The 56315-nt window shown below is 61.5% G+C and carries 49 protein-coding genes and 11 pseudogenes (2 of these 60 cut by a window edge); 36 read left to right on the top strand and 24 right to left on the bottom strand.

Annotation, left to right across the window (positions count from 1 at the left end; translation table 11 throughout):
- The 5 genes and pseudogenes from H9L05_RS21665 to H9L05_RS21645 form a co-directional block, all read left to right on the top strand.
- Positions 1 to 154, top strand: the 3' end of a protein-coding gene (locus H9L05_RS21665; protein ID WP_187734440.1) for a rhodanese-like domain-containing protein. It extends 221 nt beyond the left edge of the window; the window shows 154 of its 375 coding nt (coding positions 222–375); the start codon falls outside the window, past its left edge; it ends in the stop codon at positions 152 to 154.
- Positions 155 to 258: 104 nt separating this feature from the next.
- Positions 259 to 819 carry a YeeE/YedE family protein gene (locus H9L05_RS21660; protein ID WP_187734439.1) on the top strand — a complete coding sequence of 187 codons (561 nt, stop codon included), beginning with the start codon at positions 259 to 261 and terminating at the stop codon, positions 817 to 819.
- 12 nt (positions 820 to 831) lie between these two features.
- On the top strand, positions 832 to 1242 hold the full coding sequence (locus H9L05_RS21655) for a DUF6691 family protein (RefSeq protein ID WP_187734438.1): 411 nt from the start codon (positions 832 to 834) through the stop codon (positions 1240 to 1242).
- Positions 1243 to 1282: 40 nt separating this feature from the next.
- A complete protein-coding gene (locus H9L05_RS21650; RefSeq protein WP_187734437.1) occupies positions 1283 to 2707 on the top strand; it encodes an OprD family outer membrane porin in 1425 nt (474 codons plus the stop codon).
- 48 nt (positions 2708 to 2755) lie between these two features.
- A pseudogene (locus H9L05_RS21645) lies at positions 2756 to 3944 on the top strand (MFS transporter); the annotation flags it as partial.
- 269 nt (positions 3945 to 4213) lie between these two features.
- Here the strand turns inward: H9L05_RS21645 and H9L05_RS21640 are convergent.
- Positions 4214 to 5329 (bottom strand): Ig-like domain-containing protein, encoded by a 1116-nt coding sequence (locus H9L05_RS21640; RefSeq protein ID WP_187734436.1) that lies wholly within the window; start codon positions 5327 to 5329, stop codon positions 4214 to 4216.
- Between the two features lie 565 nt (positions 5330 to 5894).
- Here H9L05_RS21640 and H9L05_RS21635 point away from each other — a divergent pair.
- The 3 genes and pseudogenes from H9L05_RS21635 (at position 5895) to H9L05_RS21625 (ending at position 7506) form a co-directional block, all read left to right on the top strand.
- A complete protein-coding gene (locus H9L05_RS21635; RefSeq protein ID WP_187734435.1) occupies positions 5895 to 6128 on the top strand; it encodes a hypothetical protein in 234 nt (77 codons plus the stop codon).
- A pseudogene (locus H9L05_RS21630) lies at positions 6119 to 6672 on the top strand (DUF4394 domain-containing protein); the annotation flags it as partial. The gene H9L05_RS21635 and the pseudogene H9L05_RS21630, both read left to right, overlap by 10 nt.
- A gap of 108 nt (positions 6673 to 6780) precedes the next feature.
- Positions 6781 to 7506 (top strand): DUF4394 domain-containing protein, encoded by a 726-nt coding sequence (locus H9L05_RS21625; protein ID WP_223285028.1) that lies wholly within the window; start codon positions 6781 to 6783, stop codon positions 7504 to 7506.
- Positions 7507 to 8096: 590 nt separating this feature from the next.
- On the opposite strand, the gene H9L05_RS21620 is transcribed toward H9L05_RS21625, so the two are convergent.
- On the bottom strand, positions 8097 to 8495 hold the full coding sequence (locus H9L05_RS21620; protein WP_187734432.1) for a hypothetical protein: 399 nt from the start codon (positions 8493 to 8495) through the stop codon (positions 8097 to 8099).
- Between the two features lie 768 nt (positions 8496 to 9263).
- On the opposite strand from H9L05_RS21620, the gene H9L05_RS21615 reads away from it, so the two are divergent.
- Complete coding sequence (locus H9L05_RS21615; protein ID WP_187734431.1) at positions 9264 to 11798, top strand: PAS domain-containing sensor histidine kinase; 2535 nt, start codon at positions 9264 to 9266, stop codon at positions 11796 to 11798.
- On the opposite strand, the gene H9L05_RS27100 is transcribed toward H9L05_RS21615, so the two are convergent.
- Positions 11689 to 12066 (bottom strand): ATP-binding protein, encoded by a 378-nt coding sequence (locus H9L05_RS27100; RefSeq protein WP_394368514.1) that lies wholly within the window; start codon positions 12064 to 12066, stop codon positions 11689 to 11691. The two genes, H9L05_RS21615 and H9L05_RS27100, sit on opposite strands and share 110 nt — an antisense overlap.
- 169 nt (positions 12067 to 12235) lie before the next feature.
- Between H9L05_RS27100 and H9L05_RS27095 the strand changes: the two genes are divergently transcribed.
- The gene (locus H9L05_RS27095; RefSeq protein ID WP_187734429.1) at positions 12236 to 12568 is read left to right on the top strand and encodes a hypothetical protein; all 333 of its coding nucleotides are present in this window, start codon (positions 12236 to 12238) and stop codon (positions 12566 to 12568) included.
- Here the strand turns inward: H9L05_RS27095 and H9L05_RS21600 are convergent.
- Entirely contained in the window at positions 12565 to 13059 is a 495-nt protein-coding gene (locus tag H9L05_RS21600) for a PAS domain-containing protein (RefSeq protein ID WP_187734428.1), read from the bottom strand. The two genes, H9L05_RS27095 and H9L05_RS21600, sit on opposite strands and share 4 nt — an antisense overlap.
- A gap of 204 nt (positions 13060 to 13263) precedes the next feature.
- On the opposite strand from H9L05_RS21600, the gene H9L05_RS21595 reads away from it, so the two are divergent.
- The 4 genes and pseudogenes from H9L05_RS21595 (at position 13264) to H9L05_RS21580 (ending at position 17542) form a co-directional block, all read left to right on the top strand.
- Entirely contained in the window at positions 13264 to 13686 is a 423-nt protein-coding gene (locus H9L05_RS21595) for a response regulator (RefSeq protein WP_187734427.1), read from the top strand.
- Between the two features lie 156 nt (positions 13687 to 13842).
- Positions 13843 to 15225 carry a PAS domain-containing protein gene (locus H9L05_RS21590; protein ID WP_187734426.1) on the top strand — a complete coding sequence of 461 codons (1383 nt, stop codon included), beginning with the start codon at positions 13843 to 13845 and terminating at the stop codon, positions 15223 to 15225.
- Between the two features lie 5 nt (positions 15226 to 15230).
- Positions 15231 to 15698 (top strand): annotated as a pseudogene (locus H9L05_RS27090) (sensor histidine kinase); the annotation flags it as partial.
- 803 nt (positions 15699 to 16501) lie between these two features.
- Positions 16502 to 17542, top strand: a complete 1041-nt coding sequence (locus H9L05_RS21580; RefSeq protein WP_187734424.1) for a zinc-dependent alcohol dehydrogenase family protein — start codon at positions 16502 to 16504, stop codon at positions 17540 to 17542.
- Between the two features lie 311 nt (positions 17543 to 17853).
- On the opposite strand, the gene H9L05_RS21575 is transcribed toward H9L05_RS21580, so the two are convergent.
- Complete coding sequence (locus tag H9L05_RS21575) at positions 17854 to 18165, bottom strand: hypothetical protein (RefSeq protein WP_187734423.1); 312 nt, start codon at positions 18163 to 18165, stop codon at positions 17854 to 17856.
- A 630-nt stretch (positions 18166 to 18795) separates the two neighbouring features.
- On the opposite strand from H9L05_RS21575, the gene H9L05_RS21570 reads away from it, so the two are divergent.
- The gene (locus H9L05_RS21570) at positions 18796 to 19110 is read left to right on the top strand and encodes an Imm26 family immunity protein (protein WP_187734422.1); all 315 of its coding nucleotides are present in this window, start codon (positions 18796 to 18798) and stop codon (positions 19108 to 19110) included.
- A 529-nt stretch (positions 19111 to 19639) separates the two neighbouring features.
- Here H9L05_RS21570 and H9L05_RS21565 read toward each other — a convergent pair.
- Positions 19640 to 20530, bottom strand: coding sequence for an acyltransferase family protein (locus H9L05_RS21565; RefSeq protein ID WP_223285012.1), 891 nt, complete (start codon positions 20528 to 20530; stop codon positions 19640 to 19642).
- 399 nt (positions 20531 to 20929) lie between these two features.
- Here H9L05_RS21565 and H9L05_RS21560 point away from each other — a divergent pair, with 399 nt between their 5' ends.
- A complete protein-coding gene (locus tag H9L05_RS21560) occupies positions 20930 to 21259 on the top strand; it encodes a hypothetical protein (RefSeq protein ID WP_187734420.1) in 330 nt (109 codons plus the stop codon).
- Here H9L05_RS21560 and H9L05_RS21555 read toward each other — a convergent pair.
- Both H9L05_RS21555 and pcaF read right to left on the bottom strand, forming a co-directional pair.
- Complete coding sequence (locus H9L05_RS21555) at positions 21256 to 22284, bottom strand: DUF1259 domain-containing protein (protein ID WP_187734419.1); 1029 nt, start codon at positions 22282 to 22284, stop codon at positions 21256 to 21258. The genes H9L05_RS21560 and H9L05_RS21555 overlap by 4 nt on opposite strands.
- 325 nt (positions 22285 to 22609) lie before the next feature.
- Positions 22610 to 23814 (bottom strand): annotated as a pseudogene (gene pcaF / locus H9L05_RS21550) (3-oxoadipyl-CoA thiolase).
- 173 nt (positions 23815 to 23987) lie between these two features.
- Here pcaF and H9L05_RS21545 point away from each other — a divergent pair.
- Both H9L05_RS21545 and H9L05_RS21540 read left to right on the top strand, forming a co-directional pair.
- The gene (locus H9L05_RS21545; protein ID WP_187734418.1) at positions 23988 to 25046 is read left to right on the top strand and encodes an alpha/beta fold hydrolase; all 1059 of its coding nucleotides are present in this window, start codon (positions 23988 to 23990) and stop codon (positions 25044 to 25046) included.
- Positions 25047 to 25606: 560 nt separating this feature from the next.
- Positions 25607 to 26167 (top strand): RNA polymerase sigma factor, encoded by a 561-nt coding sequence (locus tag H9L05_RS21540; protein WP_187734417.1) that lies wholly within the window; start codon positions 25607 to 25609, stop codon positions 26165 to 26167.
- Positions 26168 to 26213: 46 nt separating this feature from the next.
- On the opposite strand, the gene H9L05_RS21535 is transcribed toward H9L05_RS21540, so the two are convergent.
- Both H9L05_RS21535 and H9L05_RS21530 read right to left on the bottom strand, forming a co-directional pair.
- A complete protein-coding gene (locus H9L05_RS21535; RefSeq protein WP_187734416.1) occupies positions 26214 to 26480 on the bottom strand; it encodes a hypothetical protein in 267 nt (88 codons plus the stop codon).
- A gap of 88 nt (positions 26481 to 26568) precedes the next feature.
- Positions 26569 to 26934: a hypothetical protein gene (locus H9L05_RS21530; RefSeq protein ID WP_187734415.1), complete on the bottom strand. Its 366-nt coding sequence runs from the start codon at positions 26932 to 26934 to the stop codon at positions 26569 to 26571.
- A gap of 521 nt (positions 26935 to 27455) precedes the next feature.
- Here H9L05_RS21530 and H9L05_RS25480 point away from each other — a divergent pair.
- Together H9L05_RS25480 and H9L05_RS25475 are read left to right on the top strand one after the other, a co-directional pair.
- Positions 27456 to 28301, top strand: a complete 846-nt coding sequence (locus H9L05_RS25480; protein WP_262892721.1) for a DUF2254 domain-containing protein — start codon at positions 27456 to 27458, stop codon at positions 28299 to 28301.
- Positions 28301 to 28786, top strand: a complete 486-nt coding sequence (locus H9L05_RS25475) for a DUF2254 domain-containing protein (protein ID WP_262892720.1) — start codon at positions 28301 to 28303, stop codon at positions 28784 to 28786. The genes H9L05_RS25480 and H9L05_RS25475 overlap by 1 nt, the downstream gene beginning before the upstream one ends.
- A 247-nt stretch (positions 28787 to 29033) precedes the next feature.
- On the opposite strand, the pseudogene H9L05_RS21520 reads toward H9L05_RS25475, so the two are convergent.
- The 3 genes and pseudogenes from H9L05_RS21520 to H9L05_RS21510 form a co-directional block, all read right to left on the bottom strand.
- A pseudogene (locus H9L05_RS21520) lies at positions 29034 to 29237 on the bottom strand (CocE/NonD family hydrolase C-terminal non-catalytic domain-containing protein); the annotation flags it as partial.
- A 75-nt stretch (positions 29238 to 29312) separates the two neighbouring features.
- The gene (locus H9L05_RS21515) at positions 29313 to 29525 is read right to left on the bottom strand and encodes a hypothetical protein (RefSeq protein ID WP_187734414.1); all 213 of its coding nucleotides are present in this window, start codon (positions 29523 to 29525) and stop codon (positions 29313 to 29315) included.
- A 44-nt stretch (positions 29526 to 29569) separates the two neighbouring features.
- Positions 29570 to 29941 carry a hypothetical protein gene (locus H9L05_RS21510; protein ID WP_187734413.1) on the bottom strand — a complete coding sequence of 124 codons (372 nt, stop codon included), beginning with the start codon at positions 29939 to 29941 and terminating at the stop codon, positions 29570 to 29572.
- Between the two features lie 457 nt (positions 29942 to 30398).
- Here H9L05_RS21510 and H9L05_RS21505 point away from each other — a divergent pair, with 457 nt between their 5' ends.
- The gene (locus H9L05_RS21505) at positions 30399 to 31493 is read left to right on the top strand and encodes an acyltransferase family protein (RefSeq protein ID WP_187734412.1); all 1095 of its coding nucleotides are present in this window, start codon (positions 30399 to 30401) and stop codon (positions 31491 to 31493) included.
- Between the two features lie 320 nt (positions 31494 to 31813).
- On the opposite strand, the gene H9L05_RS21500 is transcribed toward H9L05_RS21505, so the two are convergent.
- A complete protein-coding gene (locus H9L05_RS21500) occupies positions 31814 to 31951 on the bottom strand; it encodes a hypothetical protein (RefSeq protein ID WP_187734411.1) in 138 nt (45 codons plus the stop codon).
- Positions 31952 to 32459: 508 nt separating this feature from the next.
- Positions 32460 to 33110, bottom strand: coding sequence for a DUF4386 domain-containing protein (locus H9L05_RS21495; protein WP_187734410.1), 651 nt, complete (start codon positions 33108 to 33110; stop codon positions 32460 to 32462).
- Positions 33111 to 33847: 737 nt separating this feature from the next.
- Between H9L05_RS21495 and H9L05_RS21490 the strand changes: the two genes are divergently transcribed.
- The 8 genes and pseudogenes from H9L05_RS21490 to H9L05_RS21460 form a co-directional block, all read left to right on the top strand.
- On the top strand, positions 33848 to 34546 hold the full coding sequence (locus H9L05_RS21490; protein WP_187734409.1) for a recombinase family protein: 699 nt from the start codon (positions 33848 to 33850) through the stop codon (positions 34544 to 34546).
- 123 nt (positions 34547 to 34669) lie between these two features.
- Complete coding sequence (locus H9L05_RS24445) at positions 34670 to 35098, top strand: hypothetical protein (RefSeq protein ID WP_223285030.1); 429 nt, start codon at positions 34670 to 34672, stop codon at positions 35096 to 35098.
- Entirely contained in the window at positions 34993 to 35904 is a 912-nt protein-coding gene (locus tag H9L05_RS21485) for an alpha/beta hydrolase-fold protein (protein WP_223285027.1), read from the top strand. Before H9L05_RS24445 ends, H9L05_RS21485 begins: the two co-directional genes overlap by 106 nt.
- 312 nt (positions 35905 to 36216) lie before the next feature.
- Positions 36217 to 36735, top strand: coding sequence for a hypothetical protein (locus H9L05_RS21480; protein ID WP_187734407.1), 519 nt, complete (start codon positions 36217 to 36219; stop codon positions 36733 to 36735).
- Positions 36736 to 37431: 696 nt separating this feature from the next.
- A complete protein-coding gene (locus tag H9L05_RS21475) occupies positions 37432 to 38241 on the top strand; it encodes an MSCRAMM family protein (RefSeq protein WP_187734406.1) in 810 nt (269 codons plus the stop codon).
- Between the two features lie 20 nt (positions 38242 to 38261).
- On the top strand, positions 38262 to 38474 hold the full coding sequence (locus H9L05_RS21470; RefSeq protein WP_187734405.1) for a hypothetical protein: 213 nt from the start codon (positions 38262 to 38264) through the stop codon (positions 38472 to 38474).
- Between the two features lie 51 nt (positions 38475 to 38525).
- Positions 38526 to 39017, top strand: coding sequence for a hypothetical protein (locus H9L05_RS21465; RefSeq protein WP_187734404.1), 492 nt, complete (start codon positions 38526 to 38528; stop codon positions 39015 to 39017).
- Between the two features lie 36 nt (positions 39018 to 39053).
- A pseudogene (locus H9L05_RS21460) lies at positions 39054 to 39643 on the top strand (PDDEXK nuclease domain-containing protein); the annotation flags it as partial.
- Here H9L05_RS21460 and H9L05_RS21455 read toward each other — a convergent pair.
- On the bottom strand, positions 39618 to 39755 hold the full coding sequence (locus H9L05_RS21455; protein WP_187734403.1) for a recombinase family protein: 138 nt from the start codon (positions 39753 to 39755) through the stop codon (positions 39618 to 39620). The pseudogene H9L05_RS21460 and the gene H9L05_RS21455 overlap by 26 nt on opposite strands.
- A 455-nt stretch (positions 39756 to 40210) precedes the next feature.
- Between H9L05_RS21455 and H9L05_RS21450 the strand changes: the two are divergent.
- Together H9L05_RS21450 and H9L05_RS21445 are read left to right on the top strand one after the other, a co-directional pair.
- Positions 40211 to 40935: pseudogene (locus tag H9L05_RS21450) on the top strand (NADPH-dependent F420 reductase).
- A gap of 372 nt (positions 40936 to 41307) precedes the next feature.
- Positions 41308 to 43186, top strand: a pseudogene (locus H9L05_RS21445) (gamma-glutamyltransferase family protein).
- Between the two features lie 386 nt (positions 43187 to 43572).
- On the opposite strand, the gene H9L05_RS21440 reads toward H9L05_RS21445, so the two are convergent.
- Both H9L05_RS21440 and H9L05_RS21435 read right to left on the bottom strand, forming a co-directional pair.
- Positions 43573 to 44001, bottom strand: coding sequence for a DUF1810 domain-containing protein (locus H9L05_RS21440; protein ID WP_187734402.1), 429 nt, complete (start codon positions 43999 to 44001; stop codon positions 43573 to 43575).
- A gap of 151 nt (positions 44002 to 44152) precedes the next feature.
- Positions 44153 to 44362 (bottom strand): NHL repeat-containing protein, encoded by a 210-nt coding sequence (locus H9L05_RS21435; RefSeq protein WP_187734401.1) that lies wholly within the window; start codon positions 44360 to 44362, stop codon positions 44153 to 44155.
- Positions 44363 to 44389: 27 nt separating this feature from the next.
- Here H9L05_RS21435 and H9L05_RS21430 point away from each other — a divergent pair, with 27 nt between their 5' ends.
- The 3 genes from H9L05_RS21430 to H9L05_RS21420 all read left to right on the top strand — a co-directional run bounded on the left by H9L05_RS21430 (position 44390) and on the right by H9L05_RS21420 (position 46531).
- Positions 44390 to 44560: a hypothetical protein gene (locus tag H9L05_RS21430; RefSeq protein ID WP_187734400.1), complete on the top strand. Its 171-nt coding sequence runs from the start codon at positions 44390 to 44392 to the stop codon at positions 44558 to 44560.
- A gap of 47 nt (positions 44561 to 44607) precedes the next feature.
- Positions 44608 to 45897 (top strand): metal-dependent hydrolase family protein, encoded by a 1290-nt coding sequence (locus H9L05_RS21425; protein WP_187734399.1) that lies wholly within the window; start codon positions 44608 to 44610, stop codon positions 45895 to 45897.
- 145 nt (positions 45898 to 46042) lie between these two features.
- On the top strand, positions 46043 to 46531 hold the full coding sequence (locus tag H9L05_RS21420; RefSeq protein ID WP_187734398.1) for a GNAT family N-acetyltransferase: 489 nt from the start codon (positions 46043 to 46045) through the stop codon (positions 46529 to 46531).
- A 244-nt stretch (positions 46532 to 46775) separates the two neighbouring features.
- Here H9L05_RS21420 and H9L05_RS21415 read toward each other — a convergent pair whose 3' ends face one another.
- Positions 46776 to 47288, bottom strand: a complete 513-nt coding sequence (locus tag H9L05_RS21415) for a RidA family protein (RefSeq protein WP_187734397.1) — start codon at positions 47286 to 47288, stop codon at positions 46776 to 46778.
- Positions 47289 to 47430: 142 nt separating this feature from the next.
- Positions 47431 to 47999 (bottom strand): annotated as a pseudogene (locus tag H9L05_RS24440) (alpha/beta hydrolase family protein).
- A gap of 1771 nt (positions 48000 to 49770) precedes the next feature.
- On the opposite strand from H9L05_RS24440, the pseudogene H9L05_RS21400 reads away from it, so the two are divergent.
- Positions 49771 to 50720, top strand: a pseudogene (locus H9L05_RS21400) (carbon-nitrogen hydrolase family protein).
- A 42-nt stretch (positions 50721 to 50762) separates the two neighbouring features.
- Here the strand turns inward: H9L05_RS21400 and H9L05_RS21395 are convergent.
- Entirely contained in the window at positions 50763 to 52349 is a 1587-nt protein-coding gene (locus tag H9L05_RS21395; protein WP_187734395.1) for an amidase family protein, read from the bottom strand.
- Positions 52350 to 52426: 77 nt separating this feature from the next.
- Positions 52427 to 53460, bottom strand: a pseudogene (locus H9L05_RS21390) (threonine aldolase family protein).
- Between the two features lie 308 nt (positions 53461 to 53768).
- Between H9L05_RS21390 and H9L05_RS21385 the strand changes: the two are divergent.
- Entirely contained in the window at positions 53769 to 54755 is a 987-nt protein-coding gene (locus H9L05_RS21385) for a Gfo/Idh/MocA family protein (protein ID WP_187734394.1), read from the top strand.
- 139 nt (positions 54756 to 54894) lie between these two features.
- On the opposite strand, the gene H9L05_RS21380 is transcribed toward H9L05_RS21385, so the two are convergent.
- Entirely contained in the window at positions 54895 to 56190 is a 1296-nt protein-coding gene (locus tag H9L05_RS21380) for a Y-family DNA polymerase (RefSeq protein ID WP_187734393.1), read from the bottom strand.
- On the bottom strand, positions 56174 to 56315 hold the 3' end of the coding sequence (locus tag H9L05_RS21375) for a LexA family protein (RefSeq protein ID WP_187734392.1). The gene runs 329 nt beyond the window's last position; only the last 142 of its 471 coding nucleotides appear in the window; the start codon falls outside the window, past its right edge; its stop codon occupies positions 56174 to 56176. The genes H9L05_RS21380 and H9L05_RS21375 overlap by 17 nt, the downstream gene beginning before the upstream one ends.

Below are 56315 nucleotides of genomic sequence, written 5' to 3'. Positions count from 1 at the left end.
GGCCGCCCTGGACAAAACCAAGGCCACCTACGTGTACTGCCGCAGCGGCGCCCGCTCGGCCAAAGCGGCCGACCAGCTCACCCAGGCCGGTTTCACGACCGTGACCAATCTGCTGGGCGGGGTGCTCGACTGGCCCGAAAAGCTGGTGCGCTAAGCGTCCGGCTCTTTTACCGCTTCTAGGTGATGATTCCGGCCGGCCCTTGTGCCGGTCGGTCGGCACCCTTATTTCTTCCCTTTTCGCTTTGACTTCCTAAATTCATGCTTGACTTCCTTCGCCAACCCTGGCCCTGGTACGTGGCCGGCCCCCTGATCGGGCTGACCGTCCCCGCGTTGCTGCTCATCGGCAACAAAGCCCTGGGTATCAGCTCCTCGCTACGCCACGTGTGCGCCGCCTGCGTGCCCGCCGGCATTCCCTTCCTGACCTATAACTGGCGGGCCGAGCTCTGGAACCTGTTTTTCGTGCTCGGCATTGCCGTGGGGGGCTTTTTCGGCTACCAGGTGCTGGGCCACCCCGACACCATTGCCATTTCGCCGGAAACCGTGCGCGACCTGCAGGCGCAGATGGGCCTGACCGACTTCACCGGCCTGCTCCCGAAAGAGCTGTTTGCCCTGGAAAACCTGGCCAACTGGAAAGGCTGGGTGTTTCTGGTGCTGGGGGGATTTTTGGTCGGCTTCGGCACGCGCTACGCCGGGGGCTGCACCTCGGGCCACGCCATTTCGGGCCTTTCTAACCTGCAGTGGGTGTCGCTGGTCGCCGTCATCGGCTTCTTTATCGGGGGCCTGCTCATGACCTGGGTGTTCTATCCATTGCTGTTTTAACCTTCCTGCTGCATGAAAAATCTGAAATACCTGGTGCTGGGCGTCTTGTTCGGCCTCATCCTGACCAAAAGCGAAGTCATCAGCTGGTGGCGCATCCAGGAGATGTTCCGCTTCCAGTCGTTCCACCTGTACGGCATCATCGGCTCAGCCATTCTGGTGGGTATGCTATCGCTTCAGCTCATCAAGCGCAACCACGTGAAAAGCCTCAACGGCGAAACCATCACCCTCGCCGACAAGAAGTACAACCACGGCACCTGGATCGGAGGCATCATCTTCGGGCTGGGCTGGGCCCTGACCGGCGCCTGCCCCGGCCCGCTGTTTGCCCAGCTGGGCAGCGGCGTAGCGTCGGCGGCGGTGCTGATTCTGGCCGCGCTGGCCGGCACCTGGACCTACAGCGCCCTGCGCGAAAAGCTGCCGCACTAACCTTTCTCCACCCGGCTTCCGGCTCCTGTTCCCGTTTCCAATGATTCGCTGGTTTCTGCTCGGAACCGCGCTGCTGGCCGGCGCCCGGCCCGGTCCTGCCCAATCCGTACGGTCCGAACCGCTGCTGCACCCGGCGGCTCACGCTCCGGCCGGGGAAGTAGCAGCAGATTCGACGGCGGCCCGGTCCCTGGCCCAGGCCTTGCGCCAGGGGGAGTTCCGGGCTCACGTGCGCACCGTGTTTATGGCCACACGCAACCGCAGCTCCGCTCCGGACTATTACGCCCACGGCGTCGGGGCGGGGCTAGGCTACGAAACCAAGGCCTGGCACGGCCTGCAGCTGGGTGTGGAAGGGTTCTTTCTGAAAAACCTGTACTCCAGTGCGCTGGCCGCCGAGCCGGGCCGCCCGGAAAGCCGCTACGAGCTCAGCCTCTTCGACCTGGAACACCCGCACCACCGCGAGATAATGCATCAGGTGGAAGAGTTGTGGGTGCGCTGGCAGCCCCGGCCGGGCCTCCAGCTCACCTACGGCCGGCAGCAGCTGGACACGCCCCTGCTCAACTCTCAGGACTCGCGCCTAAGCCCCAACTTTGTGCAGGGCCTGTGGGCGGTGGGCAAGGCAGGCAAGGCCACCACGCTACAGGGCGGCTGGCTTACCCACGTGGCCCCGCGCTCCACGGACCGCTGGTACCGGCTCGGCGAAGCCGTGGGGCACTATTCTATGGGCGTGGCCCCCGACAGCAGCCGGGCCGATTACCTTGGGCACGTACCCACCCACGGACTGGCCGTGCTGGGCCTGCGCCGCACCCTGGGCCGCGGCAGCTCGGTGCAGGCCTGGCAGTACTTCGCCGACCACCTGCTGGCCACCAGCCTGCTGGAAAGCACGGTGGCCTTCCCCCGCCCGGCCGGCACCTGGACGGCCAGCAGCCTGCTGCTTTGGCAGCACGGCCTGGCCAAGGACCGGGACCAGCCGGTGAGCCAGCGCTACCTCAACCCGGGGGAACAAGCCCGGGCCCTGAGTGGGCGCGTGGCGTACCAGCGGCAGGCCTGGCAGGTTGCCGCGCACTACACCCGCCTGACGGCCCACGGGCGCTACCTCTTTCCCCGCGAGTGGGGGCGGGAGCCCTTCTACACCACCTTGCCCCGGGAACGCATCGAGGGCGCCGGCGACGTGCACGCATTCGGTACCACCGTGGCCTGGCAGCCGCCGCATGGGCCCCGCCTGGAGGCAGGCTACGGGTACTACAACCTCTCGCGGCAGGCCCGGCTCAACAAATACAGCCTGCCCGATTTCCACCAGCTCAACCTGAGTTTAACCCACTCCTTCACCGGCGCGGCCCGGGGGCTGCGCCTGCGCACGCTGCTCGCGGCCAAGTGGGGCGCTGACCGGGCCGCCTATTTGCCGGCGCAGGCCATGAACAAAGTGGACCTGCAGCATCTGACCCTGGCCCTTGATTACGGCTTTTAGTGGCTCCCTTCACCTACCTTGGGCTTTCCCCCTTCGCAATTCTCCCCCATGACGCCACGACTCGGTTTGCGTGAAAACTGGCACCAGTTCGCCTTGCTGGTGCTCATCAATGCGTTCGTGGGCGGCATGGTGGGCCTGGAGCGCACCATTTTGCCCCGGTTGGCCGAGCAGGAGTTTCACCTGGTGGCCCGCTCGGCCATCCTGTCCTTCATCGTGGTGTTTGGGCTCACCAAAGCCGCGGCCAACTACTACGCCGGGGCCTGGGCCACGCGCGTAGGGCGCAAAAACCTGCTGCTCATCGGCTGGCTGTTTGGCGTGCCCGTGCCGCTGCTGTTGCTCTGGGCCCCGTCCTGGGGCTGGGTGATTGCGGCCAACGTGCTGCTGGGCCTGAACCAGGGACTGGCGTGGTCGAGCACCGTGGTCATGAAGATAGACCTGGTCGGCCCCAAACAGCGCGGGCTGGCCATGGGCCTGAACGAGTCGGCCGGCTACCTGGCCGTGGCCGCCACGGCCTTCGCCTCGGGCTGGCTGGCCACCGAGTACGGCCTGCGGCCCTACCCGTTCTACCTGGGCATTGCGCTGGCCGTGCTGGGGCTGTTGAGCTCCCTGGGGGTGCGCGATACCCGCCACCACGTGGCGCTGGAAGCGTCCCAGGCCCCGGCCGGCCCCACGGGTCCGCCGCTTTCGTTCTGGGACGTTACCTGGCGCCACCCCAACCTGGGCTCGGTCACGCAGGCCGGGCTGGTCAACAACCTCAACGACGGCATGGTCTGGGGCCTGCTCCCGCTGCTGCTGGCTTCCAAAGGCTTTACCCTGACCCAGATTGGCACCGTGGCGGCGGTGTACCCCGCCGTGTGGGGCCTGGGTCAGCTGGTAACCGGGCCGCTGGCGGACCGCTACTGCAAGAAAGACCTGCTCTTCTGGGGCATGCTGCTGCAGGGCGCGGTGCTGCTGGCCATGCTCTTCCCTTCGTCCTACCCGGCATTTGTGCTGCTGGCGGCCCTGCTTGGCGCGGGCACGGCGCTGGTCTACCCCACTTTCCTGGCGGCTATTGCTGAGTATGCCCCCCCGCCCAGCGGGCCCCAGCGTGGGCATTTTCCGCCTCTGGCGCGACGCGGGCTACGCCGTGGGCGCCCTGCTCACCGGCGTACTGGCGGATACGCTGGGCCTGGCCGCCCCGCTCGTGGCCATTGGGGGCCTGACGGGACTCTCGGCGCTAATCATCCGCGCCCGCATGTACTGCCTGCCGGAAGCAGCGCCCACGACGGCACCGGCGGGTAGCTGCGCCCGCCCGACTGGTTTCATCCTTTTTACCCGATTTCGCTATGGCTTCTCCCTCTTCATCCCTGCTGGCCTGCGCCGCGGGCCGCTGCCCGCGCTGTCACCAGGGCCCCGTATTTAAAACCTCCGCCCTGAACCCGGCGCGCTTTCAGGACATGCACGACAACTGCCCCGGGTGCGGGCAGCACTACGCGCCGGAACCCGGCTTTTTCTGGGGCTCGGGGCTCACCGCGGATTGCCGAAGCGGGTCTGGGCCTCCTGCTGGGCCGCGCCCGACAGGGCAAAGCGCCACTGCTGGGTCAGCACTTGCCCCAGGTTTTGGTTCGCCCCGGCGTAGATCGCCAGGGCTAGGTTATCGATGGCTTCCTGCTCGCTGCGGGCATGCGGGCGCTGCCCGACTTCGCGCCAGAGGCGTTGGATAAACCCCTGCCCCCCGTGCTGGGCCTGCAGCCGCAGCAGCAGCCCGGCCAACAGAAACTGCCCGCCCACGGGCTTACCCTCCCCGTCCAGGGCCTGCCCGCTCCGCACCACCCGCTGCCAGTCCCATTCCGGCGAGCGCAGGTAGACGGTGGCTATTTCCTCCAGGCCGCGCCGCTGCTGGGCTTCAATCGGACTCAGGGGCAGGCGCAGATAGTCCGTGGCCATGTACTTCATCAGGTGCGCGTAGCCCGTGGCCACGTCCAGCTTCATGCCGGTAACGTAGAGCGGGTCCCAGTAAAACCAGAAGTTGCGGCCCAGCTCGTAGAACAGGGTCGTGCGGTGCTCCCCTTTATCGCGCACGCCCGCGTATAAATCCGTGACCCATGGGTGCATCATCTCGATGCCGGTGGCGCCGATCTTGCCGCAGGCTACCCCGCAGGTCTGGGCGACGGAGGCGACCGTGCCCTTGCCCTGGTAGGTGTAGGTCGGGTGGCGACTCGGCTCGCGGCCCGTCACCAGCCGGTAGTAGGCATAGCCCCCGTCCAGGCTGGCCACCAGGCGCTGCATCAGGCGCGGGTCCCGATCGGACTCGGGGGTTAACAGCACGAGATGCTCCCCGGCCCAGGGCTGCAGCTGGGAGGATACCTGCTGAAAGCTGACGTAGGCATAGCGGGGCAACAGGGCATAGGCCCGCACGTGGGCCGTCGCGGTGCGGCCCTCGCAGGTAGCCGTAATGGAGGTGGTGCCTTCCCTTACGAGGCTCACCAGCCCCGTGCTCGAGACGGTGGCGGTGGACTCCTGGGCCGACTGCCACGTGATAAGCCGGTCGGACAAGGCGTTGCCGCGCGCATCGCGGGCCAGCGCTTGAAGCTGCACCGTTTGGCCCGTGCCTAAGCGCACCGAGTCGGTGGCGAGCTGCACGGCAGCGACCGGGGCGTGGGGCTGCGGCGGGGCGTCCCCCTTTTCTTGACAACTGCTCCCCCCGAGCAGGCTGAGCAGGCAGACAAGGAGCAGGGAGGAGCTAGGTAGGGGCAGTCGGTCAGTCATGAAGGCAGGGAAAAAGCAGAAGGGTAGGCCACGTTACTGGGTGGCTAGAAGCAAGAGCGGGGAGCCAAGCGGTAGGTTGCCTGAACGGCCGAGACGACCACCCCTACCCCGGACGAGGTCGGCGACAAGGTAGGCGGTACCGGTATTTTTCCCATAGGGTCGCGGGGAGATAAGGGCCCATTCTGCCCGCGCTACCCGCCTTGTCCCATTTGTCTCCAGCTCCAGGCTATCGCCGAAGCTACGTTACGTAATGTGTTTATACGACTTGTAAGAGGACGCGGTGTGGGGAGCGCTTCCCATCGATAGGAGCGTTGCTAGCCTCAGGCTAAATAATTTTATAATTATCGACCTGATATATATCTAAACCGAGGCGGTAGCCGTAGGGGGAAAACCTGATCGGTCCTACTATTTCTTTCTTCCATCCTATCCTCTACGTTCTATGCTACAACGCTCTTCCCTCGCCACCTGGGGCGCGGCGCTTCTCTTGTTGTCCTCGCTCAGTAGCTGCGAAGACATTCTCGAGCAGTACTTCCCCAAACCTACCCCGCCGCCCGTTAATCCCACCTTTCCGCCCCTAGGCCAGGATATTGCGTTCTATGCCTTGTCGGGGGCACGCGGCTCGATGGCTACTCCACGAAGGATGCCGCCACGCGCACCAGCTCGGTGGCCCTGACGGGCCTTCAAAGTGGCGAGAGCCTATTAGCCATTGACTTTCGCCCCGCCACGGGCCAGCTCTACGGGGTGAGCAGCGCGAGTCGCCTCTACGTGATCAACCAAAACACGGGTGCGGCCCGCGCTATTGGTGCCGGGGCCTTCACGCCTGCCGTAGCGGGCACCCTGGTGGGCTTTGACTTCAACCCCACCGTGGATCGCATCCGCCTGGTGACGTCCACCGGACAAAACTTACGCCTGAATCCCGAAACCGGCACCGTGGCCGCCACCGACGGGGCCATCAATGGCCCCGCCGCGACCCTCACGGGCGCGGCCTACACGAACAATGTCGCGGGCGCCAGTACCACGGCCCTCTACGCCATTAACCCGCAGACCCAGCAGCTCACCCTGGTTAACTCCCCAATGCCGGCACGGTGGTGCCCGTGGGCAACCTGAACCTGGCGGTGAGCGGGAATGGCGGCTTCGATATTGATGGGAGGACGGGCACGGCCCTGGGCCTGTATCTGGTCAATGGTAACCCCACCCTGTTTGCGGTCGATCTGGCTACGGGGGCGGCCCGCCGCTTAGCCCAGTACGCCCCCACCCTGGCCTACACGGGCCTGGCCATTCCCACCCGACCGGTCGGGTATGCGGCCGATTTTACGGGCAGCCGCTTGCATATCTTCGATCCGACGGATGCCTCAGTCACGGTGACCAAGACCATCACGGGCTTCGCGGACTTTCGCCGCATCATCGGCCTGGATTTTCGGCCCAGCAATGGGCAACTCTACGCCTTGACGCAATCCTTTGACGACACGCTGGACCGCTACCTCTATACCATCAATCCGGCCACGGCCGAGGCCACGCTCATTGGCCCTATCACCCCGCGCCTGAGCCTGACCAGCGAGAGCGCGCAGTTTGACTTTGACCCGCTCACCGATCAGATTCGCGTGGTCAGCACGAATGGGGCCGCGGGCACGGCCCGCACGTTGCTGCTCAACCCCACCACGGCGGTCTTTTCGCCCGATGTGCCCTTAACCCTGCCCTCCCCGCCCGGTTCTTTTAAGCTCGCTCACGACAACAACGTGGCCGGCGCCACCACCACCAACCTTTATCTGATTGAGGATCCCTTGGGCTTTAACAACTTGCCCTGCAAGCTCTACCGCCAGAATACGGCCGATGCAAGCTCGTTCACCGAGATTGGCAGTTTAGGGCCCACGATTCGGGACTGCCAAGCCTTTGATATCGGCGGGGCCAGCAACGTGGGCTATCTCTTTGCGGAGGTGAACAGCAACGCGGTCTTACATACCATTGATTTAGCCACGGGCAAGGCCACGCCCACCGGAACCATTACCCTGGAAGGGTTCGTGCGCGGCTTCACGCTGGGCTTAGGCTTCTAAACGGCGGTCTAACCGCTCCGCTCGTCCACCGACAGCTCCTCCAAGCCCTGGCGCCGGCGCTGGGGCTTTTTGCTGGGCCAAGTCTAAACGAAGCCAAGGGTATAGGGCACGAAAAAGCCACTTAGCCTAAGTGCCGTGGCTGTGGCTAAAGTCAGGCAGGAGGATGAAAACCGGGTACTTCAGCCCCACCTGCCGCCCACGAGGGACGCTGCTCCCGTCTTTTTAGTGCGGACGAGGCGCCAAGGCGACCCAGCAGATTCCCGGCGGGGACTTTTGCCACAGCCACGGGAGTTATGCTAAATGGCCTGGCCGAAGCGGGGTACTCCGGGCCCCCTCCACCCGGGTCCCGGTTGTTGGCTGCGCCTGCGCCAGGGGGCCGGCCCGAGCGGGTACCGGGGGTCGGCGCCGGAGTGAACCCCCATCCGTCGTCGATGCGAGGCAATCGGGAAGGGTGGGGCCGGCGGTTCAGCCGGTGGTGACATCTACCACCACCGCAACGGACTTAGCCGGCCGTCGCGGTGGCCCTGCGGGTAGGCTGGGTCAGGAGCTGGAGCTGAGGCCGTGGGACCCCAGCCGAAGCAATGCCTGTCTCAGGGGGAGAGGGTAAAAGGCCGGTGGAACCGGCCCTCCGTGAGCGCCACCCGTTGGCCCGGATCACTACACACGGTCCCCCTGAAGGTGCCCGCTATGGTCTGCTGGGCCGGATCGTAGGCCGTAATCTCCAGGGCCCAGGTCGGGGTCGAGCCACAGGCCCGCGTGGTGAAGGGCGTCAGCTGGCCATGGACGACGTGCTTATAGAGGAGCCCACTGGGCGAGCGCGCATCATGGAAGGCGAAGCGTCCTGGCGCTTGCTTGAACTCCCACAAATCGAAGATCACCGGCGTGCCGTTCGTGGTATTCAGGGTCAGGTAAAGCTCGTTCGTGTCTCGATTAATATAGGCGGTGGAAGCCGCCCCCTGGACCGGTACCGCTTGGCCATTCGCCTTCACGGACGCCGTCTGCAGGGCAGAACTCGTCGGCTGCGGGTCCGCCTCCGGTTTGGAGGAGCAGTGGAGCAGAAGCCCGGTGCTGAGCAGCAGGCACAGGAAGTAAAACTATTTCATTCGTTTACGCTAGCGGAAGGAATCGCAGTTGATTCCCTTGCCGCGTTGACACAGGTCCTGCCAAGAGCGATCAGGACGGAACAGAAGGCTCTATCTTTCTTGGGTCTCCAACGCGCGCAGGTTGTCCGAGAGGACAATAGCGGATCATCTTCGCGAGAATCAGGGTAAGCGGCTGCAGCGCGCTAGCCTAGCGTATGACGGGCGGCGTTGATTTAGGTGAACCCTGCCCCCAGCGGCCCCAAGGAGCTGACCCTCCAGGCACAGGGTCGAACAAAGCGCCTAAAGCGGACGAACAAGACCACAAATAAGATCCGCTAGCGAAGACGTAGCATACCTTGTCAAGCAGTTGTGCGCCAAGGGGAAGCAGGACCTGAAGCCTTCCGGAAGGCAGGTCAACAAGCGAGGGCAAGGCTCGGGGATGGGGCTGGATTTGGTCAAAAAGATCGGGGAGAACACGGCCGGCCGTATCTGGGTGAACAGCTAGCGGGGACACCTTTAGCGTCACTATCCCTGACCACCGCCCAGCGGTGATTTTGCGGCGGTGCAGCATGCCCCTTTATTCGTAGTTTTGGCCATGCCTACCGCAGCTACCCCGCTTCCTACCTTTCCCGCCGACTTGCAGGCCACGTATCCCCCGCCGCCTTACTAGAGGCCGTGCTGGATACCTCCCTGACGGGCGTGGCCCTCTACTCACCCCTGCGCGACGCCGACGGAAACCTCGTTGACTTTCGCATCGACTGGCTTAACCCGGCCGCCCAGCGCATCCTGGGGCAGCCGGCCCGGCCGGCGGTGACCTACTTGCACCATTACCCGCATACCCGCGAGACGGGCGTCTTTGCCTTTCACCGCGACGCCTTTGAGTCCGGGGAGCCTGCCCGCATGGCCGTCAATTATCAAGGGGATGGGCTGGACAATTACTTTCATCTCGCCGCCCGGCGCGTGGGGCCTGGCCTGCTGGTGAGCTTCACCGACACGGCCGAGCAGCCCCGCACGCCCGTAGAAGAAGCCTTGCGCGAAAGTCAGGCGGCTGAACGGGCTGTGCGCGCGGAGGCGGAGGAACAACGCGCGCAGCTACGCCGGGTATTTGACCAGGCCCCGGTTGCCATTGCCCTGCTCGAAGGAACAACGTATCGCATCACCTTGGCCAACCCGGCTGTGTGTGAGATCTGGGCCCGTCCGCAGCCGTTGCTGCTGGGCCGGCCCCTGCTGGAGGCCTTACCCGAACTGCGGGGTCAGGGCGTCGACGCCTTACTCGATGGCGTGCTGCACTCCGGCCAGCCCTACGTGGGCACGGAGCTGCCCGTCGCGCTGGTGCGCCACGGCCGGCGCGAGATCATCTACTTCAACTTCGTCTACCAGCCCCAGCGCGACGCCCAGGGGCAAACCACGGGCGTGCTGGTCGTGGCCAGCGACGTCACCGAAGTGGTGACAGCCCGCCACCAGGTGGAAGCCCAGGAGCGCCGCACGGCCGAGCTCAACGAAGAGCTGGCCGCTGCCAACGAGGAGATCCAGGCTAACAACGAGGCCTTGACGCGCAGCCAGCTCGCGCTGCACCTCCTGAACCAGGACTTGGAAGCCCGGGTAGCCGAGCGCACGCTCGCCCTGCAGCAGGAAGTAGCCCAGCGAGGGCAGGCCCAGCAACAGGCCGAACGCAGCGAAGCCCGCTTCCGGCGGCTGGCCGAAACCACGCCCCTGATCGTGTGGGAAGCGGACGCGGCGGGCCACACCACCTATCTGAGTCCGAACTGGGAGCAGTTTACCAGCGCCACCAACGGCCAGGGCTTGGGCTGGCAGGAGTATATGCACCCCGAGGACCAAGCTCCCTTCCTCGAGGCGTGGCTGAGCGCGGTGCGCACGGGCCAGGTGTTCCAGGCCGAAATGCGGCTGCGGGTCGCGGCCACGGGCGAGTACCGCTGGCACCTGGACCGGGCCGTCCCGCTGCGCGACGCGACGGGGCAGGTCCAGCAGTGGGTCGGCGCGGCCATTGATGTGCACGAACTTAAGCGCCTGCAGCAGTCCTTGCTGGAAAGCGAGCAGTACTTCCGCGCCATGGCTGATCATGTGCCGGCCATGATCTGGGTTACCGATGCCCAGGGCCAGTGCACCTACCTTAACGCGCAGTGGTATGCCTTTACCGGGCAGACCCCCGCCCAGGCGCTGGGCGAGGGCTGGCTTCACGCGGTGCACCCCGACGATGCCCTGCAGGCCGGGCAAGCCTTCCAGGACGCGCACGCCCGGCAAGGCCCGTTTCGCGTGCTCTACCGCCTGCGCCGCCACGATGGGCAGTACCGCTGGGCCATCGACGCCGGGCAGCCCCGCCTGACGGGGGCGGGGGAGTATGTGGGCATCGTGGGCACGGTGATCGAGGTGCACGAGCAGCAATTGGCTGTGCAGGCTATGCGGCGCCTGACCTATAAACTGCGCACGGCCCGCGACGAGGCTCAAGGTCTGAACGTCGACCTGCAGACGGTTAATGAGCAGCTGCTGCGCACCAACGTGGACCTGGACAACTTCATCTACTCCGCTTCCCACGATTTGAAAGCCCCCATCAGCAATATTGAGGGATTGTTGTACCTGCTGCAGGAAGAACTGCCGCTGGACATCTCGCAGCGGGAGTACGTCGGGGCCACGTTAGGGCTGATGCGCGAGTCGGTAGAACGCTTCAAGCGTACCATCGACCATCTGACCGACGTCAGCAAACTGCAGAAGGAGCATGCCCCCGCGACGACGGCGGTGGACTTAGCGACGGTCGTGGAGGAGGTGCGGCAGGACTTGGCTCCGCTTATCCAGGCTACTGGGGCCCGCGTACGGGTCGAGGTAACGGGTTTCCCGCCGGTGCTCTTCCCCGAGAAAAACCTACGCTCCGTCGTCTACAACCTCCTGAGCAACGCCTTGAAGTATCACTCACCCAATCGCACGCCCCACATTGATGTGCAGGCGCACGTGCGAACCACGTACACGGTGCTGGAAGTCCACGACAATGGATTAGGTCTGGAGGCGGCGCATGTGCCCAAACTCTTTACGATGTTTCAGCGCTTCCACGACCACGTGGAAGGCTCCGGCGTAGGCTTGTACATGGTCAAGAAGATGGTAGAGAATGCGGGCGGGCGCGTGGAGGTGCACAGCTACGCCGGCGCCGGCACCACTTTTTTCGTCCACTTACCCCACGCTGCCCTGCCTCCCGCCTAGGCGACATACGCCTGCTTAGTACCGCAAGGGGGAGGAAACCAGGGAGAAGGGAGCCCTCCTTAGGGCAGCTCGATAAAGAAGGTGGTGCCCTGCTGCTCGCGGCTTTCCAGCCAGATGTCGCCCCGTGCAGCTGCACGATCTGCTTGGCAATGAAGAGGCCTAAGCCGGTGGTGGGCTCCCCGTGCAGGCCCTTGCGCCGCGTCGGGTTGAACTTGTCGAACAGGTGGGTGTGCAGCTTGCCGGGAATGCCAATGCCCGTGTCCTGCACCGTGAGGCGCACGTGGCCCTCGTGCACCTGTACCCCAGCGTGATGGTCCCCCGGTGGGGGTAAACTTGAGGGCGTTGCCTAGCAGATTGTCCAGCACCCGGCCGAACTTGTCGGGGTGCAGGCGCCCGTACACGGGCTCAGCCGGTAGGTCCAGGGCCAGCATGACGCCTTGCTCGTCGGCGGCCGGGCGGTGCCCCTCCAGCCGGGCGGTCAGGTAGGCGTTCAGATCGGTCGCTTGCTTCTCCAAGTCGTGCTCGTCCAGATCCCCCACGTAGAGCACATCCTCGAGCAAGCCCGTGGCGTGGGTGCAGGCGCGCTGAATCAGGCCCAGGTAGTGCACCATTTCGGGCGGGGGCGGCCCCTCCCCGGCCCGGCTGGCCACTTCGCGCTGCAGCAAATCGGTGAGCAGCTCGATCTGGGCAATGGGGGCTTTGATATCGTGGGTGGCCAGCTGCAGGATGGTTTCCTGCGCGTCGTAGAGGCGCTGGAGCTGGGCTTCTAATCCTTTGCGGGCGGAAATATCTTCCAGGATGGTGTAGCCCAGCTCCCCCCCTCGTCGGGAAACAGCACGGAGGTGACCTGACACCAGAAGGAGGACCCGTCGGCCCGCACCAGGCAGGTTTCCAGCGCGAAGTGGGGCAGCTTGTGCTCCCAGAGCTTCGTTTGCAGCTGCTGCCAGTCGGCGCGGTGATCGGGGTGGGCAAACTCGCGGATTTTGCGGCCCACCAGCTCATCCGGGCTGCGCAGGCCCAGCATCCGGACCACGGCCGGGTTGGCCTGGCGGATGGTCAGATCCGGGGTGATGATTTTCTGGCCCAGGGGGGAGTTCTCGAACACGGTGCGGAAGCGCGCCTGGCTCTGCTGGTAGCGCGCCTGCGCGGCCTCCTGCGTACTAGCCGCTGCTTGGTCCGCGCGGAGTTGGTCATTGTCGGCGCGCAGCGCCTGGTTGTCGCCCTCGGGGGAGGCGGAGGTGGGAAGGGAAATGTCGGCCATACGGAAGGAGAGCGGTTGCCGGAAGGTACGCGTTGTTGCGGCAATACGCGGTCCTCCCCCTCGTTACCGGCTGGGGTCCCCGGCCGGGCGAGAAAAAGAGTGTCTTCCTGGCCGAGAGCGGTAGCGCGCTCCGAGTCGTACCGCTGTGCTACCTTCGCGCCTGGTGACCCCAACCAAGGTGGTCTTTGACCGCCCGCTTCCCGTATGCAAAAACTTGCCAGTGTGCTGCTGGTCGACGACGACCCGCTCACCAATGACCTGAATGAACGCTTGCTCCGCCAACTAGGCGTGGCCGACCAGTACCTGGCGGCCACCGACGGCCGGGAAGCCCTGGCCATCTTGGCTCAGCTGAGCACCTACGCGAAGCCCAGCACCCCGGTGCTCGTGCTGCTGGATGTGACGATGCCGGGCATGGATGGCATGGCCTTTCTCGAGGCCTACCAGCAGCTACCCGCCGCCCAGCAGCAGGCCGTGGTCATCGTGCTGCATACGGCCTCGATGAGCTCCCTCGACCTGGGCCGATTAGAGGAGTTGCCCATCGCCGGCCTGGTCAGCAAGCCCCTGACCAAAGCCAAGCTGGATACCATCCTGCAGCTGCATTATCAGCGCCAGTTCGGTGTGACGTAGCCCGCAAACTCTGCTTAACCGACCCGGTTCCAGTCATTGTCGAGCTACCCCCGTATACCCACTGCCGGGTTCGCGGGAACAACCGCCCGTACCTGTCGGCAGATGGCGCCGCTGTTTTCCTGGCCAATGTTACTCCTTGGTCCCTGCTGCGTCGCTATGTTCCGCACCCCTTCCGTCCCCCCCCAGCTAGCTATCGACGAGCTGCAAGCCCTGCTGGACGTTTCGCTCACGGCCCTCACCCTGCTGCGTCCCCTCTACTGTCCGCAGAGTCAGGAGCTGACGGATTTTGCCTTCGACTACCTCAACCCCGCCGGCCAGCGCCTGTTGGGCCTCACGCAGCAGCCAACCACGACCTTGCTGGCCAGCTTCCCCCGTGCCCACGACACGGGCGTGTTCGCCTTTTACCGGGGCGTGCTGGAAACCGGGCAGGCTGGCCGGTTCGAGGTCACCTACCTGCACGAGGGGGTCGATACCCCCTTTTATGTCGCCGCCCGCTGCCACGGCCCAGGGCTGGCCGTTAGCCTGATTGACACGGCCGCGCACGCCCAAGCTCCCGTCGAGGTTGCCCTACGCGCCAGCCAGGCCCGCGAGCAGCTCGCGCAGTCCGAGGCCCAGCACCAGCGGGCCAGCCTGGAGCGCTTCCTAAGCCAGACGCAGGCTACCGTCTGCATCCTGCGCGGTCCTACCCACCGGCTCGACTACTGTAATCCAGCCTACCGGCGCCTGTTTCCCCAACGGCTGTTGCCCCTGGGGCGGCCCCTGCCCGAGATCCACCCCGACGTCAATGCCCCGGGGCTGCTGGCCCGACTTGACCATGTCTACCACACGGGCAAGTCCTATGGGGGCGTGGAGCAGCCCCTGACCATTGCCCAGCCGGATGGCCAGCCGCCCCGCACCCACTATTTCACTTTTTCCTACGATGCCTATCTGGAAGGGGGACAAATCGCGGGCGTGTCTATCTTCGCCTACGACGTCACGGAGCAGGTGCGGGCGGGCCAGCAAGCGGCCCAAGTGGCGGCGGAGCTGCAGCTACTGACGGCCAATGTGCCTGTGTTCCTGTTTCGCACGGATGCGGCCGGGCACCTGACCTATGTCAACGGCGCCCTCTTTGCCTGGTCGGGTCTGTCCCCTTTGCTACCCAACCTCGACGAGGTCTGGAACACCGTGCATCCGGAGGACGCGTTGGCCCTCACGGCCGCCTTTGCGGCCGCCGTGCTGGCCCGTCAGCCCTGGGAAAGCCCCGTGTATCGCATCCGCCGCCGCGACGGGGAGTACCGCTGGTCGCTGACCCGAATCCAGCCCCTGTTCCAGGCCGATGGCCAGCTCACGGGCTACAGCGGCGTCAACGTCGAAATCCACGACCAGGTCGAGCTGCAGCGGCAACTTGCGCGCGTCAACGCGGACCTCGACACCTTTATTTATACGGCCTCCCACGAGCTCAAAACCCCCCTTACCAACATGGAGGGCTTACTCCACGCCCTTCAGGAGGAGCTGCCCCCGCCCGCGGCCAGGAGGGTGAGCTCGTGCCGCCCCTGCTAGCCTTGATGGAGCAGTCCCTGGACCGCTTCCGGTTGACGCTCACGCAGCTCACCGACGTCTCCAAACTCCAGCGGGCCCACGCGCAGCCCGCCGAAGTGGTGGACCTGACGGCCCTGCTCGAGGAGATGCGCGGGGAATGGGGAGCGGCGTTGAACGCCGCCGGGACCCAGCTCACGGTGGAGGTCAGTGCCTGCCCCCAACTCTGGTTTGCGCCCCAGCAGCTGCGCCAGATCCTGCAGCACCTGCTGAGTAACGCGCTCCAGTACCGCGCTGCGGATCGTTTGCCCCAGATCGGGGTGCGGACCTACCCCCAGCCGGGCTACACGGTGCTGGAAGTGCAGGACAACGGCCTGGGGATGGCCCAGCAGCACCTGCCCAAGCTCTTTGGCCTGTTCCAGCGTTTCCACGACCACGTCGAGGGCACGGGGATCGGCCTCTACATGGTCAAGCGCATGGTGGAGAATGCCGGTGGCCGCATCGAGGTGCACAGCCAGCTGGGGGTGGGCTCCACCTTCACCCTCACGCTGCCCGATTCCCCGCCCCAGGAGTCCCTGCCCAGGGGGACGAGTCATCGAGCGGATGAGGACCCGCCTAGTAGCCTCTTAGACTCCGACGACTCCGACGAGGCCACTGGCTCTGGCGGGACGTCCGACACCTCTTCTACCCAGGACGCCGGCGCTTGCCCGATTTCGCGGGGGGCATCCAACCGGCGCCGCACCTCGTCCAGGTCCACCGTTCCTGGGATGAAGCGAGCCAACAACGTCCGCTCTTCGAGGCCCGGGGACAAAGCGGTGCCCGCCGTGAGGGCTCATACGAAGGCGACCGCTCGGTGGCGACCGGGGTCAGGACTTAGCCAAGGCGAATACGTAACCAGGGAGGAAAAGGCAGGTTTACCGCAGCCACAAGACCAAGGCGGCCAGCACCACCAGGGCGGTCATAAACACGGAAATGATGCGCGTATCACGCGGGGCGGTGTCGCGGTCCGCAGGGGAGGCAGGTTCCATACAGGGGAAAATCAGGGGAAGGACAGGAAAAAAAAATGTCGGCGCCCCTTTCGCGCCCTGCTACGCAGGTACCAAGGGGTAGCTTGCGGGGATGCGGGCGGGGGCGGGGCGAAGAAGGGAAAGGCAAGTTCCGCCGGGCCGGCTCGCGAAACCCTGATGAAAATCCCCCGGCAGCATGACATCTGTCATGCTGCCGGGGGTAGACTGCCCTAGCTTTGGGGCTCCCACCGCCGCGCCTCCAGCCGGGGTGGTTCATCTCTTCGTAATTGCGTATGAAAGCCTTAGTATATCACGGTGCGGGCAAGAAAGCCTGGGAAGAAAAGCCCCGGCCCACGATGCAGCAGCCCACCGATGCGATTGTGCGCATGCACAAAACCACCATTTGCGGCACCGATTTGCATATTCTTAAAGGGGATGTGCCCGAGGTAACCCCCGGTCGCATCCTGGGCCACGAGGGCATCGGCATCATCGAGGAAATAGGCGCCGCGGTGACCACGTTCCAGGTGGGCGATCGAGTCCTGATTTCCTGCATCTCCTCCTGCGGTAAGTGCGTGTCCTGCCGCAAGGGCATGTACTCCCACTGTGAGCTGGGCGGCTGGCTCCTGGGCCACCTGATTGACGGCACCCAAGCGGAGTATGTGCGCATTCCCTTTGCGGACACCAGCCTGTATGCCATCCCGGACCAGGTGGATGAGGATGCCGTGGTCATGCTGAGCGACATTCTGCCCACGGGCTTGGAGTGCGGCGTGCTCAACGGGCAGGTGCAGCCCGGGGATGCGGTCGTTATCGTAGGGGCCGGGCCCATTGGGTTGGCCGTCCTACTCACGGCCCAGTTTTATACGCCGGCTGTCCTGATCATGGTGGACGTGGACGACAACCGCCTGCACGTAGCCCGGGCTCTGGGCGCGACCCATACCATTAACAGTCAGCAGCAGGACGCGGTCCAGCAGGTGTTCGCGCTGACGGAAAACCGGGGCGCCGACGTGGCGGTGGAAGCGGTCGGCATTCCCGCCACCTTTGAGCTATGCGCGGCCGTGATTGCGCCCGGTGGCCGGATTGCCAACGTGGGCGTACACGGCAAAAGCGTGGCGTTGCACCTGGAAACGCTCTGGTCGCGCAACATCACTATCACCACCCGCCTGGTCGATACGACCACGACGCCGCTGCTCCTGAAAACCGTCGCTTCCGGCCAGGTCAACGCCGCCCAGCTCATTACCCACCATTTCGCCTTGGATGACATAGAGCAGGCCTACGATACGTTTGAGCACGCGGCCCGCGAAAAAGCGTTGAAGGTCATCCTTACCCGTCCGTAGGGGAGCCCGGGGGCGGTTCCGGCAGGACTGGTAGTAGCTTCCTTCCGCGAGCTAGAAGGTAGCGCAGCGGGCACTAGCGAGTCGCTCCGGCTGCTGGGCGGGGTGCTGGCTCGTGGCGAAGGGAGCTAGGACGGCCGCTAGTTGCGGGGCCCGCGCACCCAGAGTTGTCGATGGGCCCCTCGGGCAGGAGGCGATGCCTGGTTCTTGTGCGTAGGTGAGGCTCCTGGCAGGGCGACGCCAGCAGGGCCTGTTAAGCCGGTGCGTCGCCACCTAGTAAAGAGGTACAACCAGCATCGACCGGCAAGTAGGGGCTACGGCTTTGGGGAGCGGCAGGCGAAGCAATTAGCGGCCGTGGGCAGCGCGTAGGCGTGCTTGGTAATAGCCGTGTCCAGGGCGTGTTGAAAAGCGGCCAGGAGCTTGTCCCGCTCCGTATCGGGAATGTTTTGTAGTACCTGCTCGATGGCCGAGCGGTAGACGTGGGCCATGAAGTTAGGGCCGTAAGAGGTGAAAAAACCGTCGTGCAGCGCGTCAAAGATTGTTTTCTCCGCCGAGGAAATGGACCGCGACAGCGCTTGCCACTGCTGGGCAGTTTCCGCCAGGCGGCGTTGTAACTCTAGATTCATGGGCAAGCAGGGGAAAGAAGCCAGAGGAGTAGCCGTAGTTCTCCTCGGGAGTTCGCACTGCAACAGGGCAGGGGAAGAGGCTGGTACAAACATGGGGCCTGGCTGCTGCCCTGAAGCTGACAACTCTCACCTCATCGGATGACGTTTGTCAGCTTTCCTGAGCTCAGGGAAAAAGCTTGCCCCCGGCTATACCATCCTGTGGGGGGCCCTACAGCGCCCGCGACGGCGACTTGCATCCGAACTCTGGCCAGGAGGGGCTAAGTCAAAGCGGTTACGCCGCCCTTGCTGGTAGCGAGCGGCCCGCCGGGGGAAAGCCGGCAACCCCTCCTTCCGGTGACTCCTGGCAGCTATCCAGTACTAGGTGCCCGCGGGCCGCGGCCGGACCGGGCGAGTGTAGGAAGCTCGTCTACGATTCCGCGTTTGCAAAATGCCCCACAGGGATGCGTTTCGCAAACGCGAAACCAGGTGCTTTCCCGGGCCTGGGCAAACAGGCTTTTAGGGGCAGTCAGGGAACGCCATTGTTTCTCTTTGGTTCTGGATATTAGTTGCTTGTCATAATGGCCCTTATACGACCACTAACATAGTATAAGAAGTCCTCAACGAACCGTAGATGCGGTTATCGAGATTGATTTGAAAGATGGACAGTATGCCTACGGCCGCATCTTAGCAGGAGCCGATTATGGGATCTACGACTTTCAGGCCAGCCAACGTATCGAGAGCGTCGAAGCGGTGATTAATCGCCCTTTCCTGTTTATCGTCGCGGTCTCTAACGAGGCCATCAGCTCCCGGCGCTGGGTTAAGATCGGGAAGGCTCCGTTGGTGCCCGCCCTGCTGCCCCATCCCTTAAAGTTTATGCAAGACGGCCTGCAGCCAGATCGGTTTAGCCTCTACGAGCCGCTGACGGGTACCATCACCCCCGCTCTCAAACACGAGTGCCAAGGCTAGGAGCGGAGTGCCGTATGGGCTCCTGCGCAGGTCGAAGAACGGATTCGGGATCACTACGCGGGCCGCCCCAACCTCACTCGGCAGCGAGATTTAGCAGTATTTGACTGACTAGTCGTTGGCACTCGATAAACTACTGCTTGACATAACCGACGTGGCTGTGGCAAAACTCTCCGTCATAATTCTACGGGGTCGCGTCGGTGACGATAACCGGCTAAAAGGCCCCCAGCAGCGACCCTCGTGGGCCGCGGGTGGAGGCTCATTCATCCTGGTTTCATCCTGCTGCCAGCCTTTTGCCACAGCCACAGACCTTCTCGGACAGCATCAAGTTTAGGGTCCCTTCCGTTTCAATGCCCTGAGAGCGACTCGTTGTCCTGCGATGATAAGCAGCTTTTGCTCGCTAGGAGCGGCCTCATGTACGCAATTCTTTCGGGGGATTCGCCAGGTTCGCACCCGGCTAATTTCCGTGCTCATAGGATCATGGAACTAAGGTCCTGTAAACACTTAAGTACGGCACCGTAGACCGGCGTTGTTATGCGTGACGCCTACTCAAAAACCGATGGGCAGGCTCTTCTACGGCCTTGAACAGCAGAATAGCAATCAGATTCGTTATCCCAAATTTGAGTAGGCTATGTTTCGTAACATGCAAATCAAGAAACCGACTTAGCACGCCCATATGCACGAGATAGAAGGTATAGGAGGCTCTGCCAAGTAGGTTAAACAGCTTGGTTTCCAGCAACCAGCGTAAGCCACTTTGCTCCCGGATCAATCCAAAGTACAGGGCACAGATGCCCGGTAGGATCACGATGATATTTAAAAATATGAGGAGTGGCACATTCATCTCCTCTTCCGGCACCAAGGGGTCGTTTATCCAGGCCATAGCTCCCATGACGGCAATAATCCAGGCCAGCCCTGTCCAGGTGTAAAAGGCACCTGCCCGCATTGCCTTGAAACGGTTCAGAATGAGGAGCGCCAATCCCATACCTGCCAGAAATTCACAGCAGCGGCCGAAAAAGGTAATGGTGAAGAGGAACGTGAAGGAATCAAAAAAGCCGTAAGGGTGGGGCGCATAGCATACAAGGACGGTACCTAGGGACAGTATGAGCACCGCGTAAAGCAATAGCTTAACTGATTTTCCGCGCAGTCCTAATAGCATAAAGGGCGCCGCAAAATAGAAGCATTCTTCCACCGTCAGCGTCCACCCTTGCACAATGCCCGTAAACTTGAAAAAGTCAAAAAAGCCCCGTAAAAACGTGACATTCAATAGAAAAACCAGCCATTTGTCCGTTAACATATAGGTTTCCCATACGCCCATTAAGTCGTAAGCCGGCCTCAGTTCCAGGATGGCCAACGTGAAACAAGTAAGCAGGAAGTACATCGGGTAGATGCGGGCCACGCGGTTGCGCAGGTACTGTTTCCCCATGATGTGCTTAGCTCAACCTGGTCGATATAGCGCAGGCAAATCAATAGGCCGCTGAGTACAAAGAATAAGGCTACCCCCGTGTGCCACTCGCGCGCCAGCCGCCAGGCAATACTCGACTCCGGAAAGGGGTTGAAGTGGTGAAAAAACACCAGCCATGCGGCCACGGCGCGCAAGCCAGTTAACGCCGGAAAGTAAGGGGGAGCGGGTTTATCTGGTGGCTGAATCACAGCGGCAGCGAACGAGAAGTAATACAGCGAGAAGGGCTTTCAAAGTACGGAGTTCTCAATACGATTGTATACCACTAGTAGGGGTTCAGCGGCCTTATGTCAGGATAGATTAAGGTGATTCCATTGCCCTTGCGCTGCCCGTATTCAAGCGGGCGCAGGCGGATGCCACACCATGGGCCTTCGTTTCCGAGTTGGTTCACAAGGTGCCTGGGCACTGCTGGGTACCGGCGTCGGGTTCGCCCTGCAGGCTTCCTTTCTGCTGCCCTACACGGCGCTCGGCCCAAAGACAGTACCCGACGCCCGGCCGGCCGCGGCGGCGAGCCCGGCGAACCGCGTGGCGTACCTGGAGCACCCCGCCGTACCCTCGCTGCACACGCGCCTGCGCCTGCCCGATGGCCGCTGGATCAACTTCCACGGCGTGCATCCCCCCGCCCCTTGCGTAGCAGTAGCATTTTTCCGGTCAAGGCCCCTAAAAATCAGGGTCGATTCCACAGCGCCTTAGTGCTTCATCTGCATGCCCCTTTTGCCCTTGCCCAATTGGTCGAGCGCGGCGCGGAAGCCAGTGGCCAACTGCGCAGCGGGCCCTCGGCCGTAGTAGTGCAGGAACATCATGCGCGGCTGGTCAAACAGCATGTGGTTGTGCACGGCCACGACCTCCAAATTGTGCGCCCGCAGGGCCTTTATCACCGGATTTACTTCGTGCTCCAGCATGGCAATGTCACCGGCAATCTGCGCGTCGGCTTGTTTGCCGGCGAACGCGGCCCACGAGTTCAGGCCCATGGCGGCGGTCATCTCGGTGCCCATCATGACCGATTGCAGGTCGGCCCGGCCCACGGTGTACTTGTAGGTCGGGCCGTTCACCGTGCCCTGGTACTGCACCACCTTATCAAGCGCGGGAATATCAAACAACTCCTTGCCGGTGGGCGCGGCGGCGCTGGGCGTGGCGTTGTTGCCCGCCGGCGCGGCCGGGGTGCCGCCGCTGGGCTTGGGCTGGTTGGCCGGCAGCAGCTTGGAGTCTGCGAGAGCGGCGGCAAACTTCCGGGCCAGCTCGGCGGGGGCGCCCATGCCGTGGATGTGCATGTAAAAGATGCGCGGCTCTTCGTAAAAGAAGTGGTTGTGCACGGCCCCAATTTCCAGCCCCTGGGCCAGCGCGGCCGACATGAGCGGATTGACTTCTTCCTGCAGCAGCACCGTGTCGCTCATGAGCATCGCGGACTTACCGTCCAGCGTGTGCTTGATGGCCACCCACCCGCCGAAGCCAAAGGCAATGGGCACCGGCTCCCCTTTGATGGTCACTTTTAAGTCGTTGCGCGGCAACGGGGTGCTGTGCGTAGCCTGTGCCTCCACGTAAGCCCCTTTCTTGCCCATCGCGGCCTCGACGGCGGCAATACTGGCGGCGCTCAGCGGCGGGGTTTTGCCCGGGGCAGCGGCTCCGGTGAAGGAGGGCAAAGGACCAAGCAGCAGGGGCGTGGTGGCCAGGGCGGTGGTTTTAAGCCAATCACGGCGGGAAAAACGAAAATCTGACATAGGATGAGCAATGAAGGAATAGCTGGAAAACGTAAGCGGCGCGTAATCAAGAAGCTTTTTACTTACTACAAAACGACCTTCTATAAATTGTAAAACGGCTCTATGAGATCCGATATGCGGGTCGTATCAGACCCTAAAAACAGGCCATTCTATCGTAGCCTAGTCTTCTGAATTGTCCTACCCGCGGAACTCGCTGGGTATACTAGCCTACGTCAAGTAGGGGCCCGATGAACCCAGCCTGAAATGTCCTCTTCGGCGGCTACCACCGCTTTTGGCCCGGGTACTGATCTCGGATGATGTCGGGGGCCAGATCACAGCCCCTGGTTTATACGCGCTCTAGGACCACAGCATAGCCCTGTCCGACCCCTACGCACATGGTGACCAGCGCATAGCGCTTCTGCTGCCGGTGCAGCTCCAGCGCGGCCGTATTCAGCAGGCGGGCCCCACTCATGCCCAGTGGGTGCCCCAGCGAAATGGCCCCCCCATTGGGGTTTACGCGCGGGTCATCGCCCTCCATGCCCAACGCGCGCAGGCAGGCCAAGCCTTGGGCGGCAAAGGCCTCATTGAACTCAATCAGCTCCATCTGGTCGAGCGTCAAACCGGCCTTCTTCAGCGCCAGCTGGGAAGCGGGCACCGGGCCGATGCCCATCAAGCGGGGCTCCACGCCGGCCACGCCCATGGATACGATGCGGGCGCGGGGCGTCAGCTGATGCTCCTTCAGGCCGGCTTCGGAGGCCAGCAGCAACGCTGCGGCCCCGTCGTTCAAGCCCGAGGAGTTGCCCGCCGTCACCGTCCCGTTCGAGCGAAAGGCGGGCCGCAGCGTGGCTAGCCCTTCTAGGGTGGTATGGGCTTTAATAAACTCGTCGTGCTCGAACAGCCGCGGCTCGCCTTTGCGCTGGGGCAGGGGTACGGGGACGATTTCCTCGGCGAAGCGCCCCGAGTCGCGGGCGCGGGCGGCGCGTTGGTGCGAGGCGTAGGCAAACGCATCCTGGTCTTCCCGGCTGATGCGGTCGCGCTCCGCCAGGTTTTCGGCCGTTTCACCCATGGCATCCACCCCGTACATGGCTTCTAGTCGGGGGTTGATGAAGCGCCAGCCGAAGCTGGAATCCGCCAGCTGGGCGTCGCGGCCAAAGGCGGTGCTGGCCTTGGAGATCACCAGCGGGCCCCGGGTCATGTTTTCCACGCCCCCGGCCACGAACAAGTCTCCATCACCACACTGCAGGGCGCGGGCCGCCGCCATAGCAGCCGACAGGCCCGAGGCGCAGAGGCGATTGATCGTCTCACCTGGCACCGACGCGGGCAGGCCGGCCAGCAGCAGGGCCATGCGAGCCACGTTGCGGTTATCCTCGCCGGCTTGGTTGGCGCAGCCCAGCAGCACGTCGGCAATGCCAGCCGGGTCTACCTGCGGATTGCGGCGCAACAGTTCTTGGATGACCAAGGCGGCCATATCATCGGCCCGCACTAGGGCCAGCGAGCCCCGAAGTTGCCAATGGGGGTGCGGATGCCATCCACCAGATACGCTTCTTTCATAACGGTAGGAAAGCGACTAGGTACGCAGGAGACGGCGCTAGGTTCACCGAGGCTTGGAAAAGGGAAGCCCCACTTTCCCATCGCTTCCTAATAGGCAATCTTTGGGGACTGGTTAGGGCGGTTATCCTCCCGCTCGTCAACGCGCGCCTAGCTAGCTGCGTACTGCGGGGTCTATGCCCGCTACTACCCTGCCCGCCCTGGTCTTGCTGCATGGCTTCCTCGAAAGCCCGGCCATCTGGCCTGACTTCCTCGGCGACGCCTTCGCCGACTATCCGGTGCTCACGCCCGCCCTGCCCGGCTACGTCGGTCCCACAGATCAGGCTACCGATTACAGCCTCGAAGCGGCTGCCGACGCCCTGCGGGCCACGCTAGCCGCGGCCGGGGTGGGGCGGGGCGGGCTCATCGGCCATAGCATGGGCGGGTACGTGGCCCTGGCCTTTGCCGAGCAGTATCCGGGCTTGGTGGCTGGGTTGGGCTTGTTTCACTCCTCGGCCTTGCCTGACAGCGAAGAGGACATGGAGCGACGCTTGCGCAACCGCACCTTCATGGAAGAGCACGGTATGGCGGCCTTCGCGGCCGAGTTTATCCAGCCCCAGCTCTCGCCCACCCACCGCGAATCATTGACCCACCACGTGGCCCTACTGCAAGGCTTGGCCGGGGCCGTGCCCCTGCCCGTCGCGCTGGGGAGCCTACAGGCCATGGCGCAGCGCCCGGACCGGCGGGCGGTGCTGGAAAAAGCGACCTATCCCGTCCTGTTCCTTGCCGGCAAGGATGACCGGGCCGTGCCGCCCGAGAAAACGCACCAGGAAAGCCTTTTTCCTGACACCTGCACCGGCGTGGGGCTGGCCGGCGTGGGTTGTGTTGCCCAGCTGTTCATTAGGGCCTCCAGACGCCGGGGTAACCGGCTGAGAGCAGGGTCAACGGACGGCTTTTTTATCGGCTGCGCGGCGGCGCGCGGCCCTGTTCTCGTTGCTGGGTTCCGAAGCAGTCTCCGCCCGCCCCGGGCGGCCCAGCGGCCGGCGCGCAGGGGGAGCGGGCACGCGGGCGGATCGGGACCCAGCGCGCAGCTGCCAGTTAATCAGCAGGATCGCGGCCACAATGCCCGCCAGGCTCAGCAACCCAGCTTGATGAAGACTAATCCACGTACGCATATGCTCCTGGCTTACGTCTTGCCCCCTACTTACCCTTATCACCCAGCACCGTGCGCGCGCAGTACCCAGGGCGTTTCGTAATTTTTCCCCGCAAGAATGTCGCCAGGTTCCGCACCACCCTGGCTCGCGCTACCGCAATCTGGGGGCCTGCCTGCGCCTTATTGGCGGGATAAGCGCTGGGATTGCAGCCGCACGACTTGGGCCAGGCTCAGCTCGCTCTGCACATAGCGCTGCAGGAAAGCCAACGTTTCGAGGCTCACCAACGGCCCGCCGGCCTCCCGGATGCCACCAATGCGCTCGGCCTCCTGCAGGCGCCCGAGCCACTGCGCTTGCGCCGCCGGGCCCAGGGAGGCGGGGGAAGGGGAAAATAGGGGTTCGTCATCACCCGGTAGCTACCAAATAGCCCAGGCAAAGGGGGGCCACTTCGCCCGGCAGCCCGTTAGACTTTTCGGCTGCCCTCTCCTTACCCGGTGCCTCGAACCCTTACCCACCACCTGATAGGCTACCGTGTCCCCAGCCCGGAACGAAACGGTCCGGTCTGCGTATGCAGGCCATTCACCCTCTTCTCTAGCCTAGGTGAAAAGGGAAGCTGTCCCAATTGGACTTTCCCTGCTGCTCCCGGTTGTTTCTCGTGCTTGCCTATGCCGTCCACCCCTCCGGCATCCCCCCTCCTCGTTCTGGACGAGGCCCAACTGGTGCAGCGCCTGCTGGCCCGGGACGAGCACGCCTTGTGCCTGCTCTACCGCCAGTATGCGCCCACCTTGCGGCACGCTATTCGGCGCCTGGTGCGCGACGAGGAGCTGACCCAAGATATTCTGCAGGAAGGCCTGTTGCGCATCTGGCTCCACATCGGGCGCTACGACCCGGCCCGGGGGCGCCTGTTTACCTGGATGCAACGCATCTGCTGCTACCACGCCATCGACGTGCTGCGCAGCGCCACGCACCACCTGCACACCCGCGGTCAAAGCCTGGAGGCGGACGCGGCCCGCTATCTGCCCGCTCCCACTACCTTCCACCCCGAGCACATCGGCCTGCGCGAACTCACCCAGCGCCTGTCGCCTCCGCATCGCGCGCTCATCGACTTACTCTACTTTGAGGGCTACACCCACGTGGAAGCGGCTAAGGAGCTGGGCCTGCCCCTGGGCACGGCGAAAACCCGGGCCCGGGCCGCCCTGCTCGCCCTAAGCAGACTGGCGCGCTAATAACCTTACCCATCAAAGAAGGGACCTGCTGGTAGTAGGAGGCGACTTAGCGGCTAAATTCCTCCCGCTGGCGCGTCGCTTCCAGCACCCGGGCCGAGGGCCGGGGCAGTTCGTCTTGGCCGGCCAACTGCTGCAAACTTACCTCGCCGTCAATGTAGCGCTGCAACTCCTGCACAATGGCCCGGCAGGGCTCCGTGCCGCCCAAGCGGGCCACCGCGATGCCCCATTCGGCGTGCCGCTGGCGCTTGCGCCGGGCCGCGCGCTCGGCGGCAGGTAACTCGTCGGGAATGGGGGTAAAAAGAGAACAGGCCATCGGCTGCGCGCTTAGCGGGTCACGGGCTCTATACGAGCCCGCGCGCAGCAGGTTGAGCTAGGGCCCGGGACGCCCAGTAGCTCCGGCCTCAGCTCAGGGGGTAGAGCGCGCCGGCGATGTGGGCGGCTACCTGTCCGCCCGGCACGGCCTGCGCGTACTGCAGGCGCTCATAGTGAAACAGCGAGAGGATAATTTTCGGCGCCTGCGGCTGGTTCGCCTGCGGGTAGGGGGTGGTGACCTGCAGACGGTAGCCACCGGCAAACTGCAGGGTCACACTCACCGCCTCGGTCGTAGGCCGGGGCCGAGCCGTGATGCTGGTGGGCGCATAGGGCGCGGCGGCAGCGACGGCGCGGGCCAGCACCTGCACGGCGTAGGCCTGCGCGACGGCATCCCCCCTTTCTAGGCAACTTAATTCCGTGCGTAAGGTGCCCCAGCAGGGCTGAATAGAGAGCATGTATGGGGGGCGAGGAAAGAGTACGGCGGCTGAAGAGCAAGCTTGAGGCCAGAAACTGTGTTTTCAGGGGACACAACTTCTGCGCTCCTTTCCCACCCTCCCTGCCCGGAGACTTAGCGTAAGGCCCCCTTCTAGCAGCGGTCAGCGCGCAGCCTGAGGCCCAAGGCACCGGCGACGAACGGACGACTTTTCAGTTACCTTCCTCCGTTCAGAAAAGAACACCTTTTTGCGCGCTGGCCTCCCAAGAACCTCTTGCACTAACGACACCTGGTGTACTTGTCATAATGGGGTTTATACGACAGCCATAAGCCCTTCTCACCCGTTAGGCACTTGCCTAGGCGCGATAACGGGCCCTACTCAGACCCTATCGAAAAGATGGTGGCTGGTTAAATCACCGTTAAGGGGAACTAGCATAAGCCGAGTTAGTGGCTTACTTTCATTTTTCTTTATCGTGCAAGGGGGAACCCGCCCCAGGCCGCGTAGTACATTCGTTCCCCACCGGTGGTACCCTCCTGTTTGTCATGAAGCTCGGCCTCCTCAAGTACTGGCAGCTGCTACGCGAATCGCTCTGGTTCGTGCCAGGCCTGATGGTGATTCTTTTCATTGCCGGGGCCTACGGCCTGGTGCACTACGACGCGCAAACCACGGTGGAGGGCATCAAGTATTTCCCGCTGCTGTTCGGCATCGGGGCCGACGCCTCGCGCGGCATGCTCACGGCCATTGCGGGGTCCATGCTCACGGTGGCCACCCTGGCCTTTGCCGTCACGCTCTCGGCCTTCTCCCAAATCAGCACCCAGTACTCGCCGCGGGTGCTGCGCAACTTCATGCGCGACGAGGTGAACCAGGTCATCATGGGCTACTTCGTGGGGGTGTTTGCCTACTGCCTGGCGGTATTGGGCACCATCCGCGGGCCCGACGAGGGCAAGTTCGTGCCCTCCACGGCCGTGCTGGCCGGCTTATTTCTGGCCATGGGCGGCGTCGCGGCCCTGGTCTTTTTCATTCACCACATCGCCGAGTCCCTGCAAACGGGCACCCTCGTGCGCCGCATTGCCCTCGAAACCATCGCGGGGATAAACGACCTGTTCCCCAACCACCTCGGCGAGCCCGTCGCCGACGAAAACCAAACCGCCGTCGCCGGGCGCCTGCTGGCCGCGCAGGGCAGCTGGCACCCGCTGCCCGCCACCGCCTGCGGCTACCTGCAACGCCTCGACGCCGACGGCTTACTGCAGTGGGCCCGCCGCCACCGGGCCATCCTGCGGCTCAACTTTGAGATGGGGGCGTTTGTGGGCCAGGGCCAGCCGCTGTTCAGCGTGCGCCCCGAGCCCGACGCCCCTCACGCCCGCCCGCGGGGTGGCCCCAGGACCTGATGAAGTACGTAAGCCTGGGCCGCCACCGCAACATCGAGCAGGACATTGGGTTTGGCATTCAGCAGCTGGTCGACATTGCCCTCAAAGCGCTCTCGAGTGGCGTCAACGACACCACCACGGCCATTATGGCCGTCGACTACTTGGGCGAAATCGGCGGGCAGCTGGCCCGCCAGGAATTTCCGGCACCCCTGCGGGGCGATGGCCGCCAGCTGCGCTTGGTCATCAACGTCCCCACCTTTGCGAACTACATGCGTCTGTCGTTTGACCTGGTGCGGGCCAATGCGCAGGGCAACCCGGCCGTGCTGCGGCGCCTGCTGCGGGCGCTGGCCCTGGCCGGCGAGCAGGGGTGCCACGCCGAGCGCAAACGGGTGCTGCACGAACAAGCCGACCTAGTGCTGGCCTGCGCGCAGGCAACTATTTCTACCACGTATGAGCTGGAACAGGTGCAGTCCCTCTACGAGCAGCTGCGCCCGAATTGGGAGTAAGCGCACCACCAAAGCCCCGTTTGGCGAAGGTTGCAAAGCAGGTAGCGACGAAGACTAGTTGGCAGACTATTCCCTGTTGGTGAAACAGCCAGACTGGCTCGCTGGGTAACCACCGTTTTCTAAAACAGCTCCGCTAGCAGGTAGGCGCCTCACCGTCCCGGCGCGTGAGACAACAATTCGACCCCAGCGGAGTCATGCCTAGCAAAGCCCTGAGGTGGCCTTGTGTTTGCCTCAGGCTAGGGAGGCGTTAGAGCACCTTCACCCTCAGCTGCGAGGCGTGCTCAGGGCTAAAATAGAGGCGGTGCGGGGCGGCCTGGAAATCCGACTCGTTGGCCTCGAAGGTGTTGTTGACGTACGTCTGTGGGTTGCGGTCGACGAGCGGAAACCACGTGCTTTGCACCTGCACCATGAGCCGGTGGCCCTTCTTGAATGTGTGCAGCACGTCCTGCACCCCACAGCTGTTTTCATAATCTTGTCTTAGAATGGCCACTATGTATATGACGTATGCAGTCTTCCATCAAGCGGGTTACTGCACAATATGACTCCGCACGAGGGTCCAGGTCCGGGGCTGGCGGTTGTACCAGGTACGCAGGCGTACAACGCCCACGTGCGGGGCCCAGTAGTAGTGCGACGGCCAGCCCCCTTCCGAGCGGTCACTGAGGGGAATCTTCACCTCCAGCACATCGGCGTAAGTGGTGTTCCCGATTGTGACGGGGGCCGTGGGCCAGTAGGGTTTCATCACGCCCAATAAGTAGCCCAATCGGCCGTGGCCGCGCGGGCTACCTAGGCCTTATTCGTTCCGTGGCAGAGGAAAACTCGGTTGCCTAGCCGAAAGTACCCAAAGAAGGTACCCGATCGGACCCTGCGTAAATCGACGGGTGCTACTTTGATTAACTCCTTGCCTTGCGTTTGCTCCGTCGAAAAATAATACCCTATCGCCTCGCCGCAGCCTTTATCCGTCCCGATCAGTTGCCGCAGGGCGGGGAACACACAGGCGGCAGGCTCATACTTGGGCAGCTTGAGGCCGGGGAAAGCCACCGGCGGGGGAACGCGAAGCACGGAATACAGGGTATCAGAGAGGGCCGATTCCCCACCTTGTCCCCTGACGGGTAGCCAGAGGAGCAAGGCAAAAAAGACGAAACAAGTTTTTTTCATGGGTCTCCCAGCGATGCCGGAGAGGAAAGTAATGGATTCACTGCTAGAAGCCTAACCGGAAGACGAGTGCACGAAAACGGTGCTTGAAGCCGAGATGATTGAACCTCAACTTAGTACCGATAAGGCCGCATTATCACTACCCAGACAAGAACACCTCAGTATTTAGCAACCTGTTGGGTCACCTTTCTTAAACGCTCCCTTGCGAGAAGTGACGAGTAGCGGCTCTTGTTGATGTTTACCTGCAATAAGCGGAGCACTACGACTGCAGGGCCTGGCCCTGGCATGGGTACAGGAGAAGACTGGAGGAGCGGGGCCCCATCGGGTGCCTGCGTGCTCGTGGTCAGCCAGCGCCCAGGGAAGTCAGGTTAGTCGCGTAGCAAGGGCCGGTTTTATTATATATAAGTATTGAAATATATTATTAAGTTTGGAGGATTGAACCCGTACGCCGTATTCCCCGATGCGCTATATTGCCCAACTCGATGCCCTGCGGGCCCTGGCCATCCTGTTTGTCCTGATCAATCATACGGTGCCGAAAAGCCACCCGCTGTTTACCCTCTCCGATAAAGTTTCGGGGCCCGATATCTTCTTTACCCTCAGCGGCTTCCTGATCACAGCCCTCCTGCTCCGGGACCGGCAGGCGGTGGCGCTTCAGCGCACCACGAAGCGGGGCGTCTTCCTCCGCTTCTTTCTCAAACGGGCCTTGCGCCTCTATCCTGCCTATTTGTTGCTACTGGGTCTGGATTTTTTCTGGCGCGGCATACCGGCCGCTAACTACGGCCCCTATGTATCGTTCACCTCTAACCTGGTCATCTACCAGCAGCAGGACTGGGGGCCGCTGGCGCACTTGTGGACCATGGCGGTCGAACAACAGTTTTACCTTTTGTGGCCCTTTGTACTGGTGCTGCTCCCGCGGCCGTGGTTGCCCTACGCCATGGCGCTCTTTGTTGGCGGGGGCCTCTACAGCCAGTACGCCGTCCCCACCACCGGCTTTGGCCACGTGCTGCCGCACACATGTCTGGATGCCTTGGGCCTGGGCGCGTTGCTGGCCTGGGTAGTCCTCGAAAAACCCCAGTACTTCAACCAGGTATACCGCGGCCTGGGTGGGCTGGCCTTAGCCAGTATAGTCCTGATGCTGGCTCAGAGCGCGTGGGGGCTCGATCTGTATCTGAATCAGCGGACGCTAGTGGCCGTGCTGGTCGTGTGGCTCATGGCCTACTTCGTGGTGCGGGGGGAAACAAAAGGGGGTATGGTGAACGCCGTCTTCACGGCGAAACCCTTGCTGTTTATCGGCAAGCTGAGCTACGGCATTTACCTCTACCACCTGACAGTCCTGTCCTGCGCGTACCCCGTGCTCGACCGGCTGAATCATTATCTGCCGTTTTATGAACGGGGCGCGTATGGCTACTGGCTCGTCGAATCGCTGCTGCTCATCGGGGCCGTGGCCTGGGGCTCGTGGAACTACGTGGAGCGGCCGCTCACCGCCTGGAGTAAGCACTTCGTTCGTAACAAGACAACGCCGACCCGGCCCCGTCCGGCCCTCGCTGCTACCTAAGGCCGGGTCGGCGTTGGCAGGGCCGAAAAGGGGGAGTGAAGAGGCCGCCGGCCCCGCAGCGACAGAGCGATTACTAACTATACCTCAAGCCAACCTCTCTTGCTCCTGCTTGCGCGAGAGTTTAGGTATCATAATTCTTCCTTAAGATACCTAAGGGTATCCTGTCGGATGCCTCCCTCATTTTCAGGATAGGTTCCGATAACTTTCAACTTGAGGAACCTGTCAACCACCAGCGATAAGGACGGATAATAGCCTCCTTTTTGTCCTGGCAGGGGCCCTGAATCTCGGCACCGCCGCAAATAATGCCCCCTCCGGGGGTGCTAACGGTTCTTCAGCAGTCTGGGTACCGCCCGCAGCAACAGCAGCGCCACCACGCCGCTGACGACGACCAGCGGCACCACCGACCGCCGAATGGGCCGGAACCGGCTGCGCCCGTCCCGCAACTCAATGAAGCCCACGGGGGTGATACGGACGCCTCCGCCCCGCCGGTGTCCCCCTGCGGGCCCGGCCCGGTACCGCTGCCCCCGCCGAAGCCGTACATGGCCCGCGCGACGGGAATGACTGTCACGCCGTCCTGCGCAATGGGCGGGCCGTACACCGTCTGGGCGGAAACGGAGGTGCTCAGCAGGTGCGCCAGGCGCTCAGCCAGCGAAGGCCCAGTCGGAGCGGGGGAGTCGACGGCGGGCATCTCGGCCAGGCTTTTTTCCGTGGGAGCAGGGGCAGTCGAAGTCATCATAGCACTAGGTTAGGGGTGAGGAAGCGGTGGCTTCCGAAGGCAATGGGGCAAGGGCGCGGGAGCGAGGCGGCCGGGTCTTGGAACAGGAGCCAAAGGTCGGCCAGCAGAGGGCGGGGGAACATGAGTTTCCTCAGGCCGCCCGGTGATTCTGCTCAGGGAACCCGGGGGCTGCCGGCGGGCCAAACTCGCCAGTTACGCGCCGACGTCGGCATCTTTCAGCCGGGTCCCTTTCACCAGTAGCCAGATGCCAAAAAAGAGCTCGCCTGTGGAAAAAACCAGCAGCCAGGACAGGTTAACCCCCGAAAGAAGTAGGGCTGTACACTTAGTAGAATCCAGGCGGCCCCGGCCAGCATGATCAGCACTCCCAGTAGCGTCGGGATATACGACGCCTTATACAGGAGGGCCCCCTTCAGCAGCAGGTAAAGACCAAAGATGATATAGGCAATATGCATCTCGTATCGTCGGGCATTTACCACCTGCAAGACGTGGTCGTTGTTTACCCCTTCCGGAGGAGGGGGCCCCTGCACCAGCTGATAGGCGGAGAGAAAGTTCAGCAGGGCCCCGATGGCCAGCACGGTATACACCACCAGGAACCCGGCCGCCAGTAGGGATAAGGCGGCCTGCACGGGCCTGAGAAAGAAATACATGGCCCAGGCCAGCACAATATCATAGAGGTAGATGAAGAGGATGGCGAAAATGCCGGAGAGAAACAGGGTGGGATGGGTCGCTAGATTCTGAGCGGTCTGGGCAGCATCGGTCGCGACCAGGAGGGTTTTGAACACATAAAATTCGGCATACGGCGCCGCGGGCACAAACAGGGGCAGCCCGCCGAGCAGGGCGGCGGTCCGCAGGGAAATACGGTCGTGGGGTGGTCGCATCATCCGGCCTTACTGTTAAATAGGAATTTAAGATAAAATAATTTAACGTTTTTTAGGATAGTCCTGCGAAAGAATGGGCCCTTTCTTTCCGGTGGTCGGAAGCGATAAGCCCCGCGTATGACGCTTGTCTTCTCCATCTAGGGCCGCTACCGCCGCCTATATTCCTCCTACCGGGAAGCGTCCCAAAGCGGTACCGATCCAACGGACCCTCGTAGTCCTCGTTCGTTTAGCTCGATGAGTTCCCCCCCCTATGGACCCTCCTTCGACGGTGGCCGCTGTTCCCGGGAGTAGCCCGGCGAAAGGATAGAAACTGTAAGCCCCTCTCCTATTTCTATAGTGCTCATGAATGCTCTTGCAACCAAATTGAATATTTCCTAAAATCTTTGGACCAAAAATTAAAAAAGTCAATATGCACCTGCAAACATGCAAATCGATTGGGAATTTTAACATTATCAAGTTTTGTATGATTATTCCGACTAGTACAAAAGCGATTTTATATACTTTGTGTTCTTATAAGGTTGTATTGCACATTATAAAGACCCTGTACAGTTGTTAAACGTCCGTTTAACAACTGTACAGGGTATCTGACTTTCGCCTATCTTTGCTCAACCCCGTATTAATTAGTACATATAAATTAAAATATATTAAAGAAGTATGGGGGTGTCACGGCAGGAGCGTCTAGCTATTATCGGGCGCCCTCTGCCTATCCTCTTTTCACCTCCACTCTATATATAATAGGGATGCGTAAATATGTCGCGTACTACCGGGTCAGCACGGCCCGCCAGGGGGCCTCGGGTCTGGGCCTGGAAGCCCAGCAGGCGGCCGTGCAAACCTTCGCGAAGCATGGGTTGATTGTGCAGGCGTTCACGGAGGTGGAAAGCGGCAAGCAGAACCAGCGGGTACAGCTGCTCGAGGCCATTGCCGTGGCCAAGGCCGCCCAGGCCACCCTGCTCATTGCCAAATTGGACCGGCTATCGCGCAACGCGGGCTTCATCTTCGCCCTGCGCGACAGCGGGGTGGACTTTACCTGCTGCGACATGCCCGATGCCAATTCCCTCACGGTGGGCTTGTTTGCCATTTTGGCTCAGCACGAGCGCGAGACCATCTCCACCCGCACCAGGGACGCGCTGCGGGCTAAGAGAGCCCGCGGGTACACCCTGGGTACGCCGGCCAACCTGACCGAGGCGGCCCGGGCGCGCAGCATCCAGGTCCGGCAACAGAAGCGCCAGCAGGCGCCCACGCTGCGCCAAGCGCTGAGTTTGATTACCCTCCTGCACGCGCAGGGAGTGGCTTACGCCGCCATCGCCCGCCGCCTGAATGCGGCCGGCTTTACTACCCTGCAGGGCAAGCCCTACTCCCATGTGCAGGTTAAGCGCATGCTGGACTACGCGCACGCCGACCAGGCCCGGGCCCGGGGGACGAGCACGCCGCCCGCTTAGCGACCCCACCCCGGTGGGTACCAGCAACCGGCGGAAAAGCAGTTACTGATCGGTCCTGAGTTTAAGCGGTTAAATTTTTGGGCACTAAGAGTAGTTAGTCAGCATTCACTAAAACGTACCCTTATGAAACACTTTCTTTTCTTTCTTTCATGTATTGCATTCATCTTCCCTTGTAAAGCGCAGCCAGGCAATCAATTAGTGCTCGGAAAAAAAGACAGTATTCAGTCAAAAATATTGGGTACCAAAAGATTATTTTATGTCCATTTGCCTACTAGTAATTCCGCTGCTGGGGCGGCGAAAAAGCGGTATCCCGTGGCCTATGTATTTGATGCCGAGGCCCAGTTTGCCTCCACGGTAAGTACGATTCAATTTTTAAGTACCCATTACAACTCCGTTTGTCCAGAAATGATTGTGGTGGGTATATTACCAGAAAACAGAAGAAAAGAATTAACCCCCACCCATGCCGATATAATCCCGCCTTACTGGGATTCGGTCTCTACGAAAGCATCCGGGGAGGAGAACAATTTATTGCTTTTATCGAAAAAGAATTAATACCCTATATTGATAGCCACTATCCAACCCAACCGTATAAGATGCTGATTGGGCACTCGCTCGGCGGGCTGATGGTGATGCAAACGCTGGTACACCACACTGCTTTATTCAATGCCTATATCTACATAGACCCTAGTATGTGGTGGGATAATCAAGCCCTATTAAAAGAAACAAAACGGGCGTTAGAAAAAAGACATTTTGCCGGAACAGCCCTTTATCTAGGATTTGCCAATACCGTGGATGACGATATACTACTAAACAATATACACGCCGATACCACGTTTGATACCAAGCACCTGCGCAGTATATTAACATTGCAGAGCTATTTAGAAAAAAACAAACAAAATGGCTTAAACTATACAGGTAAATACTATGAAAACGACAGCCACATGTCGGTGCCATTGATTGCCGTGTACGATGCCTTGCACTTTTTATTTAATTTCTATCCAATAAAAATAAATGTCAAAGAGGAAAACAATCCCGACCCCACTTATTTGGTAAACAAAATTAAAAGCCATTATGCCTACGCCTCCAAACAAATGGGATACAAGGTGTTTCCTGCTGAAGAGTTATTAAACTGGAATGGGCATAACGCTTTGAATAAAAAGCAGTACGAAAAGGCCAAACGTTTATTTGATTATTATCTTGCTATATATCCTGAAATTGCGGCTGCGAATGCGTGCATGGGTGATTATTACCAAGCCATAAATGAAACAAAAAACGCCCTTGCCTATTTTGAGAAATCGTTGGCTATTCAAGAGAATGCAGCAATCAGAAAGAAAGTAGAAAAAATGCAGGGCAAGTAAAAAAGGCGGACACCCTTGGGTTTTGGGTAAGTGGGGCGGATGGAAGGACAAGCACCTTTTGTACAAAGCCAACCTGCAGTTCGGGCTTGAGTGTCTCGTCCGGAAAAAAGTTGACCGTTTGAAGTTAGTTCGCCAAGGCTTTAGCCACTTTCGTGGTCATCCTCAGATAGCTTCTTCTGGGCGCTGGGCTGTCCTGCTGCTTTGGATTGGACCAGCACGATCGGACGCGGGCCCAGCGGAAGCAGCCCGGTCAGCAAACGACAAGATTGCCGCGCTGACGCCGGCTTGTCGACCACTTATCGTTCCCTTCTTATGCGCTTACTGTATGTATTTCTGCCACTGTTGATCGTGGGCTGCACTAAATCGGGGCCCGCGCCCGTCCCTACCGCTGCCTTTACCACCAGCCGTTCGGTGATTGAAACCGGCGAGAAGCTGCATTTAACGAATACCAGGCAACAGGCGGTACACTACGAGTGGCGTTCCTCGCACGCCCGGGACTCTGTGAAAACCGATTCCGATCCGACGTATATCCTTCGAGGCGCAGGCTTGTACGACATTACCCTTTTAGCCTTCCCTGCCGATGGGGTTCAAAGTAGCGCGACCCAGACCGTGAAAGCCGGCCGCCGCCGCATCAAATGGTATCGGATTACTTCCGTAGACTTTATGCGTCCCAACGGCCAGCCCTGGCACGCCGATGGGACTGCCCCTACGATTGCTACTACCTTGGTTACGCCGGCTGGGAAGACTGCTTTGAGTACGAATGACATGAACGTGTCTCCTGCTACATTGCCCCTTCTGTATTTCGCTGATAATAACTTGCCGCCCTTGTAGGATGGGAATTGGTCGCTCCAGTTCTCTTATAATAATAAGAGTGGGAACTCCGAGCCGATGTTTACGCTCCCCCTCGTCCTTGCGGGGCCCCCGGCGGACCGGAATGCGGACGGCAACGGCACGTATCGCTTTCAGTCGGGTAAGTGGGCCGTCGAATTGGAGATTGAAACGCGGTAGCGTGGGGGTAAAGAAGAGTCTCTTGGCTGGACAGGCCGAGGCGTACCCCGGCACTAGGCTGATGGCTGCTTGGAGAAATGATAATCGTTGGCGAGACGCAGCAGTGGCCATGATTGATTGGTACTCGCGCTGAGATGATGTGGTCAGCTTCAACGCGGCGCAGAATCTAGGGCTGTGAGGGTGCGCTGTTCTGCCGGTACTTGCGGTTAAAGAACTAGCTGGCGGCCGCACCCCAGCCGCCCGGGAGCGATCCGTTCTACCCCTGTAATCGGATGAAGAGCATTTCCCCCTTGCCGTTGGTGAGCGTAAACTTCTCCATCTGTCCCCTTCAGCCGTGTCATTTCAGGCTTTTTTATTGGGTAAGTAACTTAGATATCGGTGCGACAAGTGAGTCCAGGAGCCAACCGGGCACCCTGGCACCTAGTATTGAATTATAAGAAGATGATTCGGCATATGGATTGCTTGAGGCGGCGCTACTCTTGTCATCTTCGACTATTCCTCCTTTCCTGATTCTCCTTCATGCAGCAGTCTACACGCTTGCTGGCTTTGGGCCTCCTGATCAGCAGTAGTTTAGGCCTACCCGCCTGTGGCGATAAAGGCGGAAACCCGCAGCCGACTCTGCCGCCCCCTACCCAGCCCGCTCCGCAAGGGCAAAAGGCAACGCTCATCGGGCAAATCCAGCCGGCGGGAGCTATCACGCTGATTACGGCCACCAACGCCGGGGGCGGGAGCATAACCGCGACGCCGACCAGTGACGGGTCCTATTCCTTCCCCGATTTACCGCTGGGCCCCTATACCCTTTCCTTTACCCCAGCAACCGGGTACGTAGCGCCCCCCAATCAAGCCATCACGCTCGTGGCGGGCGGCACGAGCGTGATGGCCCTTACTGTGCCGCCCCTGCCGAAGCCGCCGGCTCAAAAAGCCCTGGTCACAGGAGAAATCAAACCAGCTAACGCCATCACGCTGGTGACCGCTACCAACGCGGCTGGCGCCCGCGTGACGGCCACGCCGACCAGCGCGGGCACGTATCGCTTCCCGGAGTTGGAGGTGGGCACCTACACACTGGCCTTTACGCCAGCGGTTGGGTATGTTGCCCCGGCTAATCAGGCCGTGAGCCATACCGCAGCAGGCACCACGGTGCCCTTGCTAACGGTCGGCGCGGCGGCCTCTTCCTTGTCCTATCTCGTGGACGGCGTGACCGTGACGCCAGCCTACCGTTTTGGGATGCCCCTATCTATTTGGTATGCGACCGAAGGGGCGGCACCGGCCACTCCCTCATTTTCTTATTCAAGACCTGGCCGACTAAGGTGGGTACCTATTCGGCACTAGAGGACGAAGAATTCATAGGGGTGCGGTACACGGACCCCAATTTTAATTATTACAATACGGAGAGTTGGAAGCATGCAGGCGCGAGTGGTACTCTGACGATCACCGCCATCAGCACCGTGACCCGCCGCATGTCGGGCACCTTCAGCTTTGTCGTCATCGGAACTGTAACTAATCCCCGCTTCCCCGATAAGAGAACCATCACCAACGGTACCTTTACCAACGTAGCCTTCTAAGCGCCCACTGCGCCAATCCTGTGACTTTAGCTCACTTATGTAGCCTTATCTATGTTTCAATTAGTACGCCTACCCTCCTTTGTCGCGAGTGCCTTGGTCCTGACTAGTGCCCTCACGGCATGTGGCGATAAAAATGAGGAACCCGGGCCCCAGCAATATATCGTCATCGTGCGCTACACGGCCACCAATCTGCAGCCCAACGGGGAGGACGCGGGCGCTTCCGTGGGGGCTCGCTTCACCAACGAGTCGGCCAGCTGGGTGAAAGGGATCATGCTCGACACGGCGCAGGGATCCGACGAGACCGAGGGAGAGTTTGAACAGCCCGAGTTGATCGGCTCCGATAAAGTCACCGTCGAGTTAGCGTTCCCATATGTTGATTCCGCCGCCGAGGGCAAAGCCTTGCCCGCCACTACGGCTATAAAAGCCGAAATCCTGGTGGCAGGCAAGGTGAAGAAAACCCTGGTGCTGGATAAGAACACGGCCTTTGATCCGCAGCAGGGCACGCTCCACGTCGAGCAGACCTTTCAAGTAAAGGCGTTGTAAGCCCGTTTACGTGGCCGGTCGAAGGGCCCGGGCATGTATCCCAACGAAGCCTTTGTGCAAGCGTCCCTTGCACAAATACCCTGGTATCATCACTTGACCTTGTTGGAGAAAGTGAAAGACGAGTCGACGCGCCTACTCTATATCGAGGCGACGGCTCGCCACGGCTGGTCGCGGGACGTGCTGGTACATCAGATTGAGAGCGGCTACCATCGGCGCCAGGGACAGGCCGTGACCAACTTTACGCGTACCCTGCCAGCGGCCGATTCCGAGCTGGCCCAGCAGACGCTCAAGGATCCGTATCTATTCGACTTTCTGACCCTCACCACCGGCTTCAAGGAGCGGGACTTGCAGCGCGGTCTACTGGAGCATATTACCACCTTCCTGTTGGAACTAGGCAGCGGTTTCGCCTACGTGGGGCAGCAGGTGCCGTTAGTCGTCGGGGCCAGGACTACTACCTGGATCTGCTCTTCTATCACCTCCAGCTGCGCGCCTACGTCGTCGTCGAGTTAAAGATCACGGAGTTCAAGCCCGAGTAGGCGGGCAAACTAAATTTCTATCTCGTGGCCGTGGATGAGCAGCGGCAACATCCCCAGGATGGGCCTACGATTGGGTTGCTCTTATGTAAGGGGCCGCGGCTTTTTCCTTGATCACCTCCTGGCAGCCGTAAGTGCGGAGGGCATCAAGCTGTAGATGTACTTGTTGCTGCTGGGTGGATACCCGCGCATAGCCCCAAATCATGGTCACGTCTCAATAAGTCAGCAAACCCTAAGTTACTGACGCATTGATTTATGAGACAACAATTCGAGACTTTTTCTCGGCTCTAGGAGCCATTTTTACGAAGCCGAGTTAAGCGGTAATTCGGTCGCAGAATATGGTATAAGTTAACTGCCGTCTGATTCAGTTCGGCCACCTATTGCCGTACCAAGACAACTGCGGACCTAGGTGCGCCCCAAGGCATCAGGTGGGTGCCATGCGGGGCATACGTCTATGCCCTGAGCCGGATCGGGCGACACCACGGCGAGGGCCTAAGGGCTGCTCCAGCGTTTTGGGGGGCGGGGAGAAATGCAACCCTTGGTTAGGCATACTTAAGTCGGCCATTAGGGCAAAAGAAAACAATCTGTCGGCCGCGTGGTCTTAGGCATTGCACCTGCGTAAAATAGCTGCCCACTACCTACTCACTCATCTCACGCACCATGAATATTGGAATCATTGGGCCGGCCACATCGGCACTGCCCTGGCCGGACGGCTCACCCGCCTCGGCCACTCCGTGCTTATTGCCAACTCCCGGGGCCCGGAAACACTGACGGACGTGGCCCAAAAAACCGGCGCCACCCCCGCCACGGCCCGCGAAGCGGCTCGCCACGGCGAGCTGATCGTCGTGACCATCCCGCTCCGCAACATTCCCGATCTGCCGAAGGATCTGTTCGCGGGCGTCCCGGCCGGCGTGCCGGTGATTGACACGAGCAACTACTACCCGCTGCTGCGCGATGGGCAAATTCCGGAGCTGGAAAGCGGCGCGCTAACCGAGAGCGAATGGGTGCAGCAGCATCTGGGGCGGCCAGTGGTGAAAGTGTTCAACAACATCTACGCCGCTCACCTCGAACAGAAGGGGCAGCCGGCCGGCACGCCCGGTCGCATTGCCCTGCCGGTGGCCGGCGACGAGGCCGCCGCCAAGCACCAAGTGATGGCCCTGGTCGAGCAGTTAGGCTTCGCCGCCGTGGACGCCGGCAGCCTGCACGCGTCGTGGCGGCAGCAGCCGGGCACCCCGGCGTACGGAGCTGATATGCCCGCCGCCGCGCTGCAACCGCACCTGGCTAGCCTGGGCACGGAGCGCACGGCCGCGCAACACGCGCAGTTCCTAGCCAACCATGCGGAGCAGGAAAAGCAAATGGCGGCGCAAGGCATCAAGCTCACGTAGCCAGTACTGAAACTGGAGTGGTGGACCTATCCCCTACCCTTCGCAACCCAACAAAAGAGCCGTGGCAGTTGCCACGGCTCTTTTGTTGGGGTTGCGAAGGGTAGCCATGGAAATCAGTGCTAAAGGAACGTAGCAAGTCGTTCTTCCCAGCTCGTGGGGCCGCGCGGCGGGCGCAATTGCCGGGGGCAATATCCTCGGCCAAGATCGATTACCATTAGGCCCAGAAGCCGAAAAGTGCCGAGCGTTAATTTCCGTCTTTTTGAAAGAACAATAAGCCGCCTGCCTGCGCAAATTTTCCTTGCCAGGCCTTTTTTGCTCTTACGCTTTTGCTCCTCCCTTTCAATTATATTTAACTTCACAAACATTGCTTTTATGAAACGGCTATCTGCCCTTCTGGCTCTACTTGTCATTTCGTTGTCCGGTATGGCACAACAGACCCAAAAGCCCCCTTGCACGGTAAGCACTGGATGGCGATAACGGGCAAGCCCCTGGCGGCAACGGCCGGGGCCATGACGTTTCAACAAGGCGGGAACGCGGTCGATGCGGCCTGCGCCATGCTGGCCGCGACCTGCACCATGTGGGATGTATTGAGTTGGGGCGGGGAAACCCAGGCCCTGATCTATAACCCGAAAACCAAAAAGGTCATCGCCCTCAATGCCATGGGCGTGGCGCCGACGGGGGCCACCCCCGATTTCTTTAAACGCAAAGGGTACAACTTCCCGCCGGAAAACGGCCCGCTGGCCGCCACTACGCCCGGCACCCCGGGCGGCCTGATGCACATGCTGGCCCACTACGGCACCCTGAGCCTGGCGCAGGTGCTGGCCCCGGCCCTGGAAATGGCGGCCGGTTACCCCATCGAAGCCCAGACAGCCAACAGCATCGAGAAAAACAAAGCGCTGCTCAAACAGTGGCCGTACAGCAAGAAGCTGTTTCTGACCCACCCCGGCCAGCCGCGGGAAGCGCCCGAGGCCGGTGAAATATTCGTCCAACAAGACCTGTTGCAAACCCTGACGAAGCTGGTAGAAGCCGAAAAAGCGGCCCTCCAGCAAGGCAAAAGCCGGAAAGAGGCCATTATGGCCGCCTACAACCGCTTTTATACCGGCGACATTGCCCAGGAGTTTGTCCGCGGGTCAAAAGAACAGGGCGGTCTGATTACGATGCAGGACCTGGCCCGCTGGAAACCCCTGGAAGAGGAGCCGCTGATGGTCACCTACAAAGGCATTGACGTGTACAAGCTGCCGCAGTGGACCCAGGGACCCGCTATGCTGCAGGCCCTCAACCTGCTGGAAAACTTCGACCTGCAGGCCATGGGCTACAACAGCTCCAAGTATATTCACACGGTGTACCAGGCCATGAGCCTCGCCTTTGCCGACCGCGACTTTTACTACGGCGACCCCCTGGCTGCCCCCAAGAACCTATTAAAGGCCTGCTCAGCAAGACCTACGCCAAGCAGCGGGCCCGCCTGATCCAATACCAGCAAAACGACCCCCGCATTGGCCCCGGCGACCCCTACCCCTTTGAGGGCCGGAAAAACCCCTACCTCAAGCTGCTCAAAGCCCGGGGCTACGAGCTGGACACCACCAAACGCAATTTCGCCCCCAAGCATGATGTAGGCAACACCTCTGCTCCCGCCGAGTACCAGGAGCGCCTGTGGCTGGGCACCACCACCATGGAAGCCGCCGACAAAGAAGGCTGGGTGGTGTCGATTACGCCCAGCGGTGGGTGGCTGCCGGCCTGCGTGGCCGGCAACACCGGGGTGGGCATGAGCCAGCGCATGCAAAGCTTCGTGCTGGACCCCACCCTGAACCCATTTAACGTGGTGGCCCCCGGCAAACGGCCCCGCGTCACCTTAACCCCCTCCATGGCGCTCAAAGACGGTAAGCCCTTCCTTTCGTTTGCCGTGCAGGGCGGCGACACCCAGGACCAGAACCTGCTGCAGTTTTTCCTCAACGTGGTGGAGTTCGGCATGAGCGTCCAGCAAGCCGCCGAGGCCGCCAACTTCAACACCAACCAGTTATGGCTTTCGCTGGGCGGCTCCAAAACCGAGGACCGCCAACCCAAGCCCGGCCAGATTCTGCTCAACAACAGCACCCCGGAGCCGGTGCGGGCAGACCTGAAAAAGTTAGGCTACATCCTCAGCTTTGACGAGCGCACCAGCGGCCCCATCAATGCCATTTACGTGGACTGGAAACACGGCAGCCTCTGGGGCGGCTCCAGCAACCACGGCGAAGATTACGGCATCGGCTGGTAGCAGAAAGCTGGGGTTCTAACCCAACGAGGGACAACCGCTGAGTCGGAAGCTATGGCACGTGAAAGCGGCCTTTTTATAGGGGCAGGGGGTAAAATTACCCTACTCCGTTTTCAGGGCTGTCCCCGGCTGCCTAGCCCTTGGAGGTAGCTCCTGCTCTGCTGGCCGGCGCGGTAGTGAACCCACCCCTTTGGTAGGTCAGCCGCTGGCCAGCGGAGAAGCCGCATCGCGGCTGGGGAGCGAGGGGGTTGGCGGGGAGAGTACCCTGGGTTAACGTTTTCGATTCCTCCTCGACTTCCCCTGGTTCGACCTCCCCTGGTTCGGCCATTCTAGCGGGCAAATGCTCTCTTTTTAGGCGTAATAGGACCCCACTTGAGGGGCCATTATACCTAGTCGGGATAGAGCAGACGCAGGGTCTGCGCATCGGGCTGTCCCCGAAAGAACTTGTCTAGGATCTGCTGGAAGATCGGCTGCTGCGGACACACGGCGTCAAACAGGGTCATGCAGGAGCGTAATTTGACATCGTCCGGGCTGCCCAGCACCTGGGTGGCATCGTTACTGGGCAAGGCCAGCAAGACGGCGCAGCAGTGGAGCAGCCGGCTGCCGAGCTCGGGATGCTGCGCATAGGCGCGCGCTTCCTCTCCGTTGCGCAGGGCATAGTACTGGGCCGTGGCACTGCGCCCCAGGCCCTGGAGCTGGGGAAAGATAAACCACATCCAGTGGCTGTGCTTGCGACCCCGCTGCAGTTCGGCCAGGGCCCCGGGATAAGTGCTGGCTTGCGCGTCCAGGAAGCGTTGTAAGGAGGTTGGTTGACTCATCAGGCAGGGGGCCGCAGTTCTCTCGGCTACGAGGGAAAGGTAACGGAAGTAACTTTAAGGGAGAACCCTGCTCGCCGGTGGCCGGCGGTTTTGCGCGGCAGCTAACGAGCGCCGGTGGCAAGTACTCTATCCTTCGCCTCGGGGCTAGCTATCACTCCGGGTTGATCTGGCGAATAGTGTGGTTGCCCGCATCGGCCACGACGAGCGTGCCCTGGGCATCGAGGGCAATACCCTGCAGGCTCCGAAATTGGGCGATGCTCAGGTTTCCGTCCTGCAGCCCGGGCCCCAGCTGACCTGCCAGGGCAGTGACGAGGCCGGCGGGCGTGATTTTGCGTAGGCAGTTACGGCCGTGACGTACCATTACCTAGGGCATTCACGGCCACCCCGCTTGCTTTTTTCCGCTCCCATCGACGAGATGAACCAAGCCTTAACGCAATACTTGCAGCAGGACAGCGTACTGCGCCCCAGGAACGCCATTGGCTTTATTCAGCGCAATTGGGCAGCCATTCTAAAACTAGAAGAGGCAGATAACCCCGCCGCTGGACCACTTTTGATTTGAAAACGCCTTTCTTAGCGCAGTCCACTTGCCCACCCTACCGAACCAGCATGCGTTACCTCTTACTTCTGATCCTTTGCTCTTTTGGGTTTCCTGCCCGGGTCGCGGCCCAGGTCAAGGCCCTTCAGTTCGGCAAAGTCATCACCGGCCTGGGCCAGGTGATACCCCACGCCGTCGTGCTGGTCAACGCCGACCGGATTGTGCAGGTAGGTCCCGCCGCCGCCGTAGCTATTCCGGCGGGGGCCGAAATCCTGGACTTACGGGCCTACACCGCCATTCCGGGCTTAATTGACGCGCATACTCACCTCTCCTTCTACTGGGACAAGGCCGCCGGCAGCAACCCCTGGGGACAGCTGGGCAGCTTAGGTCCCGCCGTAACTGTCTTTCTGGCCCAGGAAAATGCCCGCAAAGCCCTGGAAACGGGCGTCACGACCGTGCGCGACCTGGGCTCGTTTGACAACATTGACCTGGCCCTCCGGGACCTGATCAACCGCGGGGCTATGCTGGGACCCCGCATGCTGGTAGCCGGTAATGGCCTGCATGTCACCAGCAGCCCCTATAAAGTGGGCGCTATTCCTGGGCCCGGCCAGTGTGACGGGGTGGCGGAGGTCCAGCGCGTGGCCCGCCAGCAGCTGGCGGCCGGCGTGGACTGGATCAAGATGTACGGCTCAACGGGCAGCGACAAGGACGTGACCGGTTTTCAAACCTTCAGCTACGAGGAGATGAAGGCGGCCGTAGACGTGGCTCATCAGGCGGGCAAGCGCATCGCCATTCACTCCTATGGCCCCGCTGGGGCCCGCGATGCGGTGAGAGCGGGCACGAACACGGTGGAACACGCCATTGATATGGACGAGGCCACGCTGAAGGCCATGGCCAAGCAGGGCATCATCTACGTGCCCACGGTAGACCATAACCGCTACTACATTGCCCACAAGGACGAATATGGCTATGACGCGAAGACGGTGGAGGGGCTGAATCAGTACCTAGCCAGGAACTTCGAAACCCTGAAGCGCGCGATAAAGGCCAAAGTCAAAATCGCCATGGGCTCGGACGCGGTCTTCACCGGCTTCGGGGAGAATACGCGCGAGCTGGAATGGTTTGTCAAAGCCGGCATGACCCCGGCGCAGGCCCTGCAAACAGCCACTACCACGGGCGCGGAAATGCTGGGCCTGGAAAAGGAGCTAGGGGCCATCGCTCCCGGCTACTTAGCCGACATTGTGGCCGTCAAAGGGGACCCGCTGCAGGACATCCAGGTGGTGATCCAGCAGGTGAAGTGGGTGATGAAAGCGGGCCAGGTGGGGGTCGATAAGACCCAGGCCCCCGCTACCCCCAGCCGCTAGATAGCCCGCCTAACAACGTAGCGGGTAGCTACGCGGGTCAGCCGGCGGGCTACCGCTTCACGCGAGTCCTGTCCAGGGGGCCACCGGCTGTAGGGCTACCTACCCCTGATGGGCCGCAAACAAGGCTCCATCGTATCTTTGGCCTATGGAATCCCCGAAACTGTCCAATGAGGACGTGCACCTGCTGGCCTACGAAGCGCAATACCAGGACGACTTCAAGCGCCTGAATATGGCGTGGATTGAGCGCTACTTCCGCCTGGAAGAAGCGGACCTGCGCGTACTTGACCATCCCGAGGAGTACGTCCTCCAGCCGGGAGGGCATATTTTCTTAGCGAGCTATGGCGGGGCGATTGTGGGCACCTGTGCCCTGCTGAAACGGGACGAGACCAGCTATGAGCTGGGCAAAATGGCGGTTACGCCCCCACTGCAGGGTCGCGGCATTGGGCGGATGCTAGCGGAGGCCGCCCTTACCCAGGCCCGGGCTTTAGGGGCTAAACGGCTCTACCTGGAAAGCAATACCCAGCTGGCGCCGGCCCTGCACCTGTACCACCAGTTAGGCTTTCGCCCGATGACGTCGGGTCCCCCTTCGCCCTATGCGCGCAGTGACATTCAACTGGAGCTGCGGCTTGCGTAACGACCGCCGGGATGGAATGGGAGGAGTTGCGCCAAAGCGTGTACCGCCTGGATAGGTCGTTACGCGACCTCTACGTGTTGCCGGCTAGTCGGTTTGACTGGCACACCCGACTAGCGTTCGTGAACACCCAGTACTCGGTGAGATGGACCCTGCAAGCCGCCGGGTTCCCTTTCCTGCCATTGGTCAGACACTGTCTGACTTATCTAGCCCCCTACTTACTTGGCCGGCGGAACCCGCCCCGCTCCTACTCCACTTCCACCACCATCTCCACTTCCAGGGCCATGCCCAGGGGCAGGGCGTTGGTACCGAGGGCCGTGCGGGCGTGCCGGCCCCGCTCTCCGAACACCTGCAGCAGCAGGTCAGAGTACCCGTTGATGACCTGGGGCTGCTCAGTGAAAGTGTCGGCGGAGTTCACGTAGCCGTTGACTTTGACGATGCGCCGCACCCGGCTTAGCTCGCCGAGTTCCTGTTTCAGCACGGCCAGCTGCAGCAGGGCTGTGCGGCGGGCCGCTTCGTAGCCCTGCGCTGTGGTCAGGTCCGCGCCCAGGCGACCGGTGACGTAGGCGCCGCCGCTTAAGCGGGGCCCCTTGCCCGAGAGAAAGAGCAGGTTGCCCACCCGCACCACGTCCACGTAGCTGCCGATGGCGGGGGCCACGGCCGGCAGCGTCAGCCCTAGCTGGGCGAGCTTGCCTTCGGGGCTCTGAGCGAAGGCGGGGCTGGCGAGACCGAGCAGCAGGACAAGCAAAAGGTTTTTCATGGGTAGGAGCGGAAGCGTAAACCAGCTAGAGGGGTCTCGATAGGTGCAAGGGAGCCAGGCTGATGGTAGCGGCCTTTGACAGCAACCGGGCCGGCCAAAAGGAACTAGCGGCGGCTAGCGCCTCCCTTGCCTTCCTCCCCTCTCACTTGAGTCGACTGGTAAACCAGTCCACAATCTCCACCGTGGAGGTAATGCGGTTACTGGTCTTTTGCCAGCCGTGCCCTTCATCGGGAAACAGGGTATACTGCACCGGCACGTTGTTTTTCTTGAGCGCGGCCACTACCTGTTCGGCTTCGACTACCGGCACGTTGGTATCGTTGGCGCCGTGCTCCACGAGCAACGGAGTTTTGATGAGGTCGGCTTTGTGAATGGGGGAGAGCTCCCGCAGCAGGGCCGCCTGCGTGACGGGGTCCCCGTACTCCACCGTGGAGATAGCCGCCATCCAGGGTTCGGTATGCTGAAAGAAGGTTTCGAAGTTGACCACCCCGAACAGGTTGGCCCCGGCGGCAAACATGTCCGGATACTGCGTGACGCCGGCCATGACCATGTAGCCCCCGTAGGAGCCCCCATGATGCCTAAGGCCCCGGCCTTGGCCAGGCCGGCCTGCACTAAATAGTCCGACACGGCTTTGATGTCTTTCACGCCATTCACGCGCAGCGGCCCGTTGTCCAGGTTCAAAAACGCTTTGCCAAAGCCCGAGGAGCCCCGCACATTGGGCAGAAAAAAAGCCACGCCCTGTTGCACCAGGGCCTGGGCCGTCGGGTTCAGGCTGGGCACCGACTGGCCTTCGGGCCCGCCGTGGTAGCTGATGACCGTGGGAAAAGGCCCCTTCCCGGTCTGGGGTTTATAAAGCCAGCCGCTCAGGGGCACCCCGTCAAAGGAAGGGAAGGAGACCAGCTCCGGGGCCACGAGCGTGGCTAAGTTCACGCCGGGATGGGGGCTGTCCGTGAGCTTGCGGAAATGGTTGCTGCCCAGGGTATACACCCAGATATTCGTCGGCTCTTTCGAGCCCGAGCCGGTAAAGATGATCGTTTGATCATTGGGGGAAAAGGCGACCCCTGCCACTAACTCGACCGGCAAGACCAACTGTTGGGTTTCCTTGTTGGTTTTCAAATCAAACAAGGTCAGCTTATTGCGCCCCTTTTCATTCCAGACCAGCACGGCCTGGGTGCCGGCATGATTCAGCGTGAAATCAGCTAACTCGGCGTCTTTCCGCTCGGCCAGTAGTTGAATACTATGCGGGGTGCTTTGGCCAAAAGCGAGCAAGTCGCGGTCCTTATTAAAGCCCAGGTACACCTGCCCGGAGGGAGCGATTTCGCCGAAGAAGGTGCCGGGGCCCTCGTGCCGGGTGAGGAGCTTTTCTTCCTTGGTTGCCAGATTATACAGGTACAAGTCATTGCTGCCCCGGCTGGCCAGGCGGGTGACCAATACCTGCTTATTGTCGGGGGAAAAGGCCACGATCCCCCCGTCCCCTTATTCTGGACGGCTAAGGTAGCAGTGCCTTTCGTCGCGTCATAGATAAAGAAGTCTACCCCGGTGGGGTTCTGTTCGTTGGAACCAAAGCTGAGCAGCGTGCCATCCGGGCTCCAGGTGCCCAGGAAGTTGTTGGTCTTGCCGCCTGTAGTTACTTGCTTGACGCCCCGGCCATCGCCCTGCATCACGTAGAGCTGGGCATTCAAGCCGCCCCCGGGGCGACCTGAAAGGCAATCAGGTTCTGCTTAGGCGAAGGCACCATGGCCGTGACCGGATCGGCAAGCTTGGTCAGTTGCACGGGCTGGCCACCCGCGGCGGGCATTTTCCACACCTGGGGGAGCCGCTCAGATTGGCGATAAATACCACTTCCTTCCCACTGGCCAGATAACTGCCCGCTCTACTATACCCTATGCTGGCCATGGCCACCACGTCCGCGCGGAGTTTCGCTTGGTCGGGCTGCGCAGCACTCGGCACGGCTAACCAGAGCAGCAGACAGAGAAGAGGCAGGGGTTGCCAAGGGCGGGTTGTCATGGTGGAGTGGGGGAAGGAAGGGTCTCTGCTAGTCGGGTTCTTTGTTACTGTAAGCTAGGCTTTTATCGGACAAGTAAAGCGAAAAGGCGAGGGTAATGCAGGGGATGTCCTGGGGCGGCGTTTTACCCCTTCGGATGTCCCGTCTATGCCGTACCAAGAGCCGTGTTGGCGTCCATAAAAACGGTCGAATAATAGGGCGCTCTAGATTTTTGTGTCGTCCTGAAAAAGGTTGACGGTTTGTATCGTCCGGAAAGCACTTTTCCACGCAACAAGTCGATACGGTGCGTTACATCCGTTAATAATTGGCCTGAGAACTATTCTTGGTCCAAATTGCTGATTACACTACCATTTGAGCAAATCATATAATAACGAAAAAGTCCTGCGCTTCCTTAAGCTGACTGGTGAATGTATACTACTTGCACTACGTGCCTATAAGTCAGCGCCCTCACGGCTGGACATGCAGCTAACTTATTACCCCATGAAAACGAGTAAAGTAGGCGTCGTACAAGCGACTCCCGCGCTTTTTGACGCCGAAAAAAGTGTGGATCTGGTGATCAGCTGGATTCAACGCGGCACCGAGGCGGGCTGTCAGCTGCTGCTCTTCCCCGAGTCGTTTATCCCCTGCTATCCGCGGGGCCTGACCTTTGAGGCTATTGTGGGCCGGCGCACCGAGAAGGGCCGGGCGATGTGGCTGGACTACTGGGAAAATAGCCTGGCGGTAGAGTCGCCGGGTATTAAGCGCATCCAAGAGGCCATTCGCCAAGCCGGCTTGTTCGTGGCCCTGGGCATTACCGAAAAAGAACCGATCGGGGCACGCTCTACTGTACCCTGCTGTACTTTGGCAAGGATGGTTTCTTATTGGGTAAACACCGCAAGCTCAAGCCCACGGGTTTGGAACGCTACATCTGGGGGGAGAGTGATGGCAGTTCCCTGGTGAGCTTTGCCACGGACCTGGGCCGGGTAGGTGGGCTCATTTGCTGGGAAAACTACATGCCCCTGGCCCGCACCGCGCTCTATCAGAAAGGCATCGAGATCTATCTGGCGCCTACTGCTGACGCCCGCGACTCCTGGCAGGCCACGATGCAACACATCGCTTTAGAAGGGCGCTGCTACGTGTTGGCCAGCAACCAGTTTGTGCGCAAAAGCGATTATCCCGACCGCTACCAGGCCGACCTACTCCACGAGCCGGAGATCATGAGCCGGGGCGGCAGCGTGATCATCTCCCCGCTGGGAGAGATCCTGGCTGGCCCCTTGTGGGACCAAGAAGGCTTATTAACGGCCGAAGTAGACGCGTCGGTGCTGGCCAAAAGCAAGTTAGACTTTGACTGCGTCGGTCACTACGCCCGCCCGGATGTGTTTCAGTTGACCGTGGTAAATCAGCCGGCCACGCTATCGGTTACTCCAGAGCAGGCAAATCTTACTTCGTAAAATGGCATAATAACAGCGATGGCTGGGTTATGAGCCTTGCTTCTACTTACGCTTAACGCGCGGCATCTCGGGAAAGAGGGGCGGCGATTTCCGACGCTTCGTGGCTTGCTCATAGGCAAAAGTGTACTGAATCAGCGTAGCCTCATCAAAGGAACGGCCCAGAAACTGCAGGCCCGCGGGCAGATTATCATAGGTATAGCCCATCGGCACCGTGAAGGCTGGCTGGCCCGTATGGGGCGCGATCAGCTGGCTGTTATCGCCCTGGTAGCCCTTCGGGTCCCCGACTTTCGCGGGTGGGTTATTCCAGGTCGGGTATACCAGCGCCCCCACCTTATAGCGGTCCATCACTTCGGTCACCGCTCGGCGGAAGGCCACGCGTTTGGGATCAGTGTAGGCATCCGTGCAGGCCGTCGCCGTAGGTACTTCCGCCTGCTGCTGGTGATAGGAAAGGTTCTCGGCGATGTAGGGGGCAAACTTGCCCGAGGCAATGATCTCCTGCAGATTCTTGACGGGGGCCGTGGGGCCTAAGGAGCCCAGATAAGCATTGATATCGTGCTGGAACACCGCGCACCACTGATCTTTGCTTACCTGCTCAAAGTCGGGTATCTGCACCGGATCAATGATCTCGGCGCCCGCTTGGCGCAGATCGGCCAGGGCCTGCTCAAACAAAGCTTTGACCTGCGGATCAGGCTGGCGTTCGCTCAGCGTGCGCAGCACGCCGATGCGGGCGCCTTTCAGGCCATCCTTCCGTAAGAACTGCTGGTAGCCCGCTGGTAAAGTTTTGCCCTGGCTGTATTTGGTCAGCGGGTCGGCCGGGTCGTAGCCGGCGATGACCTCCAGCAGGCGAGTGGCATCGGCCACCGTACGGGTCATCGGCCCGCCCGTGTCGTTGCGCAAATACAGGGGGGCAATGCCGGCGCGGCTCACCAAACCCAGCGTAGGACGGAAGCCGACCAAGGCTGTGTGCGAAGAGGGGCCGCGGATGGAGTTACCCGTGTCGGTGCCCAGCCCTACCGTGCCCAGATTAGCCGCTACGGCGGCGGCCGTGCCCCCGCTCGAGCCCGCCGGCACGTGCAGCAGGTTATAAGGATTGAGCGTTTCGCCCGCAATCGAGCTAATGGAGACCATGGGGCTAAAGGCCCACTCGGCCATGTTGGACTTGGCCAGCACCAAGGCCCCCGCCGCCTTGAGGCGTTTAACGACGGTGGCATCCTCCGATGGCACAAAGCCCTTCAGGGCCAGCGAGCCGGCCGTGGTTTGCAGGCCCGCCGTGTTATAGTTGTCCTTGACGATAAGCGGGATGCAGTGCAGAGGCCGTAGCTTCTTGGTTTTCCGGTATTCTGTATCGAGTTGCCGGGCTACTTCCAGGGCCTGCGGGTTGGTCAGCACCAAGGCGTTGAGCTTGGTGGGCTGGTCATAGGCCTGGATGCGCCGCAGATAAGCGGTGACTAACTGTTCGCAGCTGCAGTCGCCCTGACGAAATGCCTGGTGAATGGCGGCGATCGTCGTCTCGAGCAGGGGGAACGCCGGCTGGGAGGGACGCGGGCGCTGGGAGGGGAGTGGATAGCCCGCTCGCCCGAGGGCACTGGCCAGGAGCAGGAACAAACCAATACAGAGGAGGCGGCGCATGCGACGAGGAAAAAGTAGTAGGTGAGAAGCTGTCTCGTTGCCCCAATATAGGTAGCCTACCCTTCTTCATCCGCTGTTCACCGGGCGGGGCTATGCGCGCGCAGCGCCGCAATGAAATCATCGACCGCTTCGGGCGGCGTGGCCCAGGAGGTAATCAGGCGAATGGCGGCCTGCTCTGCATCGATGGGTTTCCACACGTAAAAGCCAAAGTCGGGCGCGAGCTGCTCAATCACGCGATAGGGCAGAACAGGAAAAATCTGGTTGGTATGGGAAACGGTCAAAAACGAATAGCCTAGGTCCTGCACGGCCTGTGCCAGTCGCTGCGCCAAGGCATTCGCGTGCCGGGCCAGGGTCAGCAGCAGGTCGTCCTGCAGCAAGGTCAGAAACTGGATACCCAGCACCCGGCCCTTGGAAAGCAAGGCCCCCGCTGCTTGAGGTGGTACTTGAAGTCGGGCTGCAGGGCCGGGTTGGTGATCACCAGCGCCTCGCCCAGCAGGGCGCCACATTTGGTGCCGCCCAGGTAAAAGGCATCGGTCAGGCGGCCAATGTCAGCCAGCGTCAGGTCATTGGTGGCGGCCGTCAGCGCCATCGGTAAGCGGGCGCCATCCAGGTACAACAGCAGGCCATTAGCCTGGCAGTAGGCCGACAAGTCCGTAAGTTCCTGCCGCGAGTAGATCGTGCCGATTTCCGTGGGATTGGAAACGTACACCAAGCGCGGCCGGACCGTGTGGAAGGGCGGGCTTTTGGCCAGCAAGGGGGCCAGGTCTGCGGGCCGCAGTTTGCCATCGGCCGTCGCGGCGACTTCGATTTTGTGGCCGGTGGCTTCGATCGCGCCCGCTTCGTGGACGCAGATGTGCCCCGTCTGCGCGGCCAGGACGGACTCGAAGGGCTTGAGAAAAGCGGCCATCGCCAGCAGGTTGGCACTGGTGCCGCCGGCCACCAAGTGGATGTCGGCCGTGGGGTCCGCCAGTTGGGCCTGCAGCAGGGCAATGGCCTGCGCCGTAAACGTATCGGCGCCGTAGCCCGGCTGCTGGCTCCGGTTGCTCTGGGTGAGGGCCGCTAAAATGGCGGGATGGCAGCCTTCGCTGTAATCGTTGGTGAACAGGTACATGCTGGATAGCGCCGCGGCGGAGAAGAGTGAGCAAAGAGTGAGCAAAGGTAACCGAACAGCCTATGGTATACTGTCCGCGGAGAAGGTACGCGAACGACGCCCTTATCAGACCGTATGTCTTTTATAGGGCGAGCGCTAACCAGCCGCGTAGCGTCACTAACGTGTCTATGAAAACGGGCCATGATGTAAACGGACGGGACGATGGGGCTGTTCTGCCTCGCTTAGGGCGCCTTCCCTGACCAGTCCCACCAAGGTGGTACCGACCATGTGCCCTATCTTTACCGTCCCTCCCTTCTCCTTTCGACGCTATGCGCACCTATAACTGGGCCATCCTAGGTTTGGGCAACATCGCCCATAAATTTGCTGAGAGCTTAGCGCTCGTCCCGCAGGCTAGGTTGCACGCGGTGGCCTCGCGCAGTTTGTCCAAAGCCCAGGGCTTCGCCGGCCGCCATGGCGCGGCCCATGCCGTAGGCAGCTACGAGGAGCTGCTGAAAGTGCCCGGCATCGACGTCGTCTATATTGCCACGCCCCACTCGGAGCACCACGCCCACTCGCTCTTGTGCTTGCGGGCGGGCCTGCCCGTGCTCTGCGAGAAAGCCTTTGCTGTGAACGCGCAGCAGGCCGCCGAGATGATCACCGTCGCCCAAGAGCAGCAAGTGTTTCTGATGGAGGCGTTCTGGACCCGCTTCTTTCCCGCCGTCACCAAAGCCGTTGAGCTGGTGCAGGCGGGTGTGATCGGGGAGGTGAAGCACTTGGTGGCCGACTTTGGCTTTGCCGCGCCCTACGAGCCCCAAGGGCGGCTGTTCAACCCCACGCTGGCGGGCGGCTCCCTATTGGACATTGGCGTCTACCCGCTCTTCATCAGTAAGCTCTTCCTGGGCGAGCCCCAGACGGTGCGGGCCGTGGCCACGCTGGCCCCGACCGGGGTGGATGTGAACTGCGCCCTGGTGCTCGCCTACGCGAGTGGGGCCACGGCTAGTTTATTTTCCACCCTGGCCGCGCCCACCGACAACCAGTGTATCCTCTACGGTACGAAAGGCCAGTTGCAGCTGCTGGGGCGGTTTCACGCGCCGGATGGCGTGCGCCTACAGCTCACGGGACAGCCGCAGGCGCAGGAGATTCCCTGCGAGAAGCAGGGGCTGGGCTACCACTACGAAGCCGCGCACGTGCAGCAGTGCCTGGCGCAGGGCTTGCTGGAAAGCCCGCTCTTGCCGCTCTCCTTCAGCCTGGAGCTGATGCAGCTACTGGACACGGTGCGCGCGCAGATCGGGCTGCGCTATCCGGGCGAAGGATGAGGCGGGAAGGGCTCCGGAGGGAGATACGCCGTCAGGGATCCCTGGCTTGGGGCTGCGCTGATTAGTGGATTACCCCCCTTTCGTAGCACCAGGAACCCGCCCCTGTGCCGGCTCGCGCCCCCTACCGCGTGTTCTGGCCCTAGCGAATACTCCACAGTTCGTCCCAACAGGTCGTGAAGCGGGCGCTTCGCCGGTCCGCTTTCCCTAGCCAGGGTGCGTGGTGCTTCCCTAGAGGGGAAAGGGCGGTAGCGAAGCCTATGGTACCCGCCCCGTAGCGTTTATTGAGCCGGTCCAACTCGTGCATGAGCTGAGCACGGACCTCGCCTCGGTTGGGGCAAGCAAATAAGCTGAGCTGCTGCTGACCCGCCGCTTCCAGCCCGTCTAGCACCACCCCCGCCTTTTTGTAGACCGTGTTGGGTTGCCAAATCCGCTTTACGGCTACCCGGACATGTCGGAGCAGCTCCCCGGTGTCATCCGTCGCCATCGGCAGCGTAATCACCGTGGAGAAAGTGTAAGGTGGGGGCTCGGGGCCAAAGCGGTTCTTGCTGATAAACACGGTCAGGGTATTGACCGCCGAGCCTTGCCGCCGCAATTTCTCCGCCGCCCGCGACGTGAAAGCCCCCACGGCGCCCAACAGGTCCGGAAAGGCGGACAGCGGCGTGCCAAAGGAACGCGTACAGGCAATACTTTGCCGGGCCAGCGTGCCATCCTCACTCGGCTGAAGCGCATGGCACGCCGTGCCTTGCAGTTCCCGCACGAGCCGCGCTCCGACCACGCCCCCCAGGTGCTTGCGGGCCCACGACTCCGTACACTGCGCTAGGTCCGCCGCTGTGCGGATGCCCGCCGCGTAGAGCTTGGTCGCGTATTGGTGGCCGATCCCCCAGACGTCCTCCACCCCAATTTGCGCCAGGGCCCACAGCCGCTTTTCCGCCGTATTCAGGTAACAAATGCCCCCCAAGTCAGCATTCTTCTTCGCTACCCGGTTGGCCAGCTTGGCTAAGGTCTTCGTTGGGGCAATCCCGATGCAAACGGGAATGTGCGTCCGACGCCGCACCTCCATGCGAATCTTGGCCGCGTAGGCCGCCAGGCCGCCATGGTAGCGTTCCATGCCCCGCAAATCCAGGAAGGCTTCGTCGATGGAGTAGATTTCGATTTCGGGGGCGACGGAGGCCAGGTAGTACATGAAGCGCCGGCTCATGTCCCCGTAGAGGGCGTAGTTGCTGGAGAACACCCGCACCTGGTGCTGTTCGACGAGGTGGCGCACCTGAAAGAGGGGTTCCCCCATCTTCAGCCCCAGGGCTTTGGCTTCGGCCGAGCGGGACACAATCGCCCCGTCATTATTACTCAGCACAATGACTGGTACCCCTTCGAGCTTGGCCTGGAAGGCGCGCTCGCAGCTGACATAAAAGTTGTTCCCATCAACGAGGGCGTACATGCTGGCCAAGTTTGCCGGGACGAGTTTCGTTCACGATGTGCGTCACCACCCCCCACACCGTAAACATATCGGGTGAGTCAATGGGAAAGGCCGGATAGGAAGGATTATCCGGCACCAGCCACCAC

The organism is Hymenobacter qilianensis (assembly GCF_014489555.1).
In the GTDB taxonomy this organism is placed as follows: Bacteria; Bacteroidota; Bacteroidia; order Cytophagales; family Hymenobacteraceae; genus Hymenobacter; species Hymenobacter qilianensis.
The sequence above is the reverse complement of the archived record's forward strand: the minus strand, read 5'-3'. Positions and strand labels throughout refer to the sequence as shown.

What these genes read in the sequence shown, in the direction of transcription:
- H9L05_RS21660 (WP_187734439.1), top strand. Translation starts at nt 259, where the DNA reads ATGCTTGACTTCCTTCGCCAACCCTGGCCCTGGTACGTGGCCGGCCCC.
- H9L05_RS21655 (WP_187734438.1), top strand. Translation starts at nt 832, where the DNA reads ATGAAAAATCTGAAATACCTGGTGCTGGGCGTCTTGTTCGGCCTCATC.
- H9L05_RS21650 (WP_187734437.1), top strand. Translation starts at nt 1,283, where the DNA reads ATGATTCGCTGGTTTCTGCTCGGAACCGCGCTGCTGGCCGGCGCCCGG.
- H9L05_RS21635 (WP_187734435.1), top strand. Translation starts at nt 5,895, where the DNA reads ATGCTACAACGCTCTTCCCTCGCCACCTGGGGCGCGGCGCTTCTCTTG.
- H9L05_RS21600 (WP_187734428.1), bottom strand. Translation starts at nt 13,059, where the DNA reads ATGGCCGACATTTCCCTTCCCACCTCCGCCTCCCCCGAGGGCGACAAC.
- H9L05_RS21595 (WP_187734427.1), top strand. Translation starts at nt 13,264, where the DNA reads ATGCAAAAACTTGCCAGTGTGCTGCTGGTCGACGACGACCCGCTCACC.
- H9L05_RS21590 (WP_187734426.1), top strand. Translation starts at nt 13,843, where the DNA reads ATGTTCCGCACCCCTTCCGTCCCCCCCCAGCTAGCTATCGACGAGCTG.
- H9L05_RS21580 (WP_187734424.1), top strand. Translation starts at nt 16,502, where the DNA reads ATGAAAGCCTTAGTATATCACGGTGCGGGCAAGAAAGCCTGGGAAGAA.
- H9L05_RS21575 (WP_187734423.1), bottom strand. Translation starts at nt 18,165, where the DNA reads ATGAATCTAGAGTTACAACGCCGCCTGGCGGAAACTGCCCAGCAGTGG.
- H9L05_RS21565 (WP_223285012.1), bottom strand. Translation starts at nt 20,530, where the DNA reads ATGGGGAAACAGTACCTGCGCAACCGCGTGGCCCGCATCTACCCGATG.
- H9L05_RS21560 (WP_187734420.1), top strand. Translation starts at nt 20,930, where the DNA reads ATGGGCCTTCGTTTCCGAGTTGGTTCACAAGGTGCCTGGGCACTGCTG.
- H9L05_RS21555 (WP_187734419.1), bottom strand. Translation starts at nt 22,284, where the DNA reads ATGTCAGATTTTCGTTTTTCCCGCCGTGATTGGCTTAAAACCACCGCC.
- H9L05_RS21545 (WP_187734418.1), top strand. Translation starts at nt 23,988, where the DNA reads ATGCCCGCTACTACCCTGCCCGCCCTGGTCTTGCTGCATGGCTTCCTC.
- H9L05_RS21540 (WP_187734417.1), top strand. Translation starts at nt 25,607, where the DNA reads ATGCCGTCCACCCCTCCGGCATCCCCCCTCCTCGTTCTGGACGAGGCC.
- H9L05_RS21535 (WP_187734416.1), bottom strand. Translation starts at nt 26,480, where the DNA reads ATGGCCTGTTCTCTTTTTACCCCCATTCCCGACGAGTTACCTGCCGCC.
- H9L05_RS21530 (WP_187734415.1), bottom strand. Translation starts at nt 26,934, where the DNA reads ATGCTCTCTATTCAGCCCTGCTGGGGCACCTTACGCACGGAATTAAGT.
- H9L05_RS25480 (WP_262892721.1), top strand. Translation starts at nt 27,456, where the DNA reads ATGAAGCTCGGCCTCCTCAAGTACTGGCAGCTGCTACGCGAATCGCTC.
- H9L05_RS25475 (WP_262892720.1), top strand. Translation starts at nt 28,301, where the DNA reads ATGAAGTACGTAAGCCTGGGCCGCCACCGCAACATCGAGCAGGACATT.
- H9L05_RS21515 (WP_187734414.1), bottom strand. Translation starts at nt 29,525, where the DNA reads ATGAAACCCTACTGGCCCACGGCCCCCGTCACAATCGGGAACACCACT.
- H9L05_RS21510 (WP_187734413.1), bottom strand. Translation starts at nt 29,941, where the DNA reads ATGAAAAAAACTTGTTTCGTCTTTTTTGCCTTGCTCCTCTGGCTACCC.
- H9L05_RS21505 (WP_187734412.1), top strand. Translation starts at nt 30,399, where the DNA reads ATGCGCTATATTGCCCAACTCGATGCCCTGCGGGCCCTGGCCATCCTG.
- H9L05_RS21495 (WP_187734410.1), bottom strand. Translation starts at nt 33,110, where the DNA reads ATGATGCGACCACCCCACGACCGTATTTCCCTGCGGACCGCCGCCCTG.
- H9L05_RS21490 (WP_187734409.1), top strand. Translation starts at nt 33,848, where the DNA reads ATGCGTAAATATGTCGCGTACTACCGGGTCAGCACGGCCCGCCAGGGG.
- H9L05_RS24445 (WP_223285030.1), top strand. Translation starts at nt 34,670, where the DNA reads ATGAAACACTTTCTTTTCTTTCTTTCATGTATTGCATTCATCTTCCCT.
- H9L05_RS21480 (WP_187734407.1), top strand. Translation starts at nt 36,217, where the DNA reads ATGCGCTTACTGTATGTATTTCTGCCACTGTTGATCGTGGGCTGCACT.
- H9L05_RS21475 (WP_187734406.1), top strand. Translation starts at nt 37,432, where the DNA reads ATGCAGCAGTCTACACGCTTGCTGGCTTTGGGCCTCCTGATCAGCAGT.
- H9L05_RS21465 (WP_187734404.1), top strand. Translation starts at nt 38,526, where the DNA reads ATGTTTCAATTAGTACGCCTACCCTCCTTTGTCGCGAGTGCCTTGGTC.
- H9L05_RS21455 (WP_187734403.1), bottom strand. Translation starts at nt 39,755, where the DNA reads ATGATTTGGGGCTATGCGCGGGTATCCACCCAGCAGCAACAAGTACAT.
- H9L05_RS21440 (WP_187734402.1), bottom strand. Translation starts at nt 44,001, where the DNA reads ATGAGTCAACCAACCTCCTTACAACGCTTCCTGGACGCGCAAGCCAGC.
- H9L05_RS21435 (WP_187734401.1), bottom strand. Translation starts at nt 44,362, where the DNA reads ATGGTACGTCACGGCCGTAACTGCCTACGCAAAATCACGCCCGCCGGC.
- H9L05_RS21425 (WP_187734399.1), top strand. Translation starts at nt 44,608, where the DNA reads ATGCGTTACCTCTTACTTCTGATCCTTTGCTCTTTTGGGTTTCCTGCC.
- H9L05_RS21420 (WP_187734398.1), top strand. Translation starts at nt 46,043, where the DNA reads ATGGAATCCCCGAAACTGTCCAATGAGGACGTGCACCTGCTGGCCTAC.
- H9L05_RS21415 (WP_187734397.1), bottom strand. Translation starts at nt 47,288, where the DNA reads ATGAAAAACCTTTTGCTTGTCCTGCTGCTCGGTCTCGCCAGCCCCGCC.
- H9L05_RS21395 (WP_187734395.1), bottom strand. Translation starts at nt 52,349, where the DNA reads ATGCGCCGCCTCCTCTGTATTGGTTTGTTCCTGCTCCTGGCCAGTGCC.
- H9L05_RS21385 (WP_187734394.1), top strand. Translation starts at nt 53,769, where the DNA reads ATGCGCACCTATAACTGGGCCATCCTAGGTTTGGGCAACATCGCCCAT.
- H9L05_RS21380 (WP_187734393.1), bottom strand. Translation starts at nt 56,190, where the DNA reads ATGTACGCCCTCGTTGATGGGAACAACTTTTATGTCAGCTGCGAGCGC.